Here is a 57,671-nt window from a genome sequence, read left to right on the forward strand (position 1 = left end):
GCGTGGATCGAGAGGAAACATATTTATCTTATTGAGTTTTCCTGGTTCAGAATTCGTATTATTTTGACTAAAACAATAATATCACGAATTAATGACAGAAAAACTCAATCCTAAGTTATCTTTCTGGTTGATAAGAAACTTAGCAACTGAAAACAAATCAAATAACATAATAGGTAGGAGGAGATTGAGGAATCTCCCCCCCCAATGGTCAAAGTTCTTGACATTGTTTCTTTTGACAACCAGTAAAAACGAACATTATCATCTTCTGGATCTACCCGTGTCTTTACCTGTTCATAAAGTTTTGTCATTTCCTCCAAACTTAAAAAACACTCAAAAACCGACCACTGTACTCTTTTGCCATAGCCTTCAAGAAACTTAGATAATTTAGTGCGTCGTTTATCATTAGGGATATCATAAACCACTAAAACTAACATTAGATATCTCTCACAAAAGGTTCATAAGAAACATCCGATAACAAACTCTTTTTATAGCGACGAATTTGTAAGTGAATTGCTTGTCGATAAGAAATAGAAGATTGAAGATCTTCATGAGAAACTGTTTCATTGAGTCTATTTTCAAAATGAGTTAAAAACGTCTTTCTTCCCAAACCAGTCAAGTAAACCCCACCATTACTTTCAGAGGTTTCAAAATCCTTCTTTGAGAGAAAAGGTTTATTAATCATTTTTAGAACTAAAGGATCAACAATCAGAGAACGAAACTCCTCCATTAAATCAAAAGCTAAATAGGTTTTGCTTCTTTCACCATAATGAAAATTACCCAAATAAGGGGAAAGTCCCTCCGTAATAATTAAACTCAACACATTATTAAACAAAAGCGTATAGCCAAAACTTAATAAAGAATTGACCGGATCAGTAGGCGGTTGACGATTTCGCAAAGAAAAACCAAACTCAGGATTAGTAATTAAATGTCCAAAAGCAGGGAAATAGCGGGCAGCACCCACCCCTTCATAACCTCTTAATTGGTCAAGATTATAGACTAATTCTAAACTATTAATATCAGAATTAATTCCCGCGATCGCCTTATCAACTTCTGAAATTTTTCGCTTACGATTTATCCGCATTAACAACCGCTTAGAATTCATTAACTTTCCATAAACAATGGCTTTAGAGATATTAAGTTGAAACCCAGAATTATTCTGTTTTTGAATCTGAACAATCTCATGATTGATATTAGTTGATTCCAAACTCCATAGATGACCATTATACATCCCTGATTGATTTAAAAATAAAACCATGATCTGATTTTTTAAACAAGCATTAATGGCAGGAGTAGTTAATTGAATGTTCCCAAAAACCATAATTTTCTCAACTTCTCGCATCAAAACTTCTAGTTTTTGCGTCTTCGAGACTTGAATAATAAAGCGTTGGTTTTCCTTTTGTACCCAAGTTCCTTGTTCTGTTAAATAAAGCGTTGCCATATCTTGATTCCAGTATTTTCTGAGATTATCTTGTTCTTTTGGCTGATTATTTTCAGTGTTTTTTTGTTGTTTAGATTTTAACCATTCCCAAAAAACTATCCGAGGTTGGGTCTTCTTTTCTTCCGTTGCCAGTGACGATGTTTCGACTCCTTCTTCCTCCCATACTTCTGACCCGATTGTGGTTTGTAGGATTTTTTTTTTGAAGATGATTTAGATGATTTATTTTCTGACTCAATAGGGAAAATAGCCTTATAAAGAAACCCATGACCTAAAAACTGAAAACCTTTTTGAAAATGAGTAATTTGAGTTTTATTTTCATGAATTTGTAGCCCAATAAAATTGAGTCGCTGTACCACTTGAGCATAAGCTGACATGATCTCATCTTCCGTCTTTGATAAGACCACAAAATCATCAGCATAACGAACTAATTTTAAGCCAGATTCCGTGATTTGATGATCAAATTCATCTAAATAAAGATTCGCTAAAATTGGAGAAATAACTGCCCCTTGAGGAATCCCTTTATCGGGATAGATAATACCCTTATCTGTTGAAATTCCCGCAGTAATCCAAGATTTAATTAATCACAAAATACCTGAATTGTCAACAACTTTTCGCAGTTCGATTAACAATCGTTGATGATTAATATTATCGAAATATTGAACAATATCAGCATCCAGTACCCAATGATAACCAGCATCGCGCCAATAGGCAATTTTTTTGACCGCATTAAGATAGGAAAGATTGGGACGATAAGCAAAACTAGAATCAGAAAAATTCGCTTCCATCAGAGGATAAAGAACATTTAATAAAGCTTGTTGAACCAGGCGATCGCGGACAGTAGGAATTCGTAATTCTCGGAGTTGATCATTCTTTTTAGGAATTAAAACTTGTAAACAAAAACTTGCTTGATAAGTGCCATTTTCCACAGAATCTCGTAACTGACTGAGATTAAATTCAGCATTTTGTTTAAAGCTTTCAACCGTTTCCTTATCAACACCAGCACAACCATTTTTATCAGCTACTTTAGACCAAGCTTGACGAAAATTATTAAGGTCAAGAAATTCAGTTTGAATAGACATAATAACCTTTTTCTAATTTTTTTTACTTTAACTGAGGTTAGGAAAAGGGGATTTCCAAAAACATTTATGTCTTGGAACAGTGTCAAAATTAGAAACCATTTTAGGGCTTAATAATATTAAGCCCCTACAGATAGCAATCCTAAATGATTTGTAATATTCCCTAACCCCGATTAGAAATTTATAATAATGTTAATCAAGGTAAAGGATAGGATCAACATCAATAACAACAGGTTTAATTTCTCCCGTTTTTAAAGGATTCCCTTCCCAATCTCTTTTTGAGTCCATATACTGCATTTTTCGCTTAGGAGGAATACAAGCCATTGCTAAGGCGACACTCATCATTTTTGTCCCACCTGTAATATCAGCAATAATTACATCATCTTTATAATCTGACTGCTGAAAAATATAATTAATAATCTGATAAAGTTTACCATAATCCCCATCTTCTACTAATAAGGTTTGTCCTTTAAATCCTTGAAAGTGAATCTGTAATTGATTACCATATTTAAACTTAAGATAAGTTTCAAGAATTTTTGCTGTGGTATCTGACCCCTGAATTTCATTAATCGTTGGGGTACTAATTAACCAAACTTCTTTTAATTTTCCTTGACTGAGATGATAATCCACTGCTTTAATTTGTGGCCAAAGATTGGAGTTAGATAAATCAATCGCCAGAAAATCAGCTTCCGTTAAATCCTTCACAAAAGTTTGACAAATTTTATTAAGAAGATGATTAAGTTTTTCAGGAGATTTTAGTAAAGGATTTCGAGAAGAATAGGGACTTAGTAATAAAATTAATCCTGGCGCAGCTTCAGGTGGTTTCTTTTCCACTCCAGTTAAAGCATTTAACTGTTCTTGACGTTGCTGAGCAAATTTTAGATTAATTTGCCACCAAATTAAAGCAATAGCCAGGGTTCCTAAAAATCCAATCGGGTTCCCGGCGGCAAGTAAATTAATTAGAGTTGTAATAAAAACTAATCCTAAAAAATCTAAAGGAGATTTAGGAGAAAAAATATTACGAATGAAACTTTTAAGATTAAAATGGTTTGGAGAACTTGGTAACATAGCAGCATTTTCAGGTATGGTAAATATTTTTTTGTTCGTCTCAACAAGCAAACTGAATTTTTTTGAAAATTTTTGAATTTTTCAAATCCCACTCATTAGAGAAACTTACGAGATTTAATCAATGAATAATTAATAATTGATAATTAATTATTGTTTAACTTAGTTGATGGTTCAGGAGAGGTAATCATTCATTATTCATTATTCATTATTCATTATTCATTATTCATTAGTGAACGAGACAGTAATTTTAGGGATTATTGTTAACAGATTCTTCTTGTCCAAAATGTCTTAAAACCAACTTTTCGTTATCAGAAATACAACTAACCCGCCAATTGAGACTAACACGAAAATGCTCGATATTAGAATATTGGGTATAAGTCTCATATAAAATCCCCCCATCTCGTCGTAAAACGCCTCTATCTCCCTGATATTTATGCAATAAATAAGAGACTTTAGCTAAGGTTTCTTGTAACTTCACTCGTTGACTTTTATCGTTAACGTTGTTATAGTCTCTCCGAAAACTATCTAAATATTCTAAATTGGTAAATTCTAATAATTCTTCTGATAAAAATTGGTTTTTACACTCTGCCCAAACTAATTTACCCCAAGTGGATAAGGTCATTTCTTCATCCACAACATAAACCAACGATTCGGGAATTTCTAAAGCGTCTTGGATAGGCAAATCGGCTCCTGCATTCATTAAAGCTAAAAGAACTTTATAATCTTCTATCGCCGTTTTATCCACTGTAATTGGCAAACGAGGAATCGTTATTAATTCCGAATTTTCTCCTTCAAAAATATAAGCGATCGCATCAGCATAAAACATGGCTAAAGTATTCAAATATCCTTGAAGACTTTTAAAACCCCCCACCAAATTAAAATAAATCTTATGGTGGTCTTGATAATTTTTAACAATATCTTCTCTTAACCAAACAATTAATTGATCAATTCCTTCAGAGAAAGCAATTGTATTCGCCGTTGACAAACCAGATGGGGTATAAATATCAACCATTAATCCTTGAGATAAAAGATAATCTTTGACAATTTCTGCGGTAATTTTTCCTTGAGCCGTATCCGTAGAAATCAAATAATGAAAATCTCGTTTTCCTTCAATAATATTATTATCATATATCCCATAAATTCCATTAAGTTCAGCACTCAGTTTTCTCAGTTTACCTAAATCGTTTTGTTTAAGTTTCTCAGAAGCTCTTGTTTCTAATTCTCTAATAATATCTTGAACTTCTGAGGGAGTATTTTCCCAAGTCTCATTGGCATACTTAGAAAGCATCTTAAACCAATCTCCTTCAGATTCTTGAGCATTTCGATTAATTTGATTAGTCAGTAAACTGGTTCCTACCGTAGAAATAATGACTTTTGGTAACGATTTTTTGTTCTTCATAAAATTTCTCATTTTCTCAAATAAATTACTTTAGAACTCAACACTCTCAAAGGATAACTTGACTAATTAACACTCTATATCTTATCCCTTATAGTCTAAGGTACAAGCTCTGAGTTTAACTTAGGATTTAGTTTCCTCCTGCAAATTTTCCAATAAAAGAGAATTTAATAACTTAGCTAATTCCTGGATCATGGGTCGATTAGTCGGATCAACACTTCTCTCCAAATGGTGGATAGTTCCTTGTAAAATGGGAAAACAAGCTACAGTAATTGTATCATTAGTTGCCTCATAGTCACTATAAATAATAGCAATGACAGGGACATTTAATTTTTGACAAAACATTTGCCATTCTTTAACCTCATTCTCATTTTTAGCGAGAATCACCGCCCGATTTGCTTGTTTCATAATAATCTCATTTTCAGGACTAATTTTTCCCCCTACATCAAAAATCAACAAAGGATTTTTAATGGCTTTAATTTGTCGTGCTTTCTCATGAGCAAATTCTGGAGTGAAACTGGCTTTATATTTACCCTTTAATTTTTCAGCTAAGTAAGCATTTTTTTGCGCTGTTTCAGCAAACCAAGAACCATCTCCATCTGGACAACCTGAAATGACTAAGAATTCAGGCACTAAAGGCAGTTTTCCTAATGCTTTTTCTAACCCTTTGCGTAAACAAGTTTTTCCGGTATTTGGAGAGCCACATAACACGACTTTTAGAAAAGAGTTTTTATCAGTTTTCTCATCAATTGTCTCCCCTACATGATATTGTGGATTATGACTAATAACAATGATATACTTCTCTAATTCAGAGGTTCCTAGCTTGGGTTCATAAACGGCGATCGCACCATAAAAATGAGCTAATTTTTGGGCAATAACAAAACTGACAAGTACCGTAGCACGTCCCTTAATTTTCAATAATTGTCCTCCCTTCAAGTGATTGTTAGCACAGAGTAAATTCAATTTTTGAGCCACTTCTTTGACAATAAGATCACCATCAATCTCGACTTGTCTATTCAAACTAACATTGAGAATATTTTCTTCCCAATCAATAAAAACCGACTCATTTTGTTCGGGAAAAGTTATCAAATTTTCTTGAAGTTTACCTGTTTTCAAATCAAGACGACTTCCCACTGGATAATTCGAGTCTGTACTGCTAATTACCACAGAAGCATTTAATCTTGTATCAGAAACAGCTATCACTTTATACAAATGACAAAGGTTATGGGCAATGGTATAACTTAAGGGAATAGAAATGGGACCAAATATTTTTAATAAAGCTCCTCCTGAGAGTTGTTTTGATAGGATTAATTGTTTTAATTTTGCTTCGACTTCTGCTACAATGACGTTTCCTGGTGTTAAAGTGTCTCCAAAATTTACATTGAGGGTATCCTTAATAAGTTCGATGTGATAACTGGTCATAAAATTCTCTTTAAACTTGACGTACCTTAGTGTAAAGAGTCAAAGGAAGGGGGGCTTTCCTTTTTAACTCAAAAGTAAGCTAGAAAAAGGTTCAGGGTTTCTCAACAACTTCTGAATTCTGAGTTTGTTAATGGAAAGGGGGTTTACCAAAAAGCGAGATAATAGAAGAGTAATAGTAAGCGTTCAGGGGGGTAGAAGATAGATAGCCAAAAAAGCCATCAAAATCTGATATGCTAAATGACATGGAAGTTGATCGCGTCAATCATTTAGAACGGATATCCCCAGAAGATTGGGAAAAAACTCCCATCAGTGTCAAGAAACTGGTGGAGGAGATGGCGCAGAAGATAGAACAACTCGAAAAGAAATTAACACAAGTCCTGACAGTCCAAGAACAGTTATTAGAAAAAGTTAATCAAACCTCAAAAAACTCATCATTACCACCATCGAGTGACCCACCAGGTGTTAAAAAAAAGCAAAGCATCAAGAAAAGCGGTAAAAAACGAGGCGGTCAACCAGGTCATCAAGGAAGTAGTCGAGAGCTATACCCAATCGAAGATTGCCGCGAAATAATCGAGCATCATCCTGAACAATGTCCTAGTTGTGGAGAGCCCTTGAGTGGGTCAGATATAAATCCCTATCGTCACCAAATAGTAGAAATTCCACCCATTAGTCCCATAGTAGTTGAGCATCGTTTACATAAACTGACCTGTAGCTCCTGTGGCACCAAGACCCGTGCGACATTACCCGAAGAGGTGAACCCCACTGGTTACGGGGTAAGAGTCGTGGCACTGGTGGCCTTGCTTAGTGGGGTATATCGCAACAGTCAAAGAATGGTGCAAAGTGCCATGCTCGAAGTGTTTGGGATTTCCATGTCATTGGGAACCGTCAATAAACTGAGAATTGAAGCGAGTAATGCGGTAGCTAATTGTGTGGATGAAGCCAAACTTTATATCCAAAATGCAGAGGTGGTTGGAGCGGATGAAACCAGCTTCAATCAAGGGAATATTGATGGTTCTAATCCGAGCCAGAGAAAAGCATGGCTATGGGTGGCCGTCACCCCTCTGGTCACATTTTTTGAAATTACCCTAACCCGTTGTACTCAAGGGGCAAAGGATTTATTGGGGGAAAACTTTGGGGGAATTTTAAACTCTGACCGTCATGGTGCTTATAACTGGGTCGATAAGACAAGACGGCAATTGTGTTGGGCTCATCTACGACGGGATTTTCTCAAAATATCGGAACGCCCTGGAGTCTCAGCAGAATTGGAAACAGCACTGGTTAAACAACAAGAAAAATTATTTGAGTTGTGGCATCGAGTCAGAGATGGGACTTTATCTCGTGATGATTTTGGGGAATTAGTCCAGAATATTCGCTCTTCAATCAAAGCCACTTTAACTGAAGCTGATTCCTATTCCATCGGAACAAGGGAAAAAACCCCTCTCGCCAAAACAGTTCGCACCTGTCGTCAACTACTCAAAGTTGAATCGGCGATGTGGTTGTTCGTGGCAACTGTTGGTCTTGAACCCACCAATAATGCCGCAGAAAGAGCTATTCGTCCGGCGGTCATTATATTTAGTCTTTGATGAATTTTCTGATTGGCTCAGAGATAACTTCATCTTATCTTTAGAAAAAAGATACTATCTAACAAACCCTCAAATTCAACAATTTTTAAGTCGTCAACCTTTAGACGTTAGTGATAAAACCCTTCGCAATCATTTTCAAGCGATCGCCTCTTTTCAAGAACCACTAATCATCAAAAAAAATTCTGGTCAAGGGAACTATAAAAAAATCAGCCAACAAAAACTTGAAAGTTTTTTAAATCCCCAAGAATTAAAAACAAAACACACCATTGAAGATACCTTTTCTATGGATTTTCTTCCTGAAACAATTTCTAATATTGTTGAATTACTATTTTCAAAAATTGAAGGTCAACAACGACTATTTATACATCACAACTATATCGTTTCTAAGGACTTCAGAGAACGAGCTGATGATCGAGCAGATCAACTAAAAGAGATTTGGAAACAAAGACCTATTCCACCGATTTCTATTGTTTATGATAGTGCCAGTATTAATCTAAAAAAATCCTACATTATCTATCCAGTTTGTCTTTATTATTTTCAACGAGCTTATTATCTTTGTGCCTTTGGACAAGCTCCCTGTTGTTCCCATCAAGAAGATACTCAATGGTATAATTATCGACTAGAACGTATTGAAGAAATCCAAGCTTTATCCTGGGATAATTCTCAATTACCTTTCTCAAAAACAGACATTTTAGAACAACCAGAAAGATATCATCCTCGGCAAATACAACACCAATTAAATCGGGCGTTTGGCTTCGATTTTTATCAACCAGAATCTTTAATGTTACTGAGATTTAACCCACAGTTTGCAGCAGGTTATATTGAGAACTCATTTCGCCATGATACCTTTGAAAAGATTCAAGAGCAAGCGGAAATTATTAGCTTAATTAAACAAGCTAGTCTTCCTGAAAAAGAAGAAAGAAAAATGATTAAAACTATCACAGATTATCCTGATTATGCTTACTATGTTCTTACTTATCGTCAAAATGATAACAACGTTATTATGCGTTTACGCTCCTGGAGTCCCAATGTAGAGGTTTTGCTACCTTGGGATTTACGAGAACGCATCAAAAAAGACATCTTAGAAACTTACAAACTTTATCACTAACAACCCTCTTAAATTTACAGATGGAAATTTATCATGAATCTTTCAACTTCTTACTTCTTACTTCTTAAACCCCCCCCTTTCCACTCATCAGTTTAAATCAAGTTATGAGTCCTTAAAACAGTGATTATTTTAATCTCATGCTTTTTTCATATTTTCGAGGTCTGAACTCCTCTACCCGTCAGAAACTTGCTTTTTTAACGATTACTTTGGGAGTGGCAATTATTGAACGCTCACTCCTCCCTATCTTTCTCTTATTTCCTTTTGTCAAACAACAAGCTCTGAACCAACGTCTTAAGAATCAATTAGAACAAATAGACGTGAAATATCGAGATTTAGTGACTCAATCTTATCCACAAATTCTCGCTCAACTCCAACAACTAGAAGCGGAATCTTCTCACTTATCTCGTCAGTCTAATCACTTAACTTATCTCCTTAAAGAAACTGAAGACAAAAACCAAGAACTTGCTCAAAAAGTTCAAACTCAACAGACTCGTCAAAATCTTCATGTTTCTGCCATTCACAAGCTACAAAATCAAGTGTTCAAACATGAAGTCAAACTCAACTTAATAGATAAGTCGAAACCTTCTTTATTAAATTCAGGGTTTCGAGAAAGAAATATCTTGGTTTTAATTGATGGAGCTAATTTCGACCATAGCTGTCGTCAACTTAAGCTCAAAGTTGATTACAGAAAATTTCAACAAGCACTGATTAAACAATTAGTTAACCAACAAGTAATCAAGAGCAAATCCTCTCATCTTTTCCTTAATTTTCGCTATTATATTGGGGAAGATCAAGATAATCAACAACAACAAAATTTTTTGAAATGCCTTAGACATTTAGGCTATACTATTGTTAGTAAACCTATGATTTGGCAACAAGGAAAACCAAAAGCTAATGTTGATGTAGAATTAAGCCTTGATTTGGTGCAACTTGGTCGATACTATCAAACAATTATTCTTTGTAGTGGCGATGGAGATTACCTAAAACCTGTCCGTCAAATGCAAACTTTAGGCCGTCAAGTCATTGTCCTCAGTTTATCTTCTATGACCAGTCAATCCTTGAAAGAAACGGCGGATTTTTATCTGGATTTAGCTCAAATTAAAGAGCAAATTTTTTACCAAAATTCCTCTCATCCATTAGTAGCATAACTCCCACTGCACAGGAGTCACATAGGGGTCAATGGTTGTTGACCTCTACAACATGAATACCTGAAAATCTGTAATCTAAGTTTATGAAAATGGGATCACAAACATGATGCTTCAATCTTCTCTATTAACCCCTCGCTTTGAACAAGCTTTTGTCTATGTTGCTCAACTTCATCGCTACCAATGTCGTAAAGGCAAAAATATTCCTTATCTTAGTCATTTATTGAGTGTTTGTGCTTTAGTTTTAGAAGCTGGTGGAGATGAGGATGAAGCGATCGCCGCTTTACTTCATGATGCCATTGAAGATCAAGGGGGCCAGAAAATCCGTCTCGAAATTCGGGACAAATTTGGCGATCGCGTCTGTCAAATTGTTGATGAGTGTACTGATACAGATCAGTCCCCTAAACCCCCTTGGAAAGCCCGTAAACTCCAATACATTAAACATTTTCGCACGGCTTCTCTTTCGGGTCAACGGGTATCTTTAGCGGATAAATTACACAATGCTCGCTCTACTTTGAGGGATAAACAAGAAATAGGTGACGAGATTTGGACTCTCTTTAAAGGGGGGAAAGAAGGGACTTTATGGTTTTACCACGAAATTATTCACGCAGCCGTTGAAACTGAATCTTCCTACTCTAATTCTGAAAAGCCTTTCGGTTTTTTATTAGAAGAATTGGAGCAGGTGGTTCGCCAATTAGAAAACTAATAATGTTAACGGATTTCTCTGGTGTTTTTCCAGAAGAAATGGGGTTGTCTACGCAACTCAGCACAGACGGCAACATTCTTCGCTCCTTAAAAATTCTCTCATTGCTTCAAAGCAATAATATCGATTATCGACACCTTCATCATCGAGAATGTCGTACTAGCTCCGAAAGTGCCAAAGCTCGTGCTGAAAGTGGTGGCGAATTTGTACTCGGAGCTAAAGCTATTTTGATGAAAGTCGAGGGCAAGATAACCGGAACACAATTCCAGGTCTTTGTCTTACCCGGTGAGCGTCAAATCAACTCCAAAACTCTCAAAAAATCTCTAAAACAGCAATTTTCTGATGTCCACCGTTTTCGATTTGCGACTCCTCAAGAAATGGCTCTACAAACTGGGGGTTTAGTCCCTGGAACTATGCCTCCTTTTGCACAACCCATTTTTGAGAAACTGACTCATTTATCGCTTCGCTCGAAGTCAGAAGTGTGAAGTCAAAAGTCAGAAGTTAATATCTTATTTATTCTTTCATCTGGCTTTTCCCATTCTTAACCTTTCTCAAGCCAAAGACTTTTATGTTGAAGGATTGGGTTGTCAAATTGGTCGTGAAACTTCTATGTCCTTAATTCTTAATCTCTATAACCATCAAATTGTTGCTCATCTCACTCCTGAACCTCTCCCTCGACAAAAAGGTGTTTATCCTAGACATTTTGGTTTAATTTTTTTAGAAGAAAGTGATTGGGAAGCCTTGCTAAAAAGAGGACAAAACAACCAACTTAATTTTTATTCCCCTCCCAAACGTCGCTTTATCGGTACACCCATTGAACATCACACTTTCTTCTTGGAAGATCCTTTCTTTAACCTCTTAGAATTCAAGTTTTATTGTCAACCTGAAGCTATTTTTGGCGGTCATGATTTTCCTTCCATTGGCGATCGCCTACTAGAGTAAGGGATCTTCTGGGGAGGGGAGATCGCCTCTCCAAATTGACAGCAAGTTAGTGGAGGTTTATTATAGATATAGCCTCCACTAACTAAAATCATGACCCATCCAATGGAACTCCAAGCCCGAATTGCCCAAATAAAAGGAAATGGACAAATTGCCCCCCCTCACACCTGGATCAGCAGCTATAATGTGAACAAGAACGGCAAAAAGTATACCTATTATCGCTTAATGAAGGCTGACCCGACTCGTTCCTCCCACAGCAAGGTTAGGGGCAAAATGGTTAAGTATTTGGGGTCAGCAGACAGCAAAGAGTACAAGAAGATGAAGGAGGCGATCGCCCGTCGTAACCAACTTCAGGACTTGCTTAGACAGCTTCAAACCTTAGAAAAAGAAGTTAGTGGCGGTCAAACCAAAAAGAAACACAAGCAACCGCCACTAACTACCTTGGTGGTGGAACTGATGACACTGGTTCAAGAACTCCAAGCTGAAATTCAATCCTTGAAAGAGCAGCTTAAAGATCGCAACCGAACCCCCAAGGAGTTAGTGCCGACTTAAACTCGAAATAGATAAAAGAATATGTCAGAAAAAAGAGAAATAGAAAAATATGACTTCTGATTTAGGGAAAGAAAACGAACGATTAAAAAAGCTATTAATGGCGAAAGAACGTCTAGCGTTTCTTGGAAAGATTTCACCATTCTTACGTCATAAATTAGTTAATGAATATTGTTGGATTCGGACTAACCTAGATTTCATTGAAAAGGCTCTTGAAGAGCAAGAACAAGCTCTACAGCTAATGAGAGCAATGGTAGACGACGAGCAATATTCGGAAGACGAAGTTGACGAGAGCCTAGAAAAATTTTATGATGCTAAAAATAAAATCAAAGGCTCTATTCAAAGCATAAGAGAACTTGTCAAAAGTTGTCTTAGTTTAGGGGAACCTTATTTGCCTTTTACCATCAATGAAATTTCCGATATCTCTGTGGGATTTGAGTTATTTGATTTCAATAAATTTTTAGAGAATTGTTGTTTTCTGAGTCGCTCCAATTTTCGGGAAAAGGATTTTAACAATCCTCTTAAGGTAAATTTAATCATCAATTTTTCGGAGAATTTGCCCCTATTTTGGGGGGTTCAATCTTCGTTAAGGTTGGTCTTTATGAACTTAATTGACAATGCTTATGAAGCTATAGAAGAAAAATATAAAAACCATCAATTTCTGGATGAAACCCCAAAAATTTCAGTAGAAACTATCTACAAAAAAGACTGGATTGTGGTTAAGATAAAAGATAATGGGATAGGAATTGAACCACAATTATTAGAGAAAATTTTTGAGCCATTCTTTTCAACCAAGAAAAAATATGTACAGGCAGGGGCCGGATTAACTTTAAGCAAAAATTTGTTAAAAACTGACTATAATGCCACGATTGAAGCTAGTCTCATAGCAGGATTTACAACTTTTACCGTAAAGTTTCCCTTAGTTTGCTCCCTTGAAGCTCATCAAGAATTAATAGATGGAGAAAGCCAAAGGATTTGAGTTCAAATTCCCGGATACTTGTCCGTTTACTTTTGAACAAATACTTGAAGATGGATGGTATCCTGCCTAAATTAAAAGAAAAATCAAGCGACTGATTCGGCATTTTGAGCCTCATTTTCTTCTGGATTAGTCTTCTACTTTCTCTCAAAGACTTGAACATTTGCCCCTTCTAATGAATAGGTGATAATTAAGCTAAACTAGAGAAGAAGAAAAAACTTCCAAAAACTGGCCTCCTGCCTTTTAACTCCTGCCTCCTTTGACAATCATGTATAAGAAAATCTGGACATTGATAACGATTCTCGGACTGATGGGAAGTAATCAACCGTCGGTCAAGGCGGAGAATGATCCCCTAGCTCCGTACCGTTGGCAAAATCGACTTCTGTTAGTGTTTGCCCCTAAAGTCAAGGATGACCGCTTAGTCACCATAAAACAGAAACTGGCCGAGGCTCGATGCGAGTTTGATAGCCGAGATTTGCTCTTAGGTGTGTTGACGACGGATGCGCCCAACATTGTGGGAAATGAAACCCTTTCTGCTTATGATGTGGCAGCATTGCGGGCCAAGTATGGGATAAAAAGTAATCAGTTTGCCGTGATCCTCATTGGTAAGGATGGGCAACCCAAGTCTCAACTGTCTGAAGTCCCCGAACTGGAGCAGATTTTTGGACGTATTGATACTATGCCAATGCGTCAAGACGAAATGGCCAATAGTTCCAATTCCTGTAAATCCTAACCTATAATGAATCAATCACCAAATAATGACTTACCATCAGACGATTTTTTACAGGATAATGAAGTCACTTTGGACAAAGGTGATGACCTTCTTGAGCATCCCCAAAAAAATCAGATCACTAATTTTTGGCAATCCACAACAAACTTAATTAAAGATAGGTTATTCTTTAATAAAATCCCTCAATGGTTTCAGGTAAGTGAAGTACAAATAGCGGAAATATTAGAAACCGTTCGAGAAAAATTACCGACCACCGAAGCGATTCTTCTTGGTAAAACCCAATCGGGAAAAAGTTCAATTGTTAGAGGATTAACCGGGGTTTCTGCCCAAATTGTTGGTCAAGGATTTCGACCCCATACCAAGCATACCAACCAATATACTTATCCCAATGATGACCTTCCTTTGCTCATTTTTACGGATACGGTGGGACTCGGAGATGTTCAACAAAATACGGATTCTATTATTCGAGAATTAAGGGAAAACTTACAACAAGCAAATCATCGGGCTAGAGTGCTAATTTTAACAATTAAAATTAATGATTTTGCTACCGAAACTTTAGCTGAAGTCGCCCAAGAATTACGGCAATTATTCCCGAAAATCCCTTGTCTTCTCGTGCTGACTTGTCTTCATGAAATTTATCCTCCCCAAAATCAAGACCATCCCCCTTATCCCCCTGAATTTGAAGACATTAATCGTGCCTTTAATCATCTCAAAGAAGTCTTTAAGGGACTCTATGATCAGGCCGTTTTGATTGATTTTACCTTAGAAGAAGACGGCTATACCCCTATTTTTTATGGCTTAGAAGCCCTCAGAGATACTATAGCGCAACAGTTACCTGAAGCGGAGTCTCTGGCTATTCATCAACTACTCGAAGGAGAAACCACAAAAAAACTTGGCGATCTTTATCGAGATGTCGCCCGTCATTATATTTGGGCGTTTTCCGTCGTTGCAGCCACAATAGCGGCGATTCCCTTGCCTTTTGCCACTATGCCTGTCTTAACCGCCTTACAAGTCTCTCAGGTGACGTTATTGGGGAAATTGTATGGTCAAATTTTAACTCCTTCACAAGCAGGAGGGATTGTGAGTGCGATCGCCGGAGGATTTTTAGCGCAATCTATTGGACGAGAATTAATTAAGTTTATCCCAGGTTTCGGCAGTATTATCGCTGCGTCTTGGGCAGGGGCTTATACTTGGGCTTTAGGGGAAGGAGCTTGCGTTTATTTTGGGGATTTAATGGGGGGTAAAAAACCCAATCCTGACCAAATCCAAGCCGTGATGCAAGAGGCTTTTAAAAAGGCTCAGGAAAGGTTTAAAAAACAGGGTTCTTAATCAAAAAAAATAGGGTATCATGGGAATTATCCCCGTATAGTAGGCGCAAAATAGTACATTGATTTTAGGCAAGTTAGATTAAAATAAACATTGTTATTGAGGGGAATTTTACCAAGAAATATGATGAGATTTAAAGCTTGGCAATGGTTAATAATAGCCAGTCCTCTGGTTATTATTGTTAGTTTTATTATCATTGCTGGCGGACTACAAATCCATCAATGGGGAATTAATTGGATTTGGGGTGTTTTTATTTTGCTGTTGTTGGGTTGGCGTTGGTTATTAGTCAAATGGACTCAACCGATGGAACAGCAACTGGAAACTTTGATTAGTCAAGTTACTCAAGAAATTGATACAGAAAAAAACAAATTTGCAGCAACTATTGAAGATAAAGAAACTCTAAGTAAAATTGAGATAGCTCTCAACGAGATTATCAAAGAAACACGCAATGATCCTCCGTTTTGGGAAGACTGGACCACCTTTTGGCAACGCTGTCAAAGCTTAGTTGGTGCGATCGCTCAAATTTATCACCCAGAAATCAAATATCCCTTACTCAATATCTATATTCCCCAAGCTTACGGGCTGATTCGGGGAACGGTCGATGATCTTGATCGTTGGATGCAGAAACTCTCCCCAGGCCTCAATCAAGTCAGTATCGCCCAAGCTTATCAAGCATACCAAGTGTATCAAAAATTAGAACCTAATGCCCGTAAATTATGGCAGGTTTGGAATTGGAGTCAATGGCTATTAAATCCAGCGGCCGCCTTAGCCAGACAAAGTAGCTTAAAGTATACGAAAGAAGCCAATCAGCAATTATTGGTGAACTTAGGGCAAACTTTTCGAGAAGTCGCTTTAAAAACCCTTGCTCAACAAGCGATCACCTTGTATGGTGGCAAAAATCTTCTCTCGTCTGATTCATTTTCCCCTAAAACCCAATCCCTTCCTACCTCCAAAACCGAAACCTTACGGGACATCATTGCCAAGGCTAAACCCATTACAGAAATTGAAGCAAAACCCGTCAATATTCTCTTAGTAGGACGCACAGGAGCGGGCAAAAGTAGCCTCATCAACACTTTATTTAACACAGAACGGGCTGAAGTTGATATTTTGCCCAATACCGATAATTTTGCAGCTTATCACTGGGACAGTCTCACAGGAGAAAGTTTAACCCTTTGGGATACCCCTGGTTATGAGCAAACCTCTCGCCCTGAGTTTCGGCAACAAGTTTTAGACTATTGTACAAAAGCTGATTTACTCTTATTAGTGACACCCGCTCTAGATCCTTCCTTAGAGATGGATCTGGCCTTGATCAAGGCAGTTAAATCCGATGTGGCTGATTTACCCGTGCTTGCGATTGTCACGCAAGTGGATCGTTTACGGCCGATTCGTGAGTGGCAACCGCCCTACAATTGGCAACAGGGAGTTTTACCCAAAGAAGTGAGTATTCGAGAGGCAACAGTCTATCGAGTACAAGTGTTTGGGGAACAGAGCAACCTAGTTTTACCTATTGTTACCCGTGATGTGACTCTAGGGCGAGACAGTTGGGGTATTGAAGCCTTAACCACTGCCTTATTAGAGTCCATTGAACCCTCAAAACAATTGCGTCTGGCTCGCTTTTTACAAGAACAAGAAGCCCGTTCTCTTGCGGCGGCTAAAATCATTGAAACCTGTACCTTAAGACTGAGTACCACCCAAGGGGTGACAGCTTTATTAAAAAGTCCTGTACTTCAATTTATTTCCACCTTAACCACAGGCTCTCCCACCTTAGCATACTTATTAGCCGAACAAATTCCTGTTGAACAATTACCCATTGTTGTCGGAAAACTACAAATGGCTTACGAGCTTTTCTGTTTGTTTAGCTCGGATGAGTCTACTCTTCGAGAGTTTGATTTGTTATCTTTATGGCCTCTACTCTTAGATAATTCTGGGTCAATTCAAGAAAATGCCTGGGCTTTTGGTCAAGGGTTGGTGGAATTTTGGACTCAACATCTTACTGTTGAACAACTTAGAACAAAGGTTAAACAATATGGGATGTAAATCGACTGTAAAAAGCCTTTAAATTTTGTAATTCCCTATCACCCAACCCCTGTCATCTGATAGAGAAAGGGTTTTCACCTTAACGAGCGCGGGATTCGACTATAATTATTACCAAACAATTAGGGAATACAACAGCGAAGACTATAGCTTTTCGGGATATATAGATAAAAAAATCACCAATTAGCCGATTATTCTCGTGATTTAGTTGTGTCCCTGAAATTCCACTGAAGCCAAAAACCACTAAAATTGCAGCAATAACCATCTATTAAAAAGTGATGCAAACTGTAACATTCGCAGGACAATTGACCACTCCTGCCCTCGGCATAGGAACTTGGGCTTGGGGAGATGCTCTTTTTTGGAGTTATGGCAAAGATTATGGACAATTAGAGGTAGAAGCCGCCTTCAAAACCGCCATTGAGCAGGGAGTCACTTTTTTTGATACAGCAGAAGTCTATGGCTTCGGAAAGTCAGAAAAACTCATAGGACAGTTTCTAGCTTCAAATTCAACCCAAAAGCCGGTACAAATTGCCACCAAGTTTTTCCCCCTGCCTTGGCGATGGAATCAACAATCGGTTAAAGATGCCCTAACTGCTAGTCTTGAACGTCTACAGGTAAAGCAAATAGCCCTCTATCAAGTCCATTGGCCCTTTGATTTTTTCTTGGGACAACAGGCATTAATGGAAGCATTAGCCCAAGAAGTCCATCAAGGAAGGATTCTCACCGTAGGAGTCAGCAACTACTCCGCCGAACAAATGACTCAAGCCCATCACTTGTTAAAAGAACAAGGAGTTCCTTTAGCCGTCAATCAAGTGCGTTATTCCCTCTTATCTCGACAAATTGAGAGCAATGGGGTTTTAGAAACAGCAAAACAACTAGGTATCACGATTTTAGCTTATAGTCCCTTAGAACAAGGCTTATTAACCGGAAAGTATCAGGTTAACAGCGCGACTCGGCCAGAGGGAGCAAGAAAGTTAGATTCTCGCTTTAGTCGTCAAGGATTAGAAAAAATTGTCCCTCTGTTACTCCAACTCGAACATCTGAGTCAAAAATATCAAAAAACCCCCGCACAAATTGCCCTTAACTGGCTCATTAGTCAAGGAGGTGTGATGCCCATTCCTGGAGCCAAAACAGCCGAACAAGCCCGTCAGAATGCAGGAGTATTAGGTTGGCAGCTATCACAAGAAGATTTTACCGAATTAGCGCAAATTAAGTAATATGAGAACGGGTATTTGGGTTTTAGGCGATCAACTTTGGATGGGACAAGCAGCACTTAATAGCTGTGAACACGAAAAAATAAACACACCAGTTATCATAATTGAGTCACACAATTATGCTCAAAAGCGACCCTACCATCGCCAAAAATTAGTTTTAGTTTGGTCAGCAATGCGCCATTTTGCGGCGGAGTTACGCTCAACAGGATGGCTTGTTACCTACTCGATTAGTGATGACTTTGAAACCGCTTTATTAAACTGGATTAAGGAAAATAGGATTGATGAAGTACGAATCATGAGTCCCAATGATCGTCCTTTTACTCAGTTAATTAATAATTTACAACTTGGCTGTTCAATTAATCTTATTCCTAATAATCATTTCCTCTGGAGTGTAACAGAATTTAAGGAATGGGCTAACTCTCGCAAGCGTCTATTATTAGAAGATTTTTACCGAGAAGGACGCAAACGATTTAATATTTTAGTTGAGGAGAATAAACCCATCGGAGGGAAATGGAATTTTGATCAACAAAATCGTCAACCCCCTAAAGGCAAACTCAAAACACCTCAAGTATTGTGGTTTGAACCCGATGAGATTACTAATTCAGTTATTGAGGAAATAAAAGCACTTTCTTGGACGAGTTATGGAGAAATAGAACCTTTCAAATGGGGGGTAAGTCGCTCGAATGCAAAGACAATTTTAGAGCATTTTATAAGGCAATGTTTGCCCACATTTGGCCCTTATCAAGATGCCATGATAACAGGAGAGAATTCTCTGTGGCATAGTCTGATTTCTCCCTATCTTAATTTAGGATTACTTACCCCAATTGAAGTGATTGAAGCAGCACAATTAGCTTATTTTGAGAATAACTTAGACTTAAATAGCGTTGAGGGATTTATTCGTCAGGTGTTAGGATGGCGCGAATATATGAACGGTATTTATCATTATGTTGATGAAGATTATCGAGAAAGTAATTGGTTTAATCATAATGGGTCCCTACCTAATTTTTATTGGCAGAGTTCTCAAACCGATATGAACTGTCTGCATCAAGTTCTCAATCAAGTGGAAAAAACAGGCTATGCTCATCATATTCAGCGATTAATGGTGCTGAGTAATTTTGCCTTAATTGTCGGTGTTTCCCCCCAAAAAATTGAGTCTTGGTTTCAGGCGGCTTTTGTGGATGCCTATGATTGGGTAATGGTTCCTAATGTTATAGGAATGGGGCAGTTTGCAGACGGAGGAATTTTAGGCTCTAAACCTTACGCATCTTCGGCTAATTATCTTAATAAAATGAGTGATTATTGTGGAAACTGCGTCTATGATTATAAGCAAAAAATAGGAGAAAAAGCCTGTCCTTTTAACTTTTTTTATTGGGATTTTCTTGACCGTCATCAAGAGCAAATTAAATCCCTTGGGCGGATGAATTTTGTTTTAGGACATCTAAATCGACTCAAAGCTGAGGAAATTAACGAAATTAGAGCTTTAGCTGTCAATTGGAGAGAGAATAATTGCCGTTAATTCTAGCAAAAAGTTTAGCAATTAATTAAGAAACTTAAACTAAAAAATATAGAAATTATGTTTAGTATTATTATGATAAGATAAGTTAAACTCAGATCTTGCACCATTACCAAAAAGGTCAGAAAACCCCATTTTCAGGGGCTGAAACCAAGCATGACTTCGTTGCCATTTGCCTCTAAATCGGGTTTTCAACATTAAGCACAAGATCTGATTAGGTGCAAGATCTGAGTTAAAATGCAGTTAAAATCTGTTTGATTATCCAAAGACAAAAATATTTGTCGAAACTCTGCCTTCTCATCAACCTAGAAATTTATAAGTGGCAGTTTTTTGGGCGGAGAGAAAAGGAATCTTATGTTTAGAAAAACCCCCCAATATCCCTAATTGAGAAGATTACCATTTGAGCGTTCGATGTTATCTTGATCTTCACGAGTCACTTGAGTGTCTTGTAAAGTTCCGTAACGTTTTCTCAAATATACTGCACGAATTTCCTGAAGTCTTTGCAGAAACTCCCTTGGGTTATCTTTTCCTTGAGTATCAAAAAAGAGTACCCCGTTTCCGTGGGCATAATATCCAATGTACTTGGGGCTTTGCATCCATGTCCCAAAAGAAGCCATTGAAAACCAGACTCCGCTCCGAACAAGAGTTTGCCAAGTAACATTATCCCGAAAGAAGAAGCCGTAAAGCTGGAAAAAGAGCAAGAACACAAAAAATAAACAGATCATTAAATAGAGACGGGAAGGATTCCAAACTCGAATAATTTGCTCAGGAATATCTTCATAAGGAACTATGGATTCGTGAGATATTAACACCCCTCGCTCGATATATCCCACACCGTTAGAAAGAAGGGCGTTGCTTAATCGAGGTATAAAAATAAAAATTCAATAATCTGAAATATTGATCACTTAAGAGTTTAGCGGTCTCCTGAAGGGAGTGCGGCTGCACCGCAAGTAAATAGAAATCATACCCACAATCAGCAACGCCGAAAGAAGCTCCGCCTCGATGCTCAAAAACCCTCGTCTTTGCTTGATTTTCATGGCTACAATTGTTCGATTATTGCCTAACTTTAAAAGGGACTAGAATTATTGTTTCTTATTTTTATTATTGATTATACAAAAAAAAATTGTCCTAAACAGAAGAAACTAGGAGCAATAAATAACTAATGATTAAGGGATTAAGTTAAACTGGTGAAAATAATACTGAATTTTAATCTTCAACAATATCCAAGCCCTATGAATGATAATTTAGCTCCTTGGCGAACCCTTTTATCTGCTTCTCTTCACCGTAATCGTAGTCAACCTTCGAGTCGCTATCTTCAATTAGCTACCGTAACCCTTGAGGGAAAACCCGCCAATCGTACTGTTGTCTTTCGTGGCTTTTTAGATCAGACGAATCAACTTCAAATGATAACCGATAGTCGTAGCTCCAAAATCACCCAAATTTCCGAGCAACCTTGGGGGGAAATCTGTTGGTATTTTCCTCGAACTCGTGAACAATTTCGTTTGACGGGACAATTAACAATTCTTACAGAAAACTCTCCTAACCAAGAGGCAAGAATTGCTCTTTGGCAACAACTTTCTGACTCAGCTAGACAACAATTTACTTGGCCAAGTTGTCAAGAGCCTTTTGTTGACAATAATTCTATCTTTTCTCAATTACCACCTTGCAAAAATCAGCCTTTAGCTAATTTTTGTCTATTACTATTTGAACCAGATAAAGTTGATCATCTAGAATTACAAAAAAAGCCTCATCATCGACACATTTATTATTTAGATAATCATCAGAACTGGATGAGTAAAAAACTGAATCCTTGATTTTAATTGGAGTAGATGATTGTATTTTTTCCATTATTTCAATATTCTGCTATAATCAGGAAACAGTTGTTTAAGCTTAAACAACATTAATTTAATCCGTAATTGCCGTAAAATCAGTGAACTGGTATTTAGTAACAGTCCGTCCCAACAAAAGAGATTCATTCTTAAAGCAGTTAGACTTTGCCATTGAAAAAAATCAGTTAGCAGAAATATTTCTCTCTAAAATTTCTCCGACAGTTCCAATGTACAAAGACATGGTATTAATGGAAGTCAGTAACTTAAAATCAGCCCCAACTCATCTAAGGGAAATTGAGCATTTTCAACGGATAGAATCGAGAGCTTTATCACCAGAAACAAGTGGCGCAGTTTCTGGGGAAATGATAAAGAGAGAAATGTTACAGATAATATAATAAGTTATGGTTAAGATAAGTGCCTAAGCAAAATTAATTACACATTTTAAAACACGACTAAAATCCCTGTATTCCTCTGATGTTGCCAGATGTGGCGTTGTCTGTTGCCTCTCTCAACTAGCAAATTAATTTTGCACGAATACTTATCTACTTCACTATTTATTCTGTTCCTCTCCCTTCGGCGGTTCTCGATAATTGTCTATTGTACATTTTTGAATGGAGCCATCTAAATCATGATTAAACTTTACTACTGGCCAACTCCTAACGGTCACAAAATTACCATTTTTCTCGAAGAAACGGGTCTAGAATATAAAATTATTCCCGTTAATATTGGAACAGGGGAGCAATTTCAGCCCGATTTTCTCAAAATTTCTCCGAATAATCGGATGCCCGCCATCATCGATCAAGCCCCAACAGATGGAGGAGAGCCGATTTCTGTGTTTGAGTCAGGGGCGATTTTATGGTATCTGGGACAAAAAACGGGTCTTTTTCTTCCGTCTGAAGAGCGCAAACGAAAAACCGTTCTAGAGTGGCTATTTTGGCAAATGGGAGGACTGGGACCGATGGCAGGACAGAATCACCATTTTAGTCAATATGCTCCCGAAAAGATTCCTTATGCTATCGAACGCTATGTCAAGGAGACAAATCGGCTTTATGGGGTATTAAATCGGCAATTAGAGGGAAAAGAATATATCGCGGGAGAATATTCAATCGCTGATATGGCTTGCTATCCTTGGATTGTGCCTCATGAAAGACAGCAACAAAACCTAGAAGATTTTCCCCATTTAAAGCGATGGTTTGAGACAATGCAAAAGCGACCGGCCCTCATCAAAGCTTACTCAAAAGCTCAACCTTTTACCAGTCGTCCGACAATTACAGAAGAAAGTCGAAAAATCTTGTTTGGACAGACGGCGCAAACCCTTGAAAAACAGGGGGAAAAGCCCTAATAATTGGGGATTGAGCTTATTCGTGACAGTGGCAGTTAGGATGACCACAGCCTGTGCCATCAGGATGTCCCTCGGCACAAGCGACGCTACAATAAAGCATCCGGAGTTTTTTGACAGCCGACTCAAGGGAGACGGAACAGGAACACTTCGGACAAGCACATTTTTCGAGGGTTGCTACAGCCATTTTAATTATCCTAGTTTCTTTGAAATATCTACTATTTTAGTTTAAGTCCGAAAATACTAGGCCACAGCTTGCCCCAAGTAACGATTAAAAAAATTGGAGGTAATCACGATTAACCCTTGACGATTTGGTTAGTGGCGGTTTATATTATAAATAACCGCCACTAACTACTTTTTCTCATGGCCACTGAACTCGAACTTAAAGTAAAAATTGCCCAAATTAAAGGTTCTGGGGAGATTGCTCCCCAGAATACTTGGATTACAAGCTATAACGTCAACAAGAACGGCAAAAAGTATACCTACTATCGTTTGATGAAGGCTGACCCCTCTCGTACTAAAGGCAAAGTGAGAGGCAAAATGGTTAAGTATCTGGGTTCATCCCATAGCAAGGAGTACAAAAAAATGCTTATGGCTATCACAAGGCGAAATCAACTCCAGCAATTACTTAGACAGCTTGATTCTTTAGAAAAAGAAGTTAGTGGCGGTCAACCGAAAAAGAGACAGAACCAACCGCCACTAACTACCTTGGTGGTGGAACTGATGACACAAATACAAGACCTGCAAACCCAGTTAAGACAACTTCAGGAAAAAGTTGAGCAGCATTGGGGCTTCTCTTAACCTAAAATAAACCTAATGGGTGTTTTGCTGGAGGTGAATGCGGCTAAACTGCCTAAAAACAATTTATAAAAGTCTTGCCTTATGCCTAATGATTCTGCTAAAATGCGTCAAAAATTAAGCGAAATCTATGAGAAAGAAACCGCGATAAATCAACAAATTATCCAATTATTATCCATCATTTATGAGCCAATTACCCGCACCGCTTTTCTAGAATGTTTTCAAGGGACAGGCCATAAAGATGAACAAGGAAAAGCCTACAATAATAAAACCTTAAAAGTTCTGATTGATCATTTATTAAAAAGACGTTTATTGGTCGAATCTGAGGAAAAAAAGCTGATTTGTAATCCCCTGATTGTGGAAATAGCGACCAGAGATAGTATTAAACAAAATACTTTTGAACAATTGGTTAGTATTATTGCTGAAAAAATTCCCATTAAACGACGCTCTTGGGGCAATCAAAATCGGCAGTTTGACAGCGAACAACAACTGATTAGAGAAATCAGGATTGGGATTTACGGTCAGGATTTAGAGTTTATTGAAGAACAGATAAAAGACTATAAAGACCAACACTATAAGAATGATTTTTCTCTAGAAACCGTTATGGAATTAGTTTTCACTAACCCCTTTGACGAAGAATGGTTTTGTCGTTTACCTCAACTCCTATATGAACAGAGTTTAATTAGTATTATCACGAAGGAATTTGTAAGTTTAAACCCCGTAGATGACTTTTTTGAGTTATTAGAGAAAACCTGTGCCGGAGAAATCAAAGAAAGTTCAGATTCTTTACAATTACTGTTGATTGAACAACTCATTATCAGAAATCGACTAGAAGCAGCAGAACAACAATTAAACTCCATTTCCCTTTCTCCAGAACGCTATTACTTACTCTCACTATATTTCGGCTTAATTTATTTCATTCAAGGCAACTATCAAGAGTCAATAAATGCTTATAAAAACGCACTTAAAGGCTTTAAGCAACTAACGAGAAAACGCAAGATTTATTTTGACCACTTCGCGGGACTTTTCTTTATTTTAGCATTGATTAAAGACCAGACATCCGAGTCCCTAAAATTAGCAGAAGAGGCTATTACTATTGTAGTGCAACAGGGAAAAATTCTCTCATCAAATAAAACAGCTTACCAATATTTAGAGCAAGTCATATCCCTGGTATCAGGAGATGTATCAGTCCAAAATGATTGGGATACAAATTACTTACCAACAAATTATAGTATTGCTTCGTTATTAACTTATTTTTGTTGTTATTGGTTAAATCCAGAAGTCGCTAAAAATCGTTTGCCGAAATTATTAAATAACTTTTTTAATCAAACTTATCATGCAGGTTATTATTGGTTGGCATGGGAAGCCGGACAACTGCTATTACGTCTTGAACCAGAAACAACAAGTAAGAGATATATCAACCAATTAATTCCTCCTAAAAACTCAATTCCCCTAGTTGAACTCATCCAATTAGAAGAACCTTGGCAACTCAGTTTAAATGCTTTAATTAATTTTAATCGCAACCAGACACCTCCGGTCAATAGTCCTCAACCTTCCAAACGCTTAGCCTGGTTTTTAAGCTTATACCAAAAGAGTTGGTCATTAAAACCAAAAGAACAAATTGTGACAAAACAAGGAGGGTGGAGTCAAGGTCGTCCTATTGCTTTAAAACGCTTAGCCAGAACGACTGGAGAATTTGATTATCTAACACCTCAAGATTTAAAAACCTGTGCTAAAATCAATGTTCGTGACAGTGGTTATTATGGGGATGTAGAATATATTTTCGATGAAGAAGCCATTATCGAATTAATTGGACATCCTTTCATTTTTTGGGAGAATTCTCCTCAAACTAAAGTTGAAATTGTCAAAGCAACCCCTGAATTATTAGTCAAAAAAAGTAGTAAAAAAGAGTTAACATTAAAACTTTCGCCCCCTCTTTATCAAGTTGATTCTCCCCTGGTTTGGCAAGAGACTCTAAATCTTGTCAAAGTCTTAATCATTACTCCAGACTATCAACAAATTGCTAAAATTTTAGGTAAAAAGAATCAATTAAGAATCCCCATTTCTGCTCAAGAACAAGTCTTAGCTGCTATCAATACTATCTCTAGTTTATTAACAGTTCATTCTGATATTGGAGGAGATATTGTTGATGCGATTGAAGTGGAAGCTCAACCTATCCCTCATCTTCAATTATTACCCAACCTAGAAGGCTTAAGCGTCAGAATTATGGTGTGTCCTTTTGGTCAAGGAAAGTCTTTTTATCAGCCTGGAAGTGGTGGAGAAACCGTCATTGCTGAAATCGATGGTAAACGTTATCAAACCACTCGTAATCTCAAACAAGAAAAAAAATTAGTTGAGTCTCTTATTAATAATTGTCCTTCTTTAAATGCTCAAAATAATCTCACAAATCTCTGGGAATTTGATGACCCTGAAGACTGTTTAGAATTGCTCCTACAATTACAAGAATGCAAGGAACAAGTGGTGATTGAATGGCCGGAAGGGGAAACTTTTAAGGTGACAAATGCCGCTAGTTTTGCCCAGCTAAAGTTAAATATTAACGGCAAAGAAGATTGGTTTGAAGTGACAGGAGAATTAAAATTAGATGAAAGTTTGGTATTAGAATTACAACAACTTCTAGACTTATTAGAGAAAAGTCCTGGGCGTTTTCTTCCCCTTGGTGATGGACAGTTTTTAGCCTTGACTGACACTTTTCGTCAACGCTTAGACGAATTTCGTCTCTTTTCTGAAAAACAAAAAAAAGGACGCAAACTTCATCATTTATCTACCTTAGCTTTACAAGATTTTTTCTCGGAAATTCAAGATTTAAAGGCTGACCAAAAATGGCTGGAACATTGTCAAAGAATTCAAAAGATGACTGAGTTTATTCCTCGTCTTCCTGGGACGTTTCAAGGGGAATTAAGAGACTATCAATTAGAGGGTTTTAATTGGTTAGCTCGTTTATCTTTTTGGGGGGTTGGTGCTTGTTTAGCTGATGATATGGGGTTAGGCAAAACCATTCAAGCTTTGGCGGTAATTCTGACTCGCGCTAATCTTGGCTCTACTTTAATTATTGCCCCTACTTCGGTTTGTTTTAATTGGATTAATGAAGCAGTAAAATTTGCTCCTACTCTTAATCTTATTTTATTTGGCAGTGGTAATCGTCAGGAAATTTTAGATAATTTACAACCCTTTGATGTCTTAATTTGTAGTTATGGTTTATTACAACAAGAAACGGTGTCGGAAATGTTGGCAAAAGTTACTTGGGAAAATATTGTGTTAGATGAAGCTCAGTTTATTAAAAATATTACGACTAAACGTTCCCAAGCTGCTATGACTTTACAAGGGAATTTTAAGTTAATTACAACGGGAACTCCTATTGAAAATCATTTAGGAGAATTATGGACTTTATTTCGCTTTATTAATCCTGGTTTATTGGGTTCTTTACAGCATTTTAATCAACGTTTTGTTAGCCCCATTGATAAGTCAGATCATAAACTGATTCATCAACAATTAAAACGCTTAATTCAACCTTTTATTTTACGTCGAACTAAAACTCAAGTTTTATCAGAGTTACCCCCTCGCACTGAAACGATTTTATATGTGGAATTAAGTCCTGAAGAAATGGCTCTTTATGAAGTTTTGAGAAGAGAAGCTCTTGAACAATTAACTGATAGTGAAGATAAGGGGGGACAAAAACATTTACAAGTCTTAGCGGCTTTGATGAGATTGCGTCGTTGTTGTTGTAATCCGAGTTTAATTTTGCCTGATACTGCCTTGAATAGTTCTAAATTAGAGTTGTTTAAAGAGGTGATTGATGAGTTACGAGATAATCGTCATAAGGCTTTAGTTTTTAGTCAATTTGTTGACCATTTAACTATTGTGAAAAACTATCTTGAACAGGAGAATATTTCTTATCAATATTTAGATGGTAGTACCCCCATGAAAGAAAGACAACAGCGTGTCCAAGCTTTTCAGTCAGGGGAAGGGGATGTGTTTTTAATCAGTTTAAAAGCGGGGGGTACGGGGTTAAATTTAACGGCTGCTGATTATGTGATTCATTTAGATCCTTGGTGGAATCCTGCGGTTGAAGATCAGGCAACAGATCGTGCTTATCGTATTGGTCAAACTCGTCCGGTTACTGTCTATCGTTTAGTGGTTAAAGATACGATTGAGGAAAAAATTGTTCAATTACATCATCAGAAACGGGATTTGGCTGATAGTTTACTTTCAGGTACTGATGTTAGTGGTAAAATGTCTACCTCTGAGTTGTTAGATTTAATGAAATAATTAGGTTAGAGATAGCGATTTAACAGAAAATCCCTCTTGATGCTCATTTTTGATTTTTTGGGCTTTCTTTTTTTCTTCATGAATAATGCAGGTTAGACGGCGATCGCTATTTCAACGTTTGAGTTTTTTTTGTTTATTTCGTTCATTTCGTCTATTTCGTTCATTTTGAGTTAGAATAGGAGAGTGAATAACTTGAAACCATTATGACAGTATCTCTCCCTCCAAATGTAGAAGAAATTGCTCAAAAATCTAGTCAACTTCTTGCTTCAATTTCTCCGAATTATCCAACTTGTGAACTTAAAATTAATGAGGAACAAACTATCACGATACCTAGTAATATTTTACCTCAGTTAACTGAGATTTTACACCAGATTGCCCAAGGAAATAAGATAAAAATAGTTCCCATCAAACAAGAATTAACAACTACAGAAGCCGCTTCAATTCTTAACGTTTCTCGTCCTTATCTAGTTGATTTACTTGAATCCGGAAAAATTCCTTTTCGTAAAGTCGGAGTCCGTCGTCGTATTCTCTACCAAGATGTAATGGCTTATCAAGAAAATGTTGATGCTCAAAGACGAGAAACTTTAGCCGAATTAACGGCACAAGCACAAGAGTTAAAAATGGGCTATTAAAACTAATAGAAAAATGGTGAGTCAATTAATTGTTGTTTATGACGCTTGTGTTTTATATCCGGCTCCTTTACGAGATTTGTTGATGTGGTTAGCACTCTCTGGTTTATTCCAGGCTAAATGGACAGAGAAAATTCACCAAGAATGGATTTCAAATGTTCTCAAAAATCGTCCTGATTTAACTTTGGCCCAACTGAATCGTACTAAGGACTTAATGAATCGCCATGTCAGAGATGCACTGGTAAACAATTATGAATATTTAATCCCTACTCTAACACTTCCTGATCCCAATGATCGTCACATACTGGCAACGGCAATTAAGGCTAAAGCTTCCTTGATTATTACTTTTAATCTCAAAGATTTTCCTTTCTCTATTCTCAAAAATCATCAACTAGAGGCCATTAGCCCAGATGAGTTTATTTTAGAATTAATCGACATCGATGAAAAGGCAATTATTCAAGCAGCTACCCAACACAAAGATACCTTAAAAAATCCTCCTTTTACTTTCAATGAATACTTAGAAAGTTTGACGAATCAAAGATTAGTTGAAACGGCCAAAGTCTTAAGGAATATTTTACCCAATTAATGGCAATACGAAAAAGAATTTATTGTGGTTAACCTAAAAGATAATGGAATGGGAATTGAACCACAATTATTAGATAAAATTTTTGCACCCTTCTTTTAACGGAGGAAAAACATGACGAGTAACTTATACGACGAAGATTACAACCTGTGGTCAGACCAACAGATTGCCGCCTTAAAAAATCGAGATGTTGACGCACTTGACTGGGACAATTTAGCGGCAGATTTAGACTATCCAAAGTATTGGATTGATCATCATTTAGTCATGGTGATCAGTTCTTTGCTCGAACTTTATGGCGACTTTAATGCCGAAGATTTTGAGAAATACCACTGGAAAACTTTTGTAGATACTAACCGATTAATGCTTAATGGAGTCTTAGAAGATTCGCCACATTATTATGATAAAATTAAGTCCGCTATTCCTAGAGCTTATCTGAGTGCTGTTAATTTAATGGAACGTCATGGGAAAGCCAAAGGATTTGAGTTCAAATTCCCAGATACTTGTCCGTTTAGTTTTGAACAAATACTTGAAGATGGATGGTATCCTGCCTAAATCAACCGTTTTATCCAGATAAATTCTGTTTTATTCGATGGTTGAAATCCCCAGGAGTTGTGGAATTTTTAAAAGTGTTTGTTGAGCCAACATTAGGCAACAGATTCTGCATTTTGAACCTCATTTTCTTCTGGGTTAGTCTTCTGCTTTCTCTCAAAAACTTGAACATTTGCACATTCTAAGATCACCACTTAAAGACTTGTCTGTTACACTTATTACAGTTAAACAGAAAATCAGAACAATGAAAGAAAAAGTCAAAGAGTCAAATTTACCCGTATTTGAGGCTAACCTGGAGAATCCAGACCTTTTGCGCCTAGAAACCCTCTTAGAAAATGCCCATCCCAAGCTAGTGGGAGTAGATGGCGAAGAAGTCTTCTTGCCAGAGTCAATTTATCAAATTTTACGTCAAGTAACGTCCTTACTTGCTCAAGGAAAAGGTGTTACTCTCGTTCCTCAAGATCATTATCTTACCAGCCAAGAAGCTGCTAATTTGCTCAATATTTCCCGTCCTTACCTTTATACTCTCTTAGATAACCAAGAATTTCCCTATATCTTGATTGGAACTCATAGAAGAATTAAAGTCGAAGACATCTTAGCATATAAAGCCAAAAGAGATAGGGATCGCCGACAAACCTTAGCGGAGTTAATCGAAGCGAGTCAAGAATTAGGGTTTTATGAAGCCGAAGCATCCGATAGTCAGGAGAAAGAATAAATGGCTGTTTTTGCTGTTATTCTTGACTCCTGTGTGCTTTATCCCATGTATTTACGAGATACCCTTCTGTGTGCTGCCGAAGCCGGACTTTATCAACCTCATTGGACAGAAGAAATTTTAAAAGGTGCATTTCGTAATCTGATCAAAGATGAAAGAATAACCCATCAAAAAGCAGATTCCCTTGAAAAACTGCTCAATAAAGCTTTTCCCGAAGCCATGATCCAAATCACACCTAAATTAATTCCTTGTATGGATAATCACGAGGGCGACCGCCATGTTTTAGCGGCGGCCTTAATTGCTAAAGCACAAGTTATTGTCACCGATAACTTAAAACATTTTCCTGCGTCTTCCTTAACCCAATTTAGAATAGAAGCGCAAAGTGCCGACACATTTTTAACTTCCTTATTTGATTTATCGCCAGAAACAATGGTCAATGTTTTAAGAACCCAAGTAAAAGGGAAAACAAAGCCAAAATTAACAGTATTAGACTTACTAGACCTATTAAAACATCAGACACCCACTCTAGTTCAGCGTTATCAGACTTCTAATCTAATTAATTAACTATTGGTGATCAGTTCCTTGCTCGAACTGTATGGTGACTTTAATGCCGAAGATTTTGAGAAATACCACTGGAAAACTTTTGTAGACACAAACACATTAATGCTTAATGGTGTCTTGGAAGATTGGCCACATTACTCTGACCTAAATTAAAAGAAAAATCAAGCGACTGATTCGGCATTTTGAGCCTCTTTTTCTAATGGATTAGTCTTCTGCTTTCTCTCAAAAACTTGAACATTTGCCCCTTCTAAAATCACCACACCATCAGGAGAAATCTCGGTAACTTTCCCTGATAAAGCAGCTATCCAACCCTCGAAACTGTCCATCTTTTCAACTTGCTTGGCTAAGGTTTTACGATTAACTTCAGCTTTGACAACAATGCCGTTTTCTCCTGTTATTTCTAAGGTAATTTTTTTGCCTTCTGTTGGTAGCTCTGGTTTTTCAGTAAACTTGACAGTCATTTCGGGTTGTTTGCCATTAAGCATGATAATTGGACTCTCTTTTCTAAGTTGTTCTTGATGGACTTTAGAGCTAGTTTCTGACGTTAAATTAGCAGATTTTTCGGTGTTATTTCTCGGCGTTTTTTGCTTTTGGGTTCGTGGTTTTTTGTCATTAGTTAAAGTTCTTGGCTCCCAAGCTTTTACCATTTCATCTGTGATTAATGTCCCTTGTTTTAAGCTTAGATAATCTTTGTTTCTAGTGCAGAGAATTTCCCAGAATTGTTCGGAAGTTGCGAATGGGGGTAAGTTTCCTTGGATGGTAAGATAAAAGGGTTGCCATGAGGGATGATCTTCTTTACCTACGGGGGGTACTTCGTTCCGTTCTATTCTTAAGGAGAAGGTTTTTTCTTCTATAGTTTGAAGTCGTCCTCTAATTTGAAACAAATCTCTGAAATCTTCAATTTCTTCCCCTTCAAAATTAATTAAAACGGGAAAATTCAGATTTTTTAGGTCACTGGTTAATTGAACTTTAGTGATGATGCCGGATTTAGTTGTTCTAAAATAAATCCGCCAATAAGTATCTTTATTTGGGTTAAACCCTTCCGTTTGTAGAAACCTTTGCCACTTAGATAACAGGATTGATGCGGGCAATGTCTGGCCATCTTTAGTCGTTAGAGTACCTTCTAAAAAGACTCTTTTATCCGTCTTGCAATTAGGACGAAAACTGGCAAAGATGAATCCTCTAGCTGAGAATAATAAGGGCTTTTCTACGGGTTTAAACAGTACCAATTGCCTTGAAGACATCTGAGAAAAACTCAATAGCAACATCTTCTATTTTACCAAAGAATTGACCATTAAAAGTTCAGAGCAGAGTTGATTCTTTAGACACAATATAACAGAGAACGAGTTGGTTCGGAACAGAACTTTAACTTAAGTCATCAAGTAAATTCCCCTGATGGCCCTCAACGGCATCAAGTCCATCCGACACAACTTTTTCAACGAACTGTAGGCAGTCACGACTAACACGGATAGCGCATCGCCAGCCAAGTTCAATGCCTTGTAGCAACCAGACAGAAACCCAACGACGAGATTTTGTAGATTTTGTGGGGTCAATGTAAACCAAGGCCCCAGGTTCAAGGATTTGCCCCTGTAGCTTTTCTTGCGGCCCCACATATTTATAAACATCATGGGAAATAGCGGTGGCAGTGATACCATCAACTTTAATTTGTTGCTCACTGGTTAATTCTTTGTAAGCAGCTTTAGCCTTTGCACCGTGTTCTTTTTGGAGATGCTTAAGTTGCGTCCAGGTTTCACAGGCCAACATCAAGGCTTTTAGTTCGTTTAAGGTGGGAGGCGGTGGCGAGGCGGGTTCCGTGCATTGATTAAAGGTGGCCATGAATCTCGTCCAGTAATCAGGGCAAATCTCGTCTAAAGATGGACAAGAAAGGACAAGGGCTTGGCTTTCTTCGTATAAAGTCATCCACTCATCCTCAGTCTGGTTGACTGCTTGATTTTCCAACTCATCAAGTATTTTGAGTAACCGTTGAAACTCGCTGTTGATCTCGTTATGTGTGACTTGTGACGAAGGAGGAATGACTTCAAGCTCCGCGATAACTGATGGACTATCATTGCAAAAAGACTGGTCAACTCCAGTCACCAATGACTGCTCACCAGTCACCAGTGTATTTTCCTTTAGATCTGAGTCCCCCACTAAATCTGTTTCAACTGTTAACTGATAATTGATCATCTGAGGCAAATTAGTGGTCTGCGTTGATGGCGGGTTTGAATCCCCCATCATACGCCTAGTGACTGTTTCAATGTTGACTGTCACTGGTGACACCGAGTCCTGGAGGGACACCTCTAGGACAGACGGTGACTGGGTTAGCTCTGGTATCGCCTCTGTCACCACACCAGGAAAATTAGAATTCATGCAAGTTTTTACCTTGGCAAAAAATTTATAGAACCGCCCTTTCTTTTCTAAGACCCCTTGACCGAGATGAACCAGTTGCCCTAGCATTTCAATGGTATAGGCTCCCACGTCTCGCCCTAATTCTTTGGCACGTCGCTCTAATTCTTTTACTTTACGATAGATAGCTCTTGGGGTTAAACCTTCGGGATGTTTTAAGGAGAAATCATAGATTTTGAGGAAAATACTACTAATGTCATCACTATCGTTGGCTTTCTCTGTTACCACTTCAAAGCAACTGCGATAATAGCCACAAGCGACCCAAGCTCGTTCTAAGGTATCAATTTGTATTTCCTTTTGATTGCGGTCACGTTCCCAATAACAATCAATAAAATGAAGGGCTAAGGCAATTCTTAACAGTTGAGGCGATAATTTTCTCATCCAGGCTCGGATGGCGGCATTGGGACTTTTTTCCGCTTCAATCCCAATATATTCTACCAGTTGACTATAAAGAGCATCAGCGTCCGAGGAGAGTTTGACCGACCCTGATGCTAACTGGTCTAACCATTGATAAAAGGCGGGGAGAAGATCATTGAGGTATAAATTGCCTTTAATGCGCTTAGCTGGTTTAACTTGGGGTGTAGCATAGAGGATACGAGCTTGCAGTCCTTGGGGGTCATCCGGGCGTTTAAAGGCATCTCGAAAGGCTCCTGGTTGTATGCCTCCGGCAATACTTAAACGGGTTGTCTCCATACTATAGGAGTCCTCATCAGCCTTGACCCGATCCACAAAGGAGCCGTCTCCATCCCACATTTTTAGTAAACATTCTAGCCCTTCATTTTCCCCGCCAGAGGTCTTAAATTGGTTGAGTGACTTAAATAGTCCGGCAATCTCATCTCTGGCCCAGAGAGAGCCATTTAAGCCCTGCTCCGATAATCTTCGCATCACTGCTTGAATGGTGGCCACTTCAAATATATATTTTCTTTGTGGGGTGGGAGGTGGGGGAGATGGCTCATCTTTTGAACACATTTTTTCTAGTTCTTTGTACTCAGCTAGTGCCTCTTTAAACCGTTTAGATTCGGCGTGCTGTAATTTTTTGAGGGGATCTAAGATTACTTTTTCCCCCCGACTTTTCCCGGTGCCAGATTCCCCCACAATGCAAGTCCATAAGATGGCGGGAATCTGATGTGACCCCATGTCAAGGTTGATCCTTTTGCCCACCAAGGATAACAGGGCGGGTAATAAATATTGCAAAAGAGTGACTGGATCTATATTGAGAATCTCCCCGTCATGATTCATGGCATCTGCTAGGGGTTTGGGCAGCAATTGAGCGAGATTTAAGGTTTTGTGGTTTCCTTCAATCAGGTTACTTAGTCGTTGGCGATCTTGTCCAGTTATTTCATCAAACCCACAACGTAGGGATGAAACTAATTGCCAAAAAGCAGTACGACTAACTTGGGATTGTCCGAATATTATATCTAGATAATGTCTTTCTTCATAGTCAACTAAACCCTTTTCGAGCAGTGCGGTGACACTGGTGACAGTCTGGCTAAGGTTGAGTATAACTTGCTTTGAACCGTCACTCTTTCCTGTTGTGTCACCAGTGTCACTCCCCTGTTTGTCCTCAAATTTTGAATGTGTTTTTCCATTTGGACTGGACTTATTATTTGAGCAAATAAGTTTTGGTTTAACCCGAATGCTACGATCTGGTTTAACAACTTCTCGCCAATACCAGCCCCTGATACAAGCGGCTATGCCATCATTACCACAGCTTGGGGATGGGTTTTTCTCATGGCACCATTTAAACCGTTCGTCTTCTTCTGCTGCTGTCATACCGCTACGTTGACAGAATTCATGAAATAATTGCTGTGCTGAATCACTGTAAGCTTGACCAATGGACTGTAAATGTCGCTCAACGGCAATTAATTCTAAGCTTACATTAATCGCGGTATCATTGCGGCCAGAACCTTCGGGGACTCCTGTGGCCACCCACTCCCTGACGGATTTACGGCAACAGTCTAATAAGGGGACTGAGAGGGGAACGGGAACTACAATCTGGTCAGGGTGTCGTGGTAATTGGGATTGTTTAGGAGCCACATCACTGTAATGGGCAGTTGTGGCTACTTCTCTTAACGGTAATTCGTGTTGTTGCTCTGATTCGTCGATCAACATAAGTTCTAAAATCCAATCAGGTGCGATCGCCATCGACCCTTGATCAATGGCACACCCTTCTACCCAGTGATATTGTCCTGTCATCGGATGCACAGAAGGCGGCAAAACTGACTGCAAATTATGCCACCGCAGTTCTAGTAATTCCGCTTTACCATCTTCCCCTGATGTCCCTGCTTTAATTTTCTTCGTGCGAATCGCGTCTTTAAAGGTTTCTGGGACTAGGAATAAATACTGGCAGCGTCCTGGACGACCGGAAGTAAAGGCGACGGTTTTGGGTAAACCTTCACCACTTGATAACTCCTTAATTTTTTCAATGACACTTGGCCCGTCTTGGTCAACGGCCATGATGTAGTAAATTTCATCATTAACAGTGATGGGACGACCCGTGAGTAACCCAAACCCTTGCAGTTGAATTTTTTTGGACTTTCCTTTAATGGGGACTGTAACCCCGCCGTTTTCAATGGCTTCAATGAGTTGGGTGGCACTAAAGGGACGATGTTGCCACCCGTCCCCCAATGGCTGTTTGTTGTTGTTTAGGGGAACCAGAGGTAATTCTACGTTAGTGGCAGCAATGCGACGTAATCCGTTGATTAATTGATTTGTAATGGTCATTGTTCTTTCTCCAGCTTGTTTTCTTTGTTTACTCTCAATACCTGCCTCCTGCCTTTCCACTCCTGCCTTCCGAGGCAGAAGCCTCGGTCATAACTATGAAGATCGCCACTTTATTCTTTTTTTCTCGGACAAAAAGCGACAATAACCCCTGTGCCTATCTCAAAAGGGCCAAGATAGACTAATCAAAGATTTCGATTAAATCGAGAGTCCGAGGCTGAATCTACGAGCGCAGCTATGACCGATGATTTATCCGTGATTAAATTCAGGGACTAACTCATTTTTTTGTGGACAAGATCTTTGGGTCACCCCATCGATGGACGGGACTCCGTTGAGATAACGTTAATTTTTGTTGCGATTCCATTGTTTTCTCCTGATGTGTGTGGTGAACCACCAAAAGAAATGACAACGATAGAGAGAAAGTCTTCTAAATTCGAGCCAAAGATGAGATGACTCAAACCCTTATTTTTCAGTAGTGTTAGGAAATTTGGACAAAAGGATTGCCTATACCGCGATTTTACACTATGATAAAAATATCGCGGTTAAACCTGATTAGCGCTTCAACGCTAATTCACTACGGAAATTTAATTGCTTCCTACTCTCTCATTCGTCACCTCCTTTGGTGTTTGAAGGTTCCAGAGAAATCCAACTTAAGAAGCCCTCTAGATGAAACGCTGTCAAACATCCCCATGCCGACGGCGTTTCGCGGTATAAAGGGCCTCTATTGTCTGAAAATCTCCGAGTGTTCATTGTTAAGCCTGTTGAGACAGGGACTAATTATAGTTTACCTCTAAATCTTCTCTGAGGAAAGAGAAATTTTGTCGGTGAGGAAATTCCCTCCGCGATCTCACTTGTCGCGGGAACTTCAATCCCGTGCATGGGGCCGCCAAATTCCCGAAGGGCAGCTTTGGGGAGGACTTAATACTACTCGGTTAAGAAATAATTGTTAGTTGAGACAAGGGTGGGAAGAGAGGGAAGATGGGGAAGAAGGGAAGATGGGGAAGAAATTAACACTATCCTCCCACACCTCCCACACTCCCCACACCCCGATTTCCAGAACGTTTTTCACCTTAACCGAGCAGTATTGGGGGAGGACTCGAATGAGACTTGGCTCAAAAAAGATTAGAGAACAACAGTCTATTGAGGTGGGTTTGTAGCCGTAAAACGAGTCGAGTCATGGGATAGTTCCCATTAAGTACATCCTAATTTATAGTGGACAAAAAATCAAGAGATTTGGCTAATTAATTTAATTAATAATTTACCCATAAATGAAATGTCATTTCCAGAAAATGGGACAAAAAAACCTCGTTGTTGAGACGGGGTTTTAGGAGCAAGGGTTTTAAGAACAATTAAAAAGCCTAACTAAACTCTATCATCTTATGGCTCTTTTTAACGACTCCCACGTCGTTAATCTTCTGGAAATTTTTACTGAAGATTTCAAAAACCGCCATTGGTCTTTTTTACCCCAATTAACCTTTAACCCATATTTTTGACAAAGTTTAGTCGAGACATCTCCCAAAGCCATGTATTCAAAGAAAACAGCTAACCCATAATCAGATTTAGAGTGCTTCGTCTTATCTAAACTCTTTTCTAAGATAATTTGTGCTTGATGACTTGCGGGATAAATGACCTGAAAATCCCAAGGTTTCCTGACTCCTCCTACATTATAAGCCCAAGCTGTTAATTTATTTTCCTGTTTCCTTCTATTGCCTAATTCGTTAACAATCAGAGGGACACAGTTTAAATTATAGGGAATGATCAATGTTGATGTTTCTCTATTTAATAAGGCTTTAAATTCGAGCTTTGATAAAATATTTTCTTTGACTTTCTGCTTAATTTTGTACTGATGAGGTTGATTGGCTTTTTGAACATCAAAAGGATTAAATACAGGTTGACTAACCTCGGTTAAATACCACCATAAGATATCAGAAAGCCCACCCAAACCTTCAGTTAAAAAATAACGATAAAAAGCCGCCGAACGTCCATATTCATCTTTACCACTCGTCGCCACTGCCATGACTGACCATGGTTGTTTTTGCTCTTTTACTTCTCGACCAATTATCGCTGGTTTGGAGTGGGAATCTCCTTCAGAAACTTTAAATAATTGATTAGAAATTGCATTTTGAACCGCCGAGGGTATCTCTGATAAGGTTGAGTTCATATACCCGGTAAATCCTGTAGAAATCCAGTTATCAGGAGAGCCTTGTACATTAATTCCTGTGCTAAATTCGTGAATGTCAATGTAATTAGACATAGTTACTACAAGAATCCTTAATGCTCAGAAGATTAAGTAAATTTTAGCTGAACAGGGTAGCCAAAGCCTTTAGATTTTTTCGAGGATTTTTTCTGAGTTGATTTCTGAGGCTTATCGACAAGAACTAACTGAGAAAGTTGATAGGAAACAGACAACCCATCGTTCAATTTGACCAGAATTTTCTCCCCAACTTTTTTTAGCATCTTACCATAATTAACAATCTCATTGTCTTTGACAATCGCCACAGGAGCATTGGGAATAAACTGAGATGCCAGACGAGTAGGGTTGTCAGTTTTTGGAGATGGTTGCGTTGGCTGCACTTCAGTTGGGTTTTCTGTATTAAGCACTGTCGTTGTGGTTGCCACCGCAGAATTGTTAGAGGTTTCGCGGTTAGTTAAGTTTTCTATTTGTTGCTTGAGGGCAGTGATTTCTGATTGATACTGTTGCTCTAGTTGGTTAATTTTTTGGGTTTGTGTAACTAATTTTTCTTCATAGTATTGTTCTTGTTTGAGCCATTGTTGAGAAGTTATCTCATTCTGAGCCACTAACTTGTCTTCATAGTATTGTTGTTGAGAGAGGAACTGGCTTTGAGTGTACTGTTTCTTTTCGGGTTTGAGTAATTTATGGTAATCGTATTCAAGTTCGCCAAGAGCTTCGATGATGTCATCTGTCCAAGGCTCAATTTGGCCTGTAGCTTCACATAGAGGGCGTTGCGCTTTTTGAGCCAATTCAACAGCACAATTTTTAATGGCAACGAGGTCATCTTCGCTGAGTTTCTTCAGTTTTTCTGTGACTAATTGCCAGTCATTTTCTTCGCCTCTTTTTCCCAATTCAAGATACTTTTTGCCACTGCCAGAGAAAAGACATTTGATGGATTTGACTGTGTGTTTAAGCCCATCTTTCCCTTGTGCGATCGCATAGCTCGCCATGTTCAAGGGAATTTTGGTCAGTTGATTGAGTGCGGAAAAGCTCCACTGGGTGATGTCAAAGGCTTCTGCTTGGAACGGTTCGGGCAGTGCGGAGAACCATTGGTAGAAGTTCATGGCCATCTTAATGATCTGAGGATGCCCCGTTGAGCGTCGCCATTCCTTAAACTGGCTTTGAGCTTTTCGGATGTACCGTTTGGGATTCGCTGTTTTGGCAACTTCAACGTAGTAATTCCAGATTTTCCAGGCATCTTCTGCGAGGTTCAGCAGTGTTTCGACTATGGTTCGTCCTAGAAAATTGATCTGGTTTTTGATGTTGGAGGTTAAGGATGGGATGTCGCACTCGTGGAGCGAGACGGCTTTAGGGTGTGATCGGGTTGGAATATTGACTTTAGGCTGATCTTGTAATGCTTGTGTTATCATTTTAGGTATTATTTTGTCGATGTGAGACAGGTGTGCAGCCTGTCCGCTTTTCCTCAATCTTAGTATACAGACACTGCAAAAAAATATCAAGTGACACTACATACCCGGAACTTTATTGAGAGCAACGCCGTTGAATCAACTTGAGAGAAAGTTCTCGAAATTTTGAATGAGAAGAGAATAATTCTTTAACTTTGCCCCGATAATCTTCAATGTTGATGCCTGTTCCTTTAAGGGGGAGTTGTTCTAAGCAAACGCCACGAAAAGATTCTTGCTGTCCATCTAGAGTTTTCCATCTCAGCATTTGTCTCGCCGCCGTTGGTTCCCCTTTGCGGGATTTTTGAATGTCCGAGGTCACGCGGATTTGACTAACACCACAAAAATAATTGTGGTAGCACTCTTTTAATCGAGACTGTAGTTCATCGACTGGTAAATGAAGAGGCAAAATGCCAGTGACTCGGACTGATAATAATTGCTCGACCAAATCTAACGTCTTGTTTTTCGGGGCAACCATCGCCACTACACATAAGGGTGGACGATAAATATCTTCGGTGAGGGTTCCTTTCTGGTCATATCTTTCAAGCAAAGCGGCGGAACAGAGATCAAGTTTGTGGATCTGAGAGAGGATATCCCAAGCATCCGTGTCATTTTGTCCAAGAGTCGAAGATCGGGGGGGATTGACTTCACAAACAAATAACTCAAAGGGTAAATGACCGTAATAACCGCTAGTTTGTTGTCCTTCTAAGTTAGCTTTAACTAATAAATTAAGAGCTTCATAGTAGGTAGTAACACCATGAAAATCAAAGGAACGTGGCTGTTCCTGTTCTAATTTTTCTTTTAGTTCTTGACTTAAATTAGCCGGAAAATTTAAAAAATTGGAGAGGTTAACTATATAGTCTGGGTCTGAATGACAAAAAAGTATCTTAATCGGACGGGCCATATTGGTGTTTGATCAAAAAAAACTAAACAAGATACATGAAAGGGAAGTATTGTCAAGATCTGCTATCCATTAAACCTAAGTCGAATTAACCTCATTATTTAAAGTTGTACATAATTGTGATCCTTATAAAGACTAGCAACAAATTTGATTTGTTGCCAGCCGAGAAACTACAGTATTCAATGCTGCTCAATAAACACCTCCTTGGCTAATTGCACATCAATGATGTATGATTTAACGAACCCTTTAGATCCAGAAACATTTTGTCAAAAATGGATTCCACAATTAACTGGAATACAACCGAATCAAAGAGGATATCGAACGGCTTGTTGTCAATTGCTGAGTTTTCTTTTAGGGAAATCTCAAGGAACTGTTGCAAATTGGTTTTTACAACCCTCGTCAAAAGGGTATCGTCAACCAGAAGAAATTGTCGGCAAATATTTAAGGGCCCTCGATTTAATTTGGGAAATTGAAGCTTTGTTCCCTTCTTCTTTTTATTTATCGCAAGCCAGAGACTACTTGCAGCCTCCTCCAGAAAAATCTGATTGAATCTCCCCAAAAAATACATCATTGATGGATAATAATCGGTATTGGATCTCAATGTTTTCCCTCCTACTCATCAGCTTGATTTCGACTAAGGTTAGAAGTCCTATAATGGCTTCTGAGAGGCCAACCGAAGAAAGATTGATTTTAAGATCTGTGTCAGTGGAAAACTCCACGGTTTTTTCTTCATCAGACTGGGATAAAATTATCAAACCTTATCTTAATCGAGAAGTGGATTTTCCAACCCTTCTGGAATTGCAACGCCAATTGACTGCGCTTTATCGGAACGCGGGATACCCAACGTCTAGGTTTGTCCTTCTAGATCAAGACATCAATAACGCCACAGTCACCTATCAGGCCATTGAAGGAAAACTGGTGAAAATTACCATTGAAGGCTTGTCTCACCTCCAAGATAGCTATATCCGTTCTCGTCTAGAAGCAGCCGCGAGTTCTCCTTTGTCTATGACTAAGCTTCAAGAAGCCCTGGTACTACTACAACAAAATCCTCTGATTGAAACCATCGAAGCTGATTTTGAGGCAGGGGTTATTCAAGGGGAGAGTACCCTGTTAGTGCGTATTGTTGAAGCCCCGCAGATACTGTTAGGAATTAAAGCCGATAATTGGGAAAATCCCCAAATTGGGGCAGTGGGAATGAGTGTTTATGGCAGTAACCTCAATGTTTGGGGATGGGGAGAGCGTCTAGATTTTGAGTATAAACTCACAGAAGATAGAGGACTGGCTCGATTATTTGCGAGTTATACTGTTCCCCTTAATGTTGATGACACAACCCTAAGACTTTATTATCGAGATGATGACACCCGTATCGTTGAAACTCCTTTAGAAGATGTGGGTTTAGTCACGGAAAGTTCTACGTTCTCAGTGGGGGTAACGCAACCCTTAATCAAAAAGCCTAATGAAGAATTGAATATTGACGTGAGTTTAGATATACGTCAATCAGAAAATTTCATTTTTGAAACTATCCCTTTCCCCACGTTTGGGGACTCTAATCGCCTCAATTTATCGGTCTTAAGGTTGTCTGCCTCTTTCTTGAGTCGAACGCCTGAAACCTCTTTTGGGATTAGTTCACAGTTGAGTTTGGGACTAGGAGTGTTGGGCGCATCACCGGAGAGTGATTTGTTGAACACTGACTTTTTTTCCTGGCAACTGCAAGCTCAGTATGCTATTAAACTCAGCGATAATTGGATTTTCTTAAGCCGTTTTCAAGGGCAAGTCACGCCAGATTCCTTGCCCTCTATGGAACAATTTGCCCTTGGGGGGGGTAGAAACCGTTCGGGGGTATCGGCGCAATATTCTTTCTGGAGATAGGGGACTCGCTCTGAGCCTCGAATTTCCCTATACCATTTTCAGGAGTGCAGAGTGGGGCAACCTTTCTGTGTCCCCTTTCTTTGATTGGGGGACAACTTGGAATAGCATCCTTCCGACAGCAGACCCTAACAGCTTAGCCAGTACAGGAATATCATTAGGGTGGGATCTATTTCCGACGGTTAGATTCCAAATGGATTATGGGCTACCATTAATCGAGGTTCCCAGGCTGTCCACAGGTACTTTGAATGATGAGGGACTTAATCTTCAGCTTCAAATTGGCACCACTTTTTAGTGGGACTTGGCTACTTTTTCTGGCTAAAAAGGGGTGAAAGCCTTGCCATCATTTTTTGTCAAAATCCCATTAGTTACGGTTGACAGGATTCTACGACAGATGAAGGATTGCCCTCATTGAGTGTTCCGATCAATTTCCATCCTTCTTCTGTCTTGATGAGTTCTCTGGCTAGTTGTCTACCATTCGGTAAGCGAACATAACTAGGCCTTGCAACATGGGTGTCAGATACAGGAATGAAAAAGGGATTAATCCGATTGCCTTGTGGTAATCCACCAGGCCCAATTATAGTTAAACGAGCCAGATTTTTCGTTTCCTCAGTTAAACAACTATTGGCTAATAGAGATTGCCCGGAAAAATTGAGTGGCAGTGTTGTGATGTCTTGCATTTGAAAAATTTCAGCATCAATATTAATCTCTCCATCAATGCCTAATTGAGAAGCAGCCGAAATCAAACTATCGTAAGAAATTAGAGCCACTTTAGACTGAATATTAATATTGCCTCCATCTCCTAACTGATTAGCTGTTGTAGAAACCCTCGTATTAAAAAGACGAAAATCTTGGGATTCAACAACAAGATTTCCCCCTTCTCCTGATTCCGTTGTCGCCAAAATTTGGCTTTGATTTAAGTTAATCAAAGGAGACTGAATAATAATTGTTCCTGCGGGGGAAAACCCTTGGGTTAATCCTGAAATTTGACTATGATTAAAAGCCTCTAATTGATTTGACGTTATGAGAATATTTCCGCCCACGCCAAGACTTGCTTCTGCTGTTATGTTACCTGAGTTTAAGTGAATTAGCTCAGCCTTTATACTTAAGTTTCCAGCATTGCCACTTCCTTCATTTTTGACAGAAACCGATGCTCCTCCCTGAATTTCAAGTTTTGAGGTATTTAAAATTAGATTACGTGCATCTCCAGAGGGAATAAGGGGTAAAGCAAATGCTTTTTGAATTTCTGGAGAGGCAAGATCAACCGAAGAACTAATTCCTGTAAAAAGGTGTTGATAGGACGAAGATCTGGATAACTCTACTGAATTAGCGGTAATTTGTAAGGTGCCGCCGTTGCCATCGCTTAAAGAAATTGTACTGATTCTAGCTCCATTTTGAACGCGAATTTCTGGGGAGATAATCGTAATATTTCCGCTATTCCCATCTCCGCCAAAACTTCCGGCATTGATAGTAGTAGATAATTCTAAACCAGGGACAACTCCCGACATATTTAGGCTTTGCTGAAGATTTATTTCGATATCTCCTCCTTTAAGCCCGTTTCTAGAACCAGCCGTGATCGCGGCTCCATTCTGAAGGTTCAAGTTCTTAGCTTCAATAAAAGTATTCCCCGTTTGTCCAGTTCCGACTGTTCCCCCTGTGGAAGAAATTCCACTAAAAGCTGCTAAATTTAACGGAGAAAATCCCAGTAAATTAATCGTTTCTTCTGCTTTAATCTGGATATCTCCTGCTGACTCTTTGGAAAAATTTCTATTGCCAATAATTCCCCCTGCTTGGATGTTAATATTTTGAGCTAAAATATTAAGACCCCCCCCTTGCCCCTGGTCTAAGTTTTCAGTTGTTATGCTACTTCGCCCAATGGCAAATGGAGAAGATGAATTCAAGACTTCATCGGAGAGGTGCAAATTCCCTTTCGCCAAAACAGAAATATGACCGGCTTGAGAATTCCCCAACGTCCTTGATAAGACAAACCCCCCTTGATTTAGTGAAATATCTTTTCCATAAATAACAATAGAACCCTCTCGAAATGAATTAACATTAACAAAACCTAAGTTAGTAATCGTTATATCAGCCAAATTTTGAAGAACTTTATTATCAAGTATTTCTAAATTTTTACTCTGGTTTAAGTTAAAAAACCCCTCTTGTATGGCTCCTAGTTGAATGTAACCATCGTTGGCTGTAATAATTCCCCCATCTAGAATGATTTCCCCTCCTAATAAGGCTAAGGTATTGCCAGGATTAATTTGTAAACCTGGATGGGGAGGAACAATTAAGGGAGTTAAAAAAGGAATTTCTGCGACTTGATGACCGTTTCCTTGAACCGTAATAGCTCCTGGGGATGAAAAGCTGAAACCGATGGGGTTAGTATTAGAAAAAAAAGAGGATTCAGAAGTGGTAGCAAATTGACTGCCATCTTGAAAAACAATTTTATTGGCGGTGGTAGCAAAAAAAGACCCTCCTAAATTTAAAACCGCCTGAGAGCCAAAAATAATCCCATTGGGGTTAACAAAAAACAGATTAGCTGTCCCATTTGCTTTGAGCAGTCCGTTGATATTTGAGGGACTTCCTCCCGTTACGCGAGTGAAGATATTTTGAATAAAAGTCGGATTCTTAAAGTAGGCTTCGGCTCCCCTTGGAAGAGAAAACTCTTGAAAACTGTGGAATAAATTAGTTCCTGAGAGAGTTCCTCCTTCAAGAAGTAAAGTATTTTGATGAGGATGAACCCTTGAGTTATTGGGTAAGGTCTGATCGGGAATAATTTGGGCCATCAGAGAGGATGGTATCCCCAGACCCCATAATGTTAAGATAATAACTCGTAAATTTGTCATGTTTGCTGCTTTCATCAAAAATTCAACTGTCGTTTCAAAGTTTATATTTTAACTGGATAAGATGAACCCCATATTACCTGGTGCGCCCTGGCTAATCGCTCATAAATCTATGTTGGGCATAAATCGTCCCCAAAAAATTGCACTTAATGGAATAGATTATGTACTCTGGCAAAATCCAGAGGGAGAAGTATTTGCCCTAAATAATGTTTGCCCTCATCTGCAAGCCCCCTTGTCACAAGGGTGGATTTGTCAGGAGAGAAACACCATTGTTTGTCCTTTTCATGCACAGGAATTTAATAAAGAGGGAAAACTTTATCAATCTAATCGGGTTTCTTCGTCCCCTATGGTAGAGGTGTTAGATATTGTCTGTCGCGGTGACTATATTTGGAGTTATGGGGGTTGGGAGCCAAAGGTGTCAATTCCCGATTTAATTGAAAGAGTCTCTACGGGATTTAAGTTCGTCGGAATTGTTGAAAATGACAGTTTAGATGGAGATTTTTTAAGTCATCTTCTCATTAATTATGATTATAATCATGTAAAAGGCACTCATCGAGATTTATTTACGCTGGAAAAATTTGAGATTTATGATTATCAGAAAAACGGGGTTAATCTTCAATTAAAACAAAAAATTATTCGAGCAGAAGATTCGTGGCAAGAATTGCTAAAAAATCCTGTCGCTCTGATTTTACCTAAAACGTATGTGAATCAACTTGAATATAGTTTTCCTTCATTAACTTCGTTGGTGGGGACTTATCCTTTCGGAAAAGCTTTACAAATTAATGTTCTCTATCCTGAAACTGAGAAGAAGACTAAAGCTTTTATTTTAGTCTTTGCTCAAGCCCATCCCCTTATAATTACCTTGTTAAAAAATTTACTGCTCAAAAGTGTCGCTCAACTATTTAAGCAAGACATTGATGCTGTTAAAAGTTTGTATCCTCAAGCCCCCCCGCGCATCAAACTCCCCCATGAGGAGATTATGTTTGAGGCGAAAAAGCTTTATTTAAACTGGAGCCAAGAGAAATTTGATTAAACTCTCTTATGACTTGGTTAAGTCCGAAAACTTTATGAGATGAGGCGTTATCATCATAATTATAATCTGTTACCCTATTTGATTGTCAGGGGAATTATCAGGCTTTGGTGGCATAAATTTTTGAGTCACTTTTTCAGCAAACCCTAATTAATTAAAAATAGATAAGCTGACCAAAATCTGGGATGGGATAAAGATGCTGACTGAATCAATTTGATTTGGGATTGTCGTAGAGATTCAAGGGGCGATGAATCTTTATTCCAAGTTTGATAAAAGTTGACCATCAATTGAGATGTGGCTGAATCAGAGACAAACCAAAGTGTACCTAATACGGAAGGAATCTTAGCTCGTATAGCGACTCCTGCCATCCCCAAAACTGCTTGGTCATTGCCGACGGCTGTTTGACAACCTGACAAAGTTAAAAGCTGAATCGGGGCCTTTCTAGCCCGTAAAAGTTTCTCAAATTCTTCTAAAGAAAGTAATCCGGTTCCTGTTTGAATAAAACTTTTTTCAAAAGAACCAAAATTCGCATGAGAAGCTAAATGTAAAACCGTATATTTTTGAGACTTCAGAGCTTCATCAAATTGTTGAAAACTAAACTGGTCATCTAAATAAGCCTTTCCGCCAACAAAGTTGATAATTTGTAAGACTTCCGATTGAACAAAAGGGAGTGGCGTTTGAAATCGTTCACTGCTTTGAGTGGTTCCAAAAAAAACGGGAAAAACTGTCTCTAAAGTGTTATTATTCGACACTTCTAACCCTAAAGAATAAGCAATCTGATAAGACTCAATCAGATATTGATGTTTCCAAAGGGCTGTCATCGGGACTGACCAAAGAACACCATCATTGACAAAGATTAACGTTTTGATTCCTTGTAATTCTTCTGTCCAAGGTGCAATTAACCAATCATAGAAAAGTTCGGCGGTTGCACGAAAATTAAAGGTAAATTCATCTTCTAAATTAATTCGCCATTCCCTGATTAAAGATTCCAATTTAGCTTGGGGAATTTTGATGACGCGGTGGCGGTATTGCCCGTCTGAAAATTCGAGGATTTCGTGTAACGCATCAGGAAGAATAATGGTATAGATAATGACTTGATTGGGAATTGTTTGGGGAGATTTTGAGGATTCTAATTGACAAGGATGGCCAAAATAGGATTCTAGTTCTGCCAATTGAAATTGTTGCTTAATACCAATGGCTTTTTTTAAATTTTTCTGAGTAGGAGATTTTAATAAAACCCCAAGTAATTCTCGATATAATGGATTCGTTTTGGTTTGAAAAGCTAATTGAACGCTTCTTGTCCCTGATGCTAACTGTTTTCTTAACTCTTCAGTCGAATTGATGGCTTGATGATAATATTTGAGAGCGTTTTGAGGTTGCTCTAATTGATTAAATAATCGTCCTAAATCCCATTGAATTTGAGACAAAAGTTCTAAATTTGATTGAGCAACAAAACCATAAGCTTTCAGGGTGCGCTCAAGGGCTTTTTCATAATTCCCCTCTTTTTCTAGAACTTGTGCAGATAATCGCTCCACTTGGGCTAAGAGAATAGGGTGGTTAAGGGTGATGGCCACCGATTCGGCCAAGGGTAATGCAAGGGGATTGAGTTGACTAATTTCTAGTAGTTGTAAGCCTTTGTGAAAAGAATCGGGTAATTGTTTTAAGATGTCTAAGGCCGATTGTACCCCGTTTGGCTCTCCGAATTTGGCCCACCGTATCCAACTTTGTGCTGCATTTAAAGAAACTTCATCAGAGGCTAGAGCAATAGCCCTTTGAGCGATTTTTTTTCCTTTTTCAAAAGCCTCAGCCCCTTGAAGTTTTAAGGACTCTTCTTCTAAGTCGCCTTCTAAGGCGGCTGAAGAAGCCCGTTGTTGTTTTTGCTGTGCTAGTTCTTGATAAGCCAAGCTGAGATGATTCAGGACAGCCAAATTTTCAGGCACTTTTTCATAAGCGGCGATCGCTTGCTCAAAATCCCCTTTGGCTAAAGCCAGGTTCCCTTCAATGCCTTTGGCAAAAGGGGTCAAGGTGGGAAACGGGGAACTCAAGAGATTCCCTTGCTCCCAAGCCTGAGAAGCTTGATGTATAAATCCTAGCTCTAAGTAAGCTTGAGCCAGCATGAAATAAGCCCTTCCTTTGAGATTTTGATGAGGAGTATTCTCGATAACTTGTTGCCATAAAGCGATAGCGGTGGTCGTCTGGCCTTCTTGCCACTTCAAAGAAGCTTGTTCATACAAAGAAGCTGGCGATTGTCCCCAAGTGGGTAGATGGCATGATATTGAGAGCAAAATGCCTAAGACAAAAATGGAGAGGACTTGAATCAACCTTGGAAATGGGAACATAGATCAGTTAAATTAATCACAGTGTTTTTTTTAATTGGGTAAAACTATTTTCAAGAATAAATGTACTATTTTGGGTTAACAATTTTAATGCTATTGATCTTGAATGGTCCCCCAGTGGTAGCAGGATATCGACAACAAGAGCAAAGAGAGCGAGATAAATCTGAACGAGTTTCTGCTCAAGGAACAAGAGGTTGTCCCTTTCCTCAAGGAGAACTTTATTTAGAATCTTCCTCAGAGAATTACTTAGTCATCAATCCGACAAATCCGCAAGTCGCCCTTCATGTTACGTCTCCTAATACAGAAAGCTTTCAACAAACGGTTAAAGTTAGTTTAGTGGATTCCGAAACCCTGGAAACAAAATTTCTCCAAGAATATTTAGTCAAGGGAGCTTCCCAAATCTTAATTGCGCCTGATTTTGTTGTGAGTCGTCCTCATATTTTAAGTGCTGGATTGATTTGTAATCCCCAACGGCCAAGCACCACCAAAAGTTTAAGAATTTTGCTAGTTCCTGATGAGAAAAATTAAAGAATTTTTTGTCCCAATTGTGGTGGGATTAGTCTCAAGTTCAGTGGTTTTAGGGGTGAGAGCTACTGGACTCCTTCAAGTTTGGGAGTGGGCAGCTTACGACCGTTTTGTTCAAGGGAAACCCTCTGGGCCAATAGAGGAGCGTATTGTTTTAGTGGGGATTTCGGAAGAAGATGTGCAAAAAGCGAAAACTTACCCCTTTAGCGATGGTTTATGGGCTGAGTTTCTCAAAAAACTGGAAGCTCAACAACCCAGAGTGATTGGACTAGACATCTTTCGAGATCAACGAGTGCCACCAGGGTCGGCAGATTTAGAGAAAGTGTTCAAAACCCAACGAAACCTGATTGGGATCGCCAAACTCCCTCCTTCACCAGTTCCACCCCCCCCAATCCTGAAAGAAAAACAACAGTATGGGGATGTATCAGGCAGTCCCGATCTTGATGGAGTGAACCGTCGCGCTTTTCTTTACCCGATTTCCGAACTGGGAAATCCCGATTCAGAGATTCCGTCTTTTGCCCTGAAACTATCTTATCTCTATTTAAACAAAGAGGGAATTGTTGATCAAAACAGCACCCTTAATCCCAAATGGTTGCAATTAGGAAAAGCCCATTTTCGTCCCTTTGAGTCTCATGATGGTAGTTATGTGGGAGCAAATTCAGGTGGCTACCGAATTTTAATTAATTGGCGCAAACCCCCTCAACAGTTTCGAGAAGTTCAATTTTTTGATGTGATCGACGGGAAAATTCCGTCAGGTTTTTTTCAAGATCGTCTGGTTATTGTGGGGGCTAGTGGACTCTCGTTTAATGATTTCCATGAAACCCCGTTTACCGCAGCTTCACAAGAAACTGTTCGGGGAATCGATCTTCATGCTCAAGTGGCTTCTGGTATTATCGGTGCTGCCCTGGGAGAACGTTCTTTAATCCAAGTCATTCCTGACTTTCTTGAGGTAATTTTGACAGTCGCCTTCGCCGTTGTTAGTGCTTTGGTTCTTTGGAAATGGCCTTCTGTGCCTAAACATTTAATAGCTGCTTCTCTTAGCATCGGCTCTACATTTTCAATTGTCTTAGTGCTGTTATCTTATCTGGCATTTTTGGGTTCGTGGTGGATTCCCGTTGTTCCCAGTCTGATTGCTGTTTGGATCGCTTGTACCCACACCGCTTACTTCCTTTATAGCGATCAATTGAAGAAAATTAATGACAATTTAGAAAAACTTGTTCAGGAGAGAACCGAAGATTTAAGAATAGCGCACCAGCAAATTCTCAAAGAAGAAAAGCTGGCAATTACTCAGAAACTTATTGACACCTTAGAACGGGAAATTACTTCTCCGGCTAACAATCTAGATCTCGTTTTACGTTCGCTTGAACAACTCAGTCACTTAGCGACTAGCTTAAATTTTGATGAAAGTCAGCAAGAATTGCTCAAAAGTATTACAGCACAGATTAAACAGTCTCAACAATATTTGTCAAGGTTAAATTTTATTTTTGGAAGACAACCCCTTTTGCAAGAACGTATTCCCTATGAATTAGTGTCCGATGCGAATCTCGATAAATTACTGGAAACAACGATTGAATTTAATAAAAAAATTGTCAACCAAAAATATTTTTGGACTCAAGAGTCTTTGTCGATTTATTATTCCTGTCGTCTTCACTGGCAACTCTCGACTGATTTCAATTTTCGTCGATATTTGGTGTACATTTTGTCCCATTTGTTTGAAAATGCGATTGAATCGATAGATGCTAAAAATCCTCAAGCGGGGGGATGGATTAAAATTTGGATTACGGGAGAAAAAGATGCCTTAATAATTGAAGTTAAAGATAATGGAATCGGGATGATTTCTGAGGAAAGGGAGCGAGCTTGTGAGCCTTTTTTTTCTCGTAAAGATAGAGTCGGGTTGGGTTTATATTTTTGTCAAGAAATCATCAAAAAATATGCTGGAAGAATGACTATCAATAGTGAAAAAGATATCGGAACTGAAATTAGAGTGGACTTTCCTTTAACTTAGGAAATCTTGATTCAACACCGTTAATCTCCTTAAACTACCCTCTGTCACCCCGTCAGTCTATGGACAGGTAACAACGAATCGTTGTGGTTTTGGGGGTAGGTTAAAAGAGTCCGATAAACGTCGTTATCGGACTGTTATTCATGCTAGGATCTAGTCAATATGCGATGTTCCTCCTCTCCCCCACCCCTGCCATGTCGGCCCTTATCCCCCTCCCCTCTGTCAAGCCCATTCTGGCTCACCCGCCCCAAATTCTGCACTTTTTTGATGAGTTTTTAGCAACGGACGTAGGAGAAGGAGCCGCCGCGTCCGATACCCTGAGAACCTATCGCTGTCACCTCAAACAATTTCTAAATTGGTGTCAAACCCACCAAGTTCACCCCATTGAAGCCACTTTTGCCCAATTAAAACAATACCGTCATTGGCTAATAGAAACCCAACAATACCAACAAACCACCATTTCCCTAAAACTCAGTGTTCTGCGTCGTTTTTACGATGCTTTACTGGAAAATGACTACATTAACAGCAATCCGGCCCTCAGACTCAGACCCCCCAGAGAAGTCAAAGACCCCGCCGCACGGATCAATTACCTGCAAAATGACGAAATGTATCAATTATTGGATGCCTTGCCAGAGGATAATTCTGTACAGGGGTTACGCGATCGCCTGTTAATTTCTATCATGGTACTCGAAGGTTGCCGCACCGTAGAAATGCACCGAGTCAATGTGGGAGATATTGTTAAAGATGGCCCCAATGTGGGCTTACGAGTGTGGGCCAAACGGAGCATTCGGGTGGTGCCATTAACCCCAGAGTTAGGCCAGTTGCTGAGGCGTTACTTGGCCGCGAGAAAAAAGGCCGGGGAAAATTTAACCCCGGATACTCCTGTGTTGATCTCGGTGGCTTACGGGAGCAAAGGAGAACGGTTGAGTCGGCGTTCGGTGAGGCGCATTGTCGATAAATATTTAGGGGCGATCGGCTTAAAAGATGTACCCCGCCCAAAAACCCAAGCCCAGAAACGGTTAAAGGGTGATTCAAGCTCTCCCCCACCAACCCCAAGGGCAAAAAAGTCCCGTCATCAGTCCCAACCTAGAAAATTGAGCGCACATTCTCTGAGACACACCGCAGGGACGTTGGCCTTGAGGACAGGGGCTTCTTTACGACAAGTTCAAGATTTACTCGGTCATGCCGACCCCAGAACCACCGTTCTTTATGCCCATATTGGCGATCGCTGGGTGAATAATCCGGCCCTGCAACTAGAAAAGCGAGGTTTCGGGTAAAATGATGGAAAGGAGAGAGTTCAAGGGGAAAGGCCATCGCTCAATATCGAAGGAAAAGAAGTTCAGCCAAAGACACTTTTAATGACACAGATTTTGATGAACTGCTGTCACAATCTCAAGGGGCAGCGGTGGCAGAGGCTGACGCGGTAGTGGAGCAGTTCGACAAGCTCACTGTTCCACTTGTGGAAACTCATGGCGTTCGCCAAGGGGTTGAGATGGTGAGTCCAGAAACCGAACGGCCATCAAAACAGAAGGAGTTTGAACCTCTAACACCGTCAGAACAATCCGAAAAGCAGCATTTAGAAAATTTGGTAATTGGGGCAGTCTGGACGGCGGGGTTCGCCTTACGGCAATTACGGGACAAACGATTATATCGAGATACTCACTCCAGTTTTGAGCAATATTGTCGAGAGCAATTCGGTCACACTCGTCAAAAGTCCGATTATTTGATCGTCGGAGCAACTATCTACGAAAATCTGACAACGAATCGTTGCCAAATTTTACCCACCACCGAATATCAAGTCAGACCCTTGGGGGTGTTAGATCCACCTGTTCAGGTACAAGCGTGGTCAGAGGCAGTCACCATAGCTTCAGGAAAAGTGCCAACGAGTCGCATTGTGAGACAGGTGGTGCGAGAATTAACCAGACAGCCGAGGGAAAATCCCTTTGAACTAGGGGAAGTGGTGGGGATTTTGGCCAAAGATAATCCCCAGTTACGCTCTCAAAATGGCTGTTGGGCCATTTTGACAGGCATTTCAAAAGCCACTTGTGACCTCCAGACGTGGAATAGTGAATTAGAAGAGATTGAGATCGAGTATTTGCAAGAGTTGGATTATAGCGAATCCGATTGTGAAGTGATCCAAAAGCTTCATGAGCGGATTCAGCGATTACAAGAATCATCAGAATTGGAAGGAATGGCCAAAGGTGTTTTGAAACTACTGGGGAAAATTGATCGTCCTTACTTGACCCCCCTAGAAGAACAAATGCTTAAAATTTTGGAAAAAGCTTATGAGTGAACTGATCAAAAGATGTCGTTTACGTCAAGCTATTCCCCAGGATATTTGGGCAATTAGAGGGTTAGTATTGGGGGCATTTCTTGACCCCACACAGTTACGGACAGAACAATTTTGGGTGATTGAGTTAGAGGGAAAAATTATCGCTTGTGGTCAGTTACGCACCTTTGAAAACGCTCTTGAATTGGGGAGTGTTGTGGTTAAACAATCCTATCGAAATCAAGGCTTAGGGAATTATTTGACGAACCATTTGATAGAGCAAGCAAAATGTCCCTTGTATCTGGAATGTTTGGGGGATTCACTTAAAACCTTTTATCAACGGTTTGGGTTTGTTGAGGTTAACTTTCAAGATATTTCTCCCTCATTACCCCAAAAATTTGGGTTAACAAAAACCATTACTCAGTGGTTAAGATTACCTCTACATATCATGATCTTGAAATGAGGAATTTTGAAGGAAACAATTCAACAGACAAATTCTTTTATGTCGAACTCAGGTTTAGAAACGGCCTTATCTGTAGCAGGTGTGACGCAATATATCCAATCATTGTTAGAAGATGATCCACAATTGATGGAACTGTGGGTAACAGGAGAAGTGTCGAGTCTAAACGCCCATCGTGTTGGGTTATTTTTTACCCTAAGTGATAGTGAGGGTAAAGCCACCATCAAATGTGTAGTATGGAACTCCCAGAAAAGCCAGTTACAAGAGTTGCCAAAACTGGGGTCAGAGATCTTAGTCAAAGGGAGTGTGCGTCTTTATCCGAAGAAGGGAGAATATCAACTAACCGTCTATCAAGCCAAAGCCACAGGAGAGGGACTGCTTGCACTGCGCTATCAACAGCTAAGAACAAGACTTGCTCTAGAAGGATTATTTGACTTAGAGATAAAGCGTCCCCTTCCCCCTTATCCTCAAACGATCTCCGTCGTGACAGCAGCAACCGCCGCCGCTTGGGGGGATATTCAACGAACCCTGATCCAAAGAAATCCAGGGATAAGGGTTTTGTTTTCCCCTGCAACCGTTCAAGGAAAAGAGGCTCCCTATTCCATTGTGGAAGCCATTGAACGAGTAAATCTTGATGAACGGGCAGAGGTGTTAATTTTAGCCAGGGGGGGTGGAGCCGTCGAAGATTTATGGTGTTTCAATGATGAAAGAGTAGTCAGAGCCATTGCAGAGAGTACCATTCCGGTGATTACAGGCATTGGACATCAACGGGATGAAACCTTAGCAGATTTAGTAGCAGATGTAAACGCTCATACTCCCACCGCCGCCGCAGAAATCGCCGTTCCTTCTTATGACGCTTTAAGAACAGAACACCAGCAGCGTCAAGGGCGTTTAGTAGCCAGTCTTGAGAAGCGACTTAAGAAAGAAACAGACAAGATAGAACAATTAAAAACCCGTCTCACAAATCTTCCGGTTAATGCTGCCGTCTTACGGGCCGCTACGGTTAAAACTCATCTGTTACAGCAGAAATTACAAGCTCTAGATCCGAAGGCTGTTCTAAAGAGAGGTTTTTCCCTAGTGCGACAAACCGATGGGCAGATTGTTCGAGAGGGGGCGCAGTTGAGCAATGACCAAGAATTAATCATACAATTACCCCAAGGTTCCATTAAAGTTAAAGTGACGGAAATTTTGTCATAATTACTGAAAGGTTATTATTGCGATTATGGATTCTCTCAACCAACATAAAGACCCTTGGAATTATGAAGCATCGGTGGCCGAAGTTGAGGCGATTATAGAAAACCTTGAATCAGGGGACTTACCGTTAAATACGGTTTTTTCTCAATTTGAAGTCGCAGTACAACAGATTCGTCAATGTGAACAATTCCTAAATCAAGGCAAAGAACGGATGGATTTGTTGATTGAAACCTTAGAAGAAGATATCGAGTTTTGATAATTAAAGGAAAAACTCCTCACCTCTCATTCGGGTCAGTTAATTAAGCCAATCAGCCGCTTTGATATGTCGTCGAATTTTGCGAAGAATCTTAGTAAGCTGCTGCCGATAATTTTTGGGAAGAGTATCTTGAGATAAAATGGGTTGAAGGGGAAAAATTTGATACTTGGTGTTAAGAATCAGTAGTTCATACTCAGACAAAATATCTAGTAAAAACCGTTTTAGCTGCTCATAGAAAATCAGGTCATGATGATTTTGAGGGTCGATGATTTCTGTCGTATCTGAATCTAAAGAGTGAGGAACTTGCTCTCGGTGAAGTTGAAAAATGATGCGATTAAATTGAGAGTCAGTTAAATGGAATTGCTGCTTAATTTCTGAAGAAGTTGGTTGACGATGATGTTGTTGGAAAAAAGAGCGAGTAAATTTTTTGATTTTAAGGACAAGACTTTGAGGAGAAACATAACAACCTTGTTGTTTTTGGAGAGAGTGTAAATGTTGTTGAAAACATTGCTTAAGTCCATACCAAGACAAGTGATTTGTCTGAAAAAATCGGTGAGAGTAAGCCCAAAGTATGGCTTCTTGAAGTAAGTCTTCTTTCTCTAAGGAAGGATTGGTAAAAGAATGCTTTTGATAGTATTGATTGACTGAATGGGTTAGAGGTTCAAGAACAGCAAAATTAAGAGAATTAGTCATGATTTTATTGGGATTCAAGATTAGTGATATAACCAGAACGAAATACAATGGCGACTAATTGAGAGGTAGTGCTAACGCCAAAAAGCTTTTTTAATTGAGCAAGATGGTAACGGTAAGTGGATTCTTTAATACCCAGTTCTTTGAGAATATCTTGCTTAGATACAGCATGAGTCAACTGAAAAATGAGTTGATTTTGCCGTGGGGTTAAACAGAAATTTTCCCAGAATGGCTTAAGGGAAGAATCGGATTCAATAACTAAAGAGGTTTGCTTCATGAAAATTGAAAATTAAAACTAATAAAGAGCCAACTGAATCATCAATTTGACTGTGATGAGTTAATCAATGATGGCTTCAGGCGAGGGGATTGTGGTTTTGATTATGACAGGTTGTGAAATTTTTGTCAGTCTTTTTTTTTATAGTCTTTTTTTATGGTATAAAAAGATTATTAAAAGTAATAAGAGGAGTAAAAATTATGATAAGTATTACCAGGGAAATAAAGGCAACAGATTTTACGGAAGGGGAGAAAGACCTGATTCGCCTAATTTCAAGAGGAATATTAAACAGTAAAAACCTCGCCCGACAAAGACAGGTTTCCCCTAACTCAATCGAACAGAGTTTAGTGATAATTCGGGGAAAGATGCGCTCAAAAAACCGCCTAGAATTAGCTTTTTCACTGTGTGAGTCGAATTTATTAGAAAAATTGTCAGAGGAAGAAAAGCAATTTTATCAAAAATTAGAATGGAGTGCTAAAGAAATAGAAATTATCAAATTATTGTTGAAGTTAAATGTAAACTTTGATTACGAAATAAGTAGTCAAAAATTAAAAATTAGTCCATCAACCCTGAAAAAACATCTAAAAGGAATCAGGAGTAAATTACATTGCAGCAATCTTGGTGAATTAGTCATAAAAATTTATCAAGCCTCATTGATAAAAAGCTTGAATCTTGAAGAAGTTTAACTTTTATAAACCGAATTAATTAATTATCAATGGATAATTGACAATTGACAATTATCCATTGATAATTAA

51 protein-coding genes and 1 pseudogene are annotated in these 57,671 nt (G+C 38.9%); 35 read left to right on the forward strand and 17 right to left on the reverse strand.

Going from position 1 to position 57,671, the window contains the following annotated elements; genetic code table 11:
* Positions 1-110: 110 nt before the first annotated feature.
* The 6 genes and pseudogenes from cas2 to VB691_RS25350 all read right to left on the reverse strand — a co-directional run bounded on the left by cas2 (position 111) and on the right by VB691_RS25350 (position 6,400).
* A complete protein-coding gene (gene cas2 / locus VB691_RS25325) occupies positions 111-434 on the reverse strand; it encodes a CRISPR-associated endonuclease Cas2 (RefSeq protein WP_323294307.1) in 324 nt (107 codons plus the stop codon).
* Positions 434-1,438, reverse strand: a complete 1,005-nt coding sequence (gene cas1, locus VB691_RS25330; protein ID WP_323294308.1) for a CRISPR-associated endonuclease Cas1 — start codon at positions 1,436-1,438, stop codon at positions 434-436. The genes cas2 and cas1 overlap by 1 nt, the downstream gene beginning before the upstream one ends.
* Before the next feature lie 95 nt (positions 1,439-1,533).
* Positions 1,534-2,517 (reverse strand): annotated as a pseudogene (locus VB691_RS25335) (reverse transcriptase domain-containing protein).
* A 189-nt stretch (positions 2,518-2,706) separates the two neighbouring features.
* Positions 2,707-3,582: a hypothetical protein gene (locus tag VB691_RS25340; protein ID WP_323294309.1), complete on the reverse strand. Its 876-nt coding sequence runs from the start codon at positions 3,580-3,582 to the stop codon at positions 2,707-2,709.
* A 247-nt stretch (positions 3,583-3,829) separates the two neighbouring features.
* Positions 3,830-4,981, reverse strand: coding sequence for a putative CRISPR-associated protein (locus VB691_RS25345; protein ID WP_323294310.1), 1,152 nt, complete (start codon positions 4,979-4,981; stop codon positions 3,830-3,832).
* A 120-nt stretch (positions 4,982-5,101) separates the two neighbouring features.
* A complete protein-coding gene (locus tag VB691_RS25350) occupies positions 5,102-6,400 on the reverse strand; it encodes a CRISPR-associated protein Csx3 (protein ID WP_323294311.1) in 1,299 nt (432 codons plus the stop codon).
* 230 nt (positions 6,401-6,630) lie between these two features.
* Between VB691_RS25350 and tnpC the strand changes: the two genes are divergently transcribed.
* The 13 genes from tnpC (at position 6,631) to VB691_RS25415 (ending at position 20,223) form a co-directional block, all read left to right on the forward strand.
* Positions 6,631-7,983, forward strand: a complete 1,353-nt coding sequence (tnpC, locus tag VB691_RS25355) for an IS66 family transposase (protein ID WP_323294312.1) — start codon at positions 6,631-6,633, stop codon at positions 7,981-7,983.
* Positions 7,934-9,091 carry a TIGR03985 family CRISPR-associated protein gene (locus VB691_RS25360; RefSeq protein WP_323294313.1) on the forward strand — a complete coding sequence of 386 codons (1,158 nt, stop codon included), beginning with the start codon at positions 7,934-7,936 and terminating at the stop codon, positions 9,089-9,091. Before tnpC ends, VB691_RS25360 begins: the two co-directional genes overlap by 50 nt.
* Before the next feature lie 137 nt (positions 9,092-9,228).
* Entirely contained in the window at positions 9,229-10,239 is a 1,011-nt protein-coding gene (locus VB691_RS25365; RefSeq protein WP_323294314.1) for an NYN domain-containing protein, read from the forward strand.
* Between the two features lie 103 nt (positions 10,240-10,342).
* Positions 10,343-10,942, forward strand: coding sequence for an HD domain-containing protein (locus tag VB691_RS25370; RefSeq protein ID WP_323294315.1), 600 nt, complete (start codon positions 10,343-10,345; stop codon positions 10,940-10,942).
* A 2-nt stretch (positions 10,943-10,944) separates the two neighbouring features.
* Positions 10,945-11,424, forward strand: a complete 480-nt coding sequence (locus tag VB691_RS25375; protein ID WP_323294316.1) for a YbaK/EbsC family protein — start codon at positions 10,945-10,947, stop codon at positions 11,422-11,424.
* A 19-nt stretch (positions 11,425-11,443) separates the two neighbouring features.
* The gene (locus tag VB691_RS25380) at positions 11,444-11,881 is read left to right on the forward strand and encodes a VOC family protein (protein ID WP_323294353.1); all 438 of its coding nucleotides are present in this window, start codon (positions 11,444-11,446) and stop codon (positions 11,879-11,881) included.
* 90 nt (positions 11,882-11,971) lie between these two features.
* Positions 11,972-12,430 (forward strand): hypothetical protein, encoded by a 459-nt coding sequence (locus VB691_RS25385; RefSeq protein ID WP_323294317.1) that lies wholly within the window; start codon positions 11,972-11,974, stop codon positions 12,428-12,430.
* A gap of 49 nt (positions 12,431-12,479) precedes the next feature.
* On the forward strand, positions 12,480-13,406 hold the full coding sequence (locus tag VB691_RS25390; RefSeq protein WP_323294318.1) for a sensor histidine kinase: 927 nt from the start codon (positions 12,480-12,482) through the stop codon (positions 13,404-13,406).
* Positions 13,407-13,671: 265 nt separating this feature from the next.
* The gene (locus VB691_RS25395; RefSeq protein WP_323294319.1) at positions 13,672-14,136 is read left to right on the forward strand and encodes a DUF4174 domain-containing protein; all 465 of its coding nucleotides are present in this window, start codon (positions 13,672-13,674) and stop codon (positions 14,134-14,136) included.
* A 6-nt stretch (positions 14,137-14,142) separates the two neighbouring features.
* Positions 14,143-15,462, forward strand: a complete 1,320-nt coding sequence (locus VB691_RS25400; protein WP_416245542.1) for a YcjF family protein — start codon at positions 14,143-14,145, stop codon at positions 15,460-15,462.
* A gap of 120 nt (positions 15,463-15,582) precedes the next feature.
* Positions 15,583-17,496, forward strand: coding sequence for a GTPase family protein (locus VB691_RS25405; RefSeq protein WP_323294320.1), 1,914 nt, complete (start codon positions 15,583-15,585; stop codon positions 17,494-17,496).
* A gap of 275 nt (positions 17,497-17,771) precedes the next feature.
* Positions 17,772-18,710 carry an aldo/keto reductase gene (locus VB691_RS25410; RefSeq protein WP_323294321.1) on the forward strand — a complete coding sequence of 313 codons (939 nt, stop codon included), beginning with the start codon at positions 17,772-17,774 and terminating at the stop codon, positions 18,708-18,710.
* 1 nt (position 18,711) lies between these two features.
* Positions 18,712-20,223: a cryptochrome/photolyase family protein gene (locus VB691_RS25415; protein WP_323294322.1), complete on the forward strand. Its 1,512-nt coding sequence runs from the start codon at positions 18,712-18,714 to the stop codon at positions 20,221-20,223.
* Between the two features lie 377 nt (positions 20,224-20,600).
* Here the strand turns inward: VB691_RS25415 and VB691_RS25420 are convergent, their stop codons facing one another.
* Positions 20,601-21,032: a hypothetical protein gene (locus VB691_RS25420; RefSeq protein ID WP_323294323.1), complete on the reverse strand. Its 432-nt coding sequence runs from the start codon at positions 21,030-21,032 to the stop codon at positions 20,601-20,603.
* 420 nt (positions 21,033-21,452) lie between these two features.
* On the opposite strand from VB691_RS25420, the gene VB691_RS25425 reads away from it, so the two are divergent.
* The 3 genes from VB691_RS25425 to VB691_RS25435 all read left to right on the forward strand — a co-directional run bounded on the left by VB691_RS25425 (position 21,453) and on the right by VB691_RS25435 (position 23,391).
* A complete protein-coding gene (locus VB691_RS25425) occupies positions 21,453-22,034 on the forward strand; it encodes an Npun_F5749 family FMN-dependent PPOX-type flavoprotein (protein ID WP_323294324.1) in 582 nt (193 codons plus the stop codon).
* Positions 22,035-22,150: 116 nt separating this feature from the next.
* On the forward strand, positions 22,151-22,444 hold the full coding sequence (locus tag VB691_RS25430) for a hypothetical protein (RefSeq protein ID WP_323294325.1): 294 nt from the start codon (positions 22,151-22,153) through the stop codon (positions 22,442-22,444).
* Between the two features lie 233 nt (positions 22,445-22,677).
* The gene (locus VB691_RS25435; RefSeq protein WP_323294326.1) at positions 22,678-23,391 is read left to right on the forward strand and encodes a glutathione binding-like protein; all 714 of its coding nucleotides are present in this window, start codon (positions 22,678-22,680) and stop codon (positions 23,389-23,391) included.
* A 16-nt stretch (positions 23,392-23,407) separates the two neighbouring features.
* On the opposite strand, the gene VB691_RS25440 is transcribed toward VB691_RS25435, so the two are convergent.
* Entirely contained in the window at positions 23,408-23,575 is a 168-nt protein-coding gene (locus tag VB691_RS25440; protein WP_323294327.1) for a metallothionein, read from the reverse strand.
* A gap of 176 nt (positions 23,576-23,751) precedes the next feature.
* On the opposite strand from VB691_RS25440, the gene VB691_RS25445 reads away from it, so the two are divergent.
* The 7 genes from VB691_RS25445 to VB691_RS25475 all read left to right on the forward strand — a co-directional run bounded on the left by VB691_RS25445 (position 23,752) and on the right by VB691_RS25475 (position 31,510).
* Positions 23,752-24,189 carry a hypothetical protein gene (locus VB691_RS25445; RefSeq protein ID WP_323294328.1) on the forward strand — a complete coding sequence of 146 codons (438 nt, stop codon included), beginning with the start codon at positions 23,752-23,754 and terminating at the stop codon, positions 24,187-24,189.
* 81 nt (positions 24,190-24,270) lie between these two features.
* Entirely contained in the window at positions 24,271-28,473 is a 4,203-nt protein-coding gene (locus tag VB691_RS25450; protein WP_323294329.1) for a DEAD/DEAH box helicase, read from the forward strand.
* A 203-nt stretch (positions 28,474-28,676) separates the two neighbouring features.
* Entirely contained in the window at positions 28,677-29,105 is a 429-nt protein-coding gene (locus tag VB691_RS25455) for an excisionase family DNA-binding protein (protein WP_323294330.1), read from the forward strand.
* A gap of 13 nt (positions 29,106-29,118) precedes the next feature.
* Positions 29,119-29,688, forward strand: a complete 570-nt coding sequence (locus VB691_RS25460) for a PIN domain-containing protein (protein WP_323294331.1) — start codon at positions 29,119-29,121, stop codon at positions 29,686-29,688.
* 111 nt (positions 29,689-29,799) lie between these two features.
* The gene (locus VB691_RS25465; RefSeq protein WP_323294332.1) at positions 29,800-30,237 is read left to right on the forward strand and encodes a DUF29 domain-containing protein; all 438 of its coding nucleotides are present in this window, start codon (positions 29,800-29,802) and stop codon (positions 30,235-30,237) included.
* A 241-nt stretch (positions 30,238-30,478) separates the two neighbouring features.
* Positions 30,479-30,949: a helix-turn-helix domain-containing protein gene (locus tag VB691_RS25470; RefSeq protein ID WP_323294333.1), complete on the forward strand. Its 471-nt coding sequence runs from the start codon at positions 30,479-30,481 to the stop codon at positions 30,947-30,949.
* Positions 30,950-31,510 (forward strand): PIN domain-containing protein, encoded by a 561-nt coding sequence (locus tag VB691_RS25475; protein ID WP_323294334.1) that lies wholly within the window; start codon positions 30,950-30,952, stop codon positions 31,508-31,510.
* A gap of 158 nt (positions 31,511-31,668) precedes the next feature.
* On the opposite strand, the gene VB691_RS25480 is transcribed toward VB691_RS25475, so the two are convergent.
* From VB691_RS25480 to VB691_RS25500, 5 genes are all read right to left on the reverse strand, one after another.
* Positions 31,669-32,751 (reverse strand): hypothetical protein, encoded by a 1,083-nt coding sequence (locus VB691_RS25480; RefSeq protein WP_323294335.1) that lies wholly within the window; start codon positions 32,749-32,751, stop codon positions 31,669-31,671.
* 121 nt (positions 32,752-32,872) lie between these two features.
* Positions 32,873-36,637: a DUF3987 domain-containing protein gene (locus tag VB691_RS25485; protein ID WP_323294336.1), complete on the reverse strand. Its 3,765-nt coding sequence runs from the start codon at positions 36,635-36,637 to the stop codon at positions 32,873-32,875.
* Between the two features lie 1,369 nt (positions 36,638-38,006).
* The gene (locus VB691_RS25490; protein WP_323294337.1) at positions 38,007-38,888 is read right to left on the reverse strand and encodes a hypothetical protein; all 882 of its coding nucleotides are present in this window, start codon (positions 38,886-38,888) and stop codon (positions 38,007-38,009) included.
* 32 nt (positions 38,889-38,920) lie between these two features.
* Complete coding sequence (locus VB691_RS25495; protein ID WP_323294338.1) at positions 38,921-40,237, reverse strand: hypothetical protein; 1,317 nt, start codon at positions 40,235-40,237, stop codon at positions 38,921-38,923.
* A gap of 112 nt (positions 40,238-40,349) precedes the next feature.
* Positions 40,350-41,174, reverse strand: a complete 825-nt coding sequence (locus VB691_RS25500; protein ID WP_323294339.1) for a hypothetical protein — start codon at positions 41,172-41,174, stop codon at positions 40,350-40,352.
* Between the two features lie 219 nt (positions 41,175-41,393).
* Here VB691_RS25500 and VB691_RS25505 point away from each other — a divergent pair, with 219 nt between their 5' ends.
* From VB691_RS25505 to VB691_RS25930, 3 genes are all read left to right on the forward strand, one after another.
* On the forward strand, positions 41,394-41,720 hold the full coding sequence (locus VB691_RS25505) for a hypothetical protein (RefSeq protein WP_323294340.1): 327 nt from the start codon (positions 41,394-41,396) through the stop codon (positions 41,718-41,720).
* Positions 41,721-41,825: 105 nt separating this feature from the next.
* Positions 41,826-43,040, forward strand: coding sequence for a ShlB/FhaC/HecB family hemolysin secretion/activation protein (locus VB691_RS25510; RefSeq protein ID WP_323294341.1), 1,215 nt, complete (start codon positions 41,826-41,828; stop codon positions 43,038-43,040).
* Positions 42,985-43,332 carry a BamA/TamA family outer membrane protein gene (locus VB691_RS25930; protein ID WP_416245550.1) on the forward strand — a complete coding sequence of 116 codons (348 nt, stop codon included), beginning with the start codon at positions 42,985-42,987 and terminating at the stop codon, positions 43,330-43,332. Before VB691_RS25510 ends, VB691_RS25930 begins: the two co-directional genes overlap by 56 nt.
* A 73-nt stretch (positions 43,333-43,405) precedes the next feature.
* Here the strand turns inward: VB691_RS25930 and VB691_RS25515 are convergent, their stop codons facing one another.
* Positions 43,406-45,883 carry a filamentous hemagglutinin N-terminal domain-containing protein gene (locus VB691_RS25515; RefSeq protein ID WP_323294342.1) on the reverse strand — a complete coding sequence of 826 codons (2,478 nt, stop codon included), beginning with the start codon at positions 45,881-45,883 and terminating at the stop codon, positions 43,406-43,408.
* Positions 45,884-45,944: 61 nt separating this feature from the next.
* Here VB691_RS25515 and VB691_RS25520 point away from each other — a divergent pair, with 61 nt between their 5' ends.
* Positions 45,945-46,913, forward strand: a complete 969-nt coding sequence (locus VB691_RS25520; protein WP_323294343.1) for a Rieske (2Fe-2S) protein — start codon at positions 45,945-45,947, stop codon at positions 46,911-46,913.
* A gap of 143 nt (positions 46,914-47,056) precedes the next feature.
* Here the strand turns inward: VB691_RS25520 and VB691_RS25525 are convergent, their stop codons facing one another.
* Positions 47,057-49,249 (reverse strand): CHAT domain-containing protein, encoded by a 2,193-nt coding sequence (locus VB691_RS25525; protein WP_323294344.1) that lies wholly within the window; start codon positions 49,247-49,249, stop codon positions 47,057-47,059.
* Positions 49,250-49,348: 99 nt separating this feature from the next.
* On the opposite strand from VB691_RS25525, the gene VB691_RS25530 reads away from it, so the two are divergent.
* The 7 genes from VB691_RS25530 to xseB all read left to right on the forward strand — a co-directional run bounded on the left by VB691_RS25530 (position 49,349) and on the right by xseB (position 55,952).
* Positions 49,349-49,774, forward strand: a complete 426-nt coding sequence (locus tag VB691_RS25530) for a hypothetical protein (protein ID WP_323294345.1) — start codon at positions 49,349-49,351, stop codon at positions 49,772-49,774.
* On the forward strand, positions 49,761-51,776 hold the full coding sequence (locus VB691_RS25535) for a CHASE2 domain-containing protein (RefSeq protein ID WP_323294346.1): 2,016 nt from the start codon (positions 49,761-49,763) through the stop codon (positions 51,774-51,776). Before VB691_RS25530 ends, VB691_RS25535 begins: the two co-directional genes overlap by 14 nt.
* A gap of 191 nt (positions 51,777-51,967) precedes the next feature.
* The gene (locus tag VB691_RS25540; RefSeq protein ID WP_323294355.1) at positions 51,968-53,050 is read left to right on the forward strand and encodes a tyrosine-type recombinase/integrase; all 1,083 of its coding nucleotides are present in this window, start codon (positions 51,968-51,970) and stop codon (positions 53,048-53,050) included.
* 215 nt (positions 53,051-53,265) lie between these two features.
* Complete coding sequence (locus tag VB691_RS25545) at positions 53,266-54,066, forward strand: hypothetical protein (protein WP_323294356.1); 801 nt, start codon at positions 53,266-53,268, stop codon at positions 54,064-54,066.
* Positions 54,059-54,505, forward strand: a complete 447-nt coding sequence (locus VB691_RS25550; protein WP_323294347.1) for a GNAT family N-acetyltransferase — start codon at positions 54,059-54,061, stop codon at positions 54,503-54,505. Before VB691_RS25545 ends, VB691_RS25550 begins: the two co-directional genes overlap by 8 nt.
* Before the next feature lie 39 nt (positions 54,506-54,544).
* Positions 54,545-55,699 carry an exodeoxyribonuclease VII large subunit gene (gene xseA, locus VB691_RS25555; RefSeq protein WP_323294348.1) on the forward strand — a complete coding sequence of 385 codons (1,155 nt, stop codon included), beginning with the start codon at positions 54,545-54,547 and terminating at the stop codon, positions 55,697-55,699.
* A gap of 25 nt (positions 55,700-55,724) precedes the next feature.
* Positions 55,725-55,952 carry an exodeoxyribonuclease VII small subunit gene (xseB, locus tag VB691_RS25560; RefSeq protein WP_323294349.1) on the forward strand — a complete coding sequence of 76 codons (228 nt, stop codon included), beginning with the start codon at positions 55,725-55,727 and terminating at the stop codon, positions 55,950-55,952.
* Between the two features lie 39 nt (positions 55,953-55,991).
* On the opposite strand, the gene VB691_RS25565 is transcribed toward xseB, so the two are convergent.
* A complete protein-coding gene (locus VB691_RS25565; RefSeq protein WP_323294350.1) occupies positions 55,992-56,645 on the reverse strand; it encodes a hypothetical protein in 654 nt (217 codons plus the stop codon).
* A gap of 4 nt (positions 56,646-56,649) precedes the next feature.
* Positions 56,650-56,919, reverse strand: coding sequence for a hypothetical protein (locus tag VB691_RS25570; protein ID WP_323294351.1), 270 nt, complete (start codon positions 56,917-56,919; stop codon positions 56,650-56,652).
* A 197-nt stretch (positions 56,920-57,116) separates the two neighbouring features.
* Between VB691_RS25570 and VB691_RS25575 the strand changes: the two genes are divergently transcribed.
* A complete protein-coding gene (locus VB691_RS25575) occupies positions 57,117-57,602 on the forward strand; it encodes a hypothetical protein (RefSeq protein WP_323294352.1) in 486 nt (161 codons plus the stop codon).
* Positions 57,603-57,671: the final 69 nt, after the last annotated feature.

It is taken from the genome of Crocosphaera sp. XPORK-15E (genome assembly GCF_034931425.1).
Lineage (GTDB): Bacteria > Cyanobacteriota > Cyanobacteriia > Cyanobacteriales > Microcystaceae > UHCC-0190.

Excerpts from the sequence above, each read along its gene's own strand:
- cas2 (WP_323294307.1), bottom strand. The coding sequence starts at position 434 with ATGTTAGTTTTAGTGGTTTATGATATCCCTAATGATAAACGACGCACT.
- cas1 (WP_323294308.1), bottom strand. The coding sequence starts at position 1,438 with ATGGCAACGCTTTATTTAACAGAACAAGGAACTTGGGTACAAAAGGAA.
- VB691_RS25340 (WP_323294309.1), bottom strand. The coding sequence starts at position 3,582 with ATGTTACCAAGTTCTCCAAACCATTTTAATCTTAAAAGTTTCATTCGT.
- VB691_RS25345 (WP_323294310.1), bottom strand. The coding sequence starts at position 4,981 with ATGAAGAACAAAAAATCGTTACCAAAAGTCATTATTTCTACGGTAGGA.
- VB691_RS25350 (WP_323294311.1), bottom strand. The coding sequence starts at position 6,400 with ATGACCAGTTATCACATCGAACTTATTAAGGATACCCTCAATGTAAAT.
- tnpC (WP_323294312.1), top strand. The coding sequence starts at position 6,631 with ATGCTAAATGACATGGAAGTTGATCGCGTCAATCATTTAGAACGGATA.
- VB691_RS25360 (WP_323294313.1), top strand. The coding sequence starts at position 7,934 with ATGCCGCAGAAAGAGCTATTCGTCCGGCGGTCATTATATTTAGTCTTT.
- VB691_RS25365 (WP_323294314.1), top strand. The coding sequence starts at position 9,229 with ATGCTTTTTTCATATTTTCGAGGTCTGAACTCCTCTACCCGTCAGAAA.
- VB691_RS25370 (WP_323294315.1), top strand. The coding sequence starts at position 10,343 with ATGATGCTTCAATCTTCTCTATTAACCCCTCGCTTTGAACAAGCTTTT.
- VB691_RS25375 (WP_323294316.1), top strand. The coding sequence starts at position 10,945 with ATGTTAACGGATTTCTCTGGTGTTTTTCCAGAAGAAATGGGGTTGTCT.
- VB691_RS25385 (WP_323294317.1), top strand. The coding sequence starts at position 11,972 with ATGACCCATCCAATGGAACTCCAAGCCCGAATTGCCCAAATAAAAGGA.
- VB691_RS25390 (WP_323294318.1), top strand. The coding sequence starts at position 12,480 with ATGACTTCTGATTTAGGGAAAGAAAACGAACGATTAAAAAAGCTATTA.
- VB691_RS25395 (WP_323294319.1), top strand. The coding sequence starts at position 13,672 with ATGTATAAGAAAATCTGGACATTGATAACGATTCTCGGACTGATGGGA.
- VB691_RS25400 (WP_416245542.1), top strand. The coding sequence starts at position 14,143 with ATGAATCAATCACCAAATAATGACTTACCATCAGACGATTTTTTACAG.
- VB691_RS25405 (WP_323294320.1), top strand. The coding sequence starts at position 15,583 with ATGATGAGATTTAAAGCTTGGCAATGGTTAATAATAGCCAGTCCTCTG.
- VB691_RS25410 (WP_323294321.1), top strand. The coding sequence starts at position 17,772 with ATGCAAACTGTAACATTCGCAGGACAATTGACCACTCCTGCCCTCGGC.
- VB691_RS25415 (WP_323294322.1), top strand. The coding sequence starts at position 18,712 with ATGAGAACGGGTATTTGGGTTTTAGGCGATCAACTTTGGATGGGACAA.
- VB691_RS25425 (WP_323294324.1), top strand. The coding sequence starts at position 21,453 with ATGAATGATAATTTAGCTCCTTGGCGAACCCTTTTATCTGCTTCTCTT.
- VB691_RS25435 (WP_323294326.1), top strand. The coding sequence starts at position 22,678 with ATGATTAAACTTTACTACTGGCCAACTCCTAACGGTCACAAAATTACC.
- VB691_RS25440 (WP_323294327.1), bottom strand. The coding sequence starts at position 23,575 with ATGGCTGTAGCAACCCTCGAAAAATGTGCTTGTCCGAAGTGTTCCTGT.
- VB691_RS25445 (WP_323294328.1), top strand. The coding sequence starts at position 23,752 with ATGGCCACTGAACTCGAACTTAAAGTAAAAATTGCCCAAATTAAAGGT.
- VB691_RS25450 (WP_323294329.1), top strand. The coding sequence starts at position 24,271 with ATGCCTAATGATTCTGCTAAAATGCGTCAAAAATTAAGCGAAATCTAT.
- VB691_RS25455 (WP_323294330.1), top strand. The coding sequence starts at position 28,677 with ATGACAGTATCTCTCCCTCCAAATGTAGAAGAAATTGCTCAAAAATCT.
- VB691_RS25460 (WP_323294331.1), top strand. The coding sequence starts at position 29,119 with ATGGTGAGTCAATTAATTGTTGTTTATGACGCTTGTGTTTTATATCCG.
- VB691_RS25465 (WP_323294332.1), top strand. The coding sequence starts at position 29,800 with ATGACGAGTAACTTATACGACGAAGATTACAACCTGTGGTCAGACCAA.
- VB691_RS25470 (WP_323294333.1), top strand. The coding sequence starts at position 30,479 with ATGAAAGAAAAAGTCAAAGAGTCAAATTTACCCGTATTTGAGGCTAAC.
- VB691_RS25475 (WP_323294334.1), top strand. The coding sequence starts at position 30,950 with ATGGCTGTTTTTGCTGTTATTCTTGACTCCTGTGTGCTTTATCCCATG.
- VB691_RS25480 (WP_323294335.1), bottom strand. The coding sequence starts at position 32,751 with ATGTCTTCAAGGCAATTGGTACTGTTTAAACCCGTAGAAAAGCCCTTA.
- VB691_RS25485 (WP_323294336.1), bottom strand. The coding sequence starts at position 36,637 with ATGACCATTACAAATCAATTAATCAACGGATTACGTCGCATTGCTGCC.
- VB691_RS25490 (WP_323294337.1), bottom strand. The coding sequence starts at position 38,888 with ATGTCTAATTACATTGACATTCACGAATTTAGCACAGGAATTAATGTA.
- VB691_RS25495 (WP_323294338.1), bottom strand. The coding sequence starts at position 40,237 with ATGATAACACAAGCATTACAAGATCAGCCTAAAGTCAATATTCCAACC.
- VB691_RS25500 (WP_323294339.1), bottom strand. The coding sequence starts at position 41,174 with ATGGCCCGTCCGATTAAGATACTTTTTTGTCATTCAGACCCAGACTAT.
- VB691_RS25505 (WP_323294340.1), top strand. The coding sequence starts at position 41,394 with ATGATGTATGATTTAACGAACCCTTTAGATCCAGAAACATTTTGTCAA.
- VB691_RS25510 (WP_323294341.1), top strand. The coding sequence starts at position 41,826 with ATGGCTTCTGAGAGGCCAACCGAAGAAAGATTGATTTTAAGATCTGTG.
- VB691_RS25515 (WP_323294342.1), bottom strand. The coding sequence starts at position 45,883 with ATGACAAATTTACGAGTTATTATCTTAACATTATGGGGTCTGGGGATA.
- VB691_RS25520 (WP_323294343.1), top strand. The coding sequence starts at position 45,945 with ATGAACCCCATATTACCTGGTGCGCCCTGGCTAATCGCTCATAAATCT.
- VB691_RS25525 (WP_323294344.1), bottom strand. The coding sequence starts at position 49,249 with ATGTTCCCATTTCCAAGGTTGATTCAAGTCCTCTCCATTTTTGTCTTA.
- VB691_RS25535 (WP_323294346.1), top strand. The coding sequence starts at position 49,761 with ATGAGAAAAATTAAAGAATTTTTTGTCCCAATTGTGGTGGGATTAGTC.
- VB691_RS25540 (WP_323294355.1), top strand. The coding sequence starts at position 51,968 with ATGTCGGCCCTTATCCCCCTCCCCTCTGTCAAGCCCATTCTGGCTCAC.
- VB691_RS25545 (WP_323294356.1), top strand. The coding sequence starts at position 53,266 with ATGGTGAGTCCAGAAACCGAACGGCCATCAAAACAGAAGGAGTTTGAA.
- VB691_RS25550 (WP_323294347.1), top strand. The coding sequence starts at position 54,059 with ATGAGTGAACTGATCAAAAGATGTCGTTTACGTCAAGCTATTCCCCAG.
- xseA (WP_323294348.1), top strand. The coding sequence starts at position 54,545 with ATGTCGAACTCAGGTTTAGAAACGGCCTTATCTGTAGCAGGTGTGACG.
- xseB (WP_323294349.1), top strand. The coding sequence starts at position 55,725 with ATGGATTCTCTCAACCAACATAAAGACCCTTGGAATTATGAAGCATCG.
- VB691_RS25565 (WP_323294350.1), bottom strand. The coding sequence starts at position 56,645 with ATGACTAATTCTCTTAATTTTGCTGTTCTTGAACCTCTAACCCATTCA.
- VB691_RS25570 (WP_323294351.1), bottom strand. The coding sequence starts at position 56,919 with ATGAAGCAAACCTCTTTAGTTATTGAATCCGATTCTTCCCTTAAGCCA.
- VB691_RS25575 (WP_323294352.1), top strand. The coding sequence starts at position 57,117 with ATGATAAGTATTACCAGGGAAATAAAGGCAACAGATTTTACGGAAGGG.